This window comes from Nostoc mirabile CHAB5784 (assembly GCF_020829645.1).
Classification (GTDB): Bacteria; Cyanobacteriota; Cyanobacteriia; order Cyanobacteriales; family Nostocaceae; genus Nostoc; species Nostoc mirabile.
Genome location: NZ_JAIVFS010000003.1, coordinates 1 through 57,671, shown reverse-complemented (window position 1 = coordinate 57,671; position 57,671 = coordinate 1). Strand labels below are relative to the sequence as shown.

At 42.6% G+C, this 57,671-nt stretch carries 47 protein-coding genes and 1 pseudogene (1 of these 48 running past the window's edge); 27 read left to right on the top strand and 21 right to left on the bottom strand.

Translation table 11 applies throughout. The annotated features are described in order from the left end of the window. Both smc and LC653_RS03575 read left to right on the top strand, forming a co-directional pair. Positions 1-2,277, top strand: the 3' portion of a protein-coding gene (smc, locus tag LC653_RS03580) for a chromosome segregation protein SMC (RefSeq protein WP_229492632.1). The gene continues 1,353 nt to the left of window position 1, outside the view; only the last 2,277 of its 3,630 coding nucleotides appear in the window; its start codon lies beyond the left edge, outside the window; its stop codon occupies positions 2,275-2,277. Between the two features lie 58 nt (positions 2,278-2,335). After that, on the top strand, positions 2,336-3,331 hold the full coding sequence (locus LC653_RS03575; protein WP_229492631.1) for a PRC-barrel domain-containing protein: 996 nt from the start codon (positions 2,336-2,338) through the stop codon (positions 3,329-3,331). A 158-nt stretch (positions 3,332-3,489) separates the two neighbouring features. Here LC653_RS03575 and LC653_RS03570 read toward each other — a convergent pair whose 3' ends face one another. After that, positions 3,490-3,663: a hypothetical protein gene (locus LC653_RS03570; RefSeq protein WP_229492630.1), complete on the bottom strand. Its 174-nt coding sequence runs from the start codon at positions 3,661-3,663 to the stop codon at positions 3,490-3,492. Positions 3,664-3,798: 135 nt separating this feature from the next. Here LC653_RS03570 and LC653_RS03565 point away from each other — a divergent pair, with 135 nt between their 5' ends. Beyond that, positions 3,799-5,523: an ABC transporter ATP-binding protein gene (locus LC653_RS03565; protein WP_229492629.1), complete on the top strand. Its 1,725-nt coding sequence runs from the start codon at positions 3,799-3,801 to the stop codon at positions 5,521-5,523. A 358-nt stretch (positions 5,524-5,881) separates the two neighbouring features. Here the strand turns inward: LC653_RS03565 and LC653_RS03560 are convergent, their stop codons facing one another. Next, entirely contained in the window at positions 5,882-7,360 is a 1,479-nt protein-coding gene (locus LC653_RS03560; RefSeq protein ID WP_229492628.1) for a protein adenylyltransferase SelO, read from the bottom strand. 122 nt (positions 7,361-7,482) lie between these two features. On the opposite strand from LC653_RS03560, the gene LC653_RS03555 reads away from it, so the two are divergent. Then, positions 7,483-8,160, top strand: coding sequence for an SMI1/KNR4 family protein (locus LC653_RS03555; RefSeq protein ID WP_229492627.1), 678 nt, complete (start codon positions 7,483-7,485; stop codon positions 8,158-8,160). Between the two features lie 318 nt (positions 8,161-8,478). Here the strand turns inward: LC653_RS03555 and LC653_RS03550 are convergent, their stop codons facing one another. After that, the gene (locus LC653_RS03550; protein WP_229492626.1) at positions 8,479-10,650 is read right to left on the bottom strand and encodes a cytochrome-c peroxidase; all 2,172 of its coding nucleotides are present in this window, start codon (positions 10,648-10,650) and stop codon (positions 8,479-8,481) included. Between the two features lie 191 nt (positions 10,651-10,841). Continuing rightward, on the bottom strand, positions 10,842-10,988 hold the full coding sequence (locus tag LC653_RS03545) for a ribbon-helix-helix protein, CopG family (protein ID WP_229492625.1): 147 nt from the start codon (positions 10,986-10,988) through the stop codon (positions 10,842-10,844). A gap of 38 nt (positions 10,989-11,026) precedes the next feature. Between LC653_RS03545 and LC653_RS03540 the strand changes: the two genes are divergently transcribed. Beyond that, positions 11,027-12,151 carry an RNA-guided endonuclease InsQ/TnpB family protein gene (locus tag LC653_RS03540; RefSeq protein ID WP_229492624.1) on the top strand — a complete coding sequence of 375 codons (1,125 nt, stop codon included), beginning with the start codon at positions 11,027-11,029 and terminating at the stop codon, positions 12,149-12,151. A gap of 206 nt (positions 12,152-12,357) precedes the next feature. Here the strand turns inward: LC653_RS03540 and LC653_RS03535 are convergent, their stop codons facing one another. Together LC653_RS03535 and LC653_RS03530 are read right to left on the bottom strand one after the other, a co-directional pair. Further along, on the bottom strand, positions 12,358-12,591 hold the full coding sequence (locus tag LC653_RS03535) for a hypothetical protein (RefSeq protein WP_229492623.1): 234 nt from the start codon (positions 12,589-12,591) through the stop codon (positions 12,358-12,360). 51 nt (positions 12,592-12,642) lie between these two features. Beyond that, positions 12,643-13,218 (bottom strand): GNAT family N-acetyltransferase, encoded by a 576-nt coding sequence (locus LC653_RS03530; protein ID WP_229492622.1) that lies wholly within the window; start codon positions 13,216-13,218, stop codon positions 12,643-12,645. A 392-nt stretch (positions 13,219-13,610) separates the two neighbouring features. Between LC653_RS03530 and bioB the strand changes: the two genes are divergently transcribed. Then, entirely contained in the window at positions 13,611-14,618 is a 1,008-nt protein-coding gene (gene bioB / locus LC653_RS03525) for a biotin synthase BioB (protein WP_229492817.1), read from the top strand. 666 nt (positions 14,619-15,284) lie between these two features. On the opposite strand, the gene LC653_RS03520 is transcribed toward bioB, so the two are convergent. Beyond that, complete coding sequence (locus tag LC653_RS03520) at positions 15,285-15,974, bottom strand: hypothetical protein (protein ID WP_229492621.1); 690 nt, start codon at positions 15,972-15,974, stop codon at positions 15,285-15,287. Between the two features lie 465 nt (positions 15,975-16,439). Here LC653_RS03520 and rpsD point away from each other — a divergent pair, with 465 nt between their 5' ends. Beyond that, positions 16,440-17,048: a 30S ribosomal protein S4 gene (rpsD, locus tag LC653_RS03515; protein WP_012408407.1), complete on the top strand. Its 609-nt coding sequence runs from the start codon at positions 16,440-16,442 to the stop codon at positions 17,046-17,048. Between the two features lie 324 nt (positions 17,049-17,372). Here the strand turns inward: rpsD and LC653_RS03510 are convergent, their stop codons facing one another. Continuing rightward, positions 17,373-17,867, bottom strand: a complete 495-nt coding sequence (locus tag LC653_RS03510) for a quercetin 2,3-dioxygenase (RefSeq protein WP_229492620.1) — start codon at positions 17,865-17,867, stop codon at positions 17,373-17,375. Between the two features lie 371 nt (positions 17,868-18,238). Here LC653_RS03510 and LC653_RS03505 point away from each other — a divergent pair, with 371 nt between their 5' ends. Next, positions 18,239-18,739, top strand: a complete 501-nt coding sequence (locus LC653_RS03505) for a hypothetical protein (RefSeq protein ID WP_229492619.1) — start codon at positions 18,239-18,241, stop codon at positions 18,737-18,739. 294 nt (positions 18,740-19,033) lie between these two features. On the opposite strand, the gene moaA is transcribed toward LC653_RS03505, so the two are convergent. Then, positions 19,034-20,020: a GTP 3',8-cyclase MoaA gene (gene moaA, locus LC653_RS03500; protein ID WP_229492618.1), complete on the bottom strand. Its 987-nt coding sequence runs from the start codon at positions 20,018-20,020 to the stop codon at positions 19,034-19,036. Positions 20,021-20,182: 162 nt separating this feature from the next. On the opposite strand from moaA, the gene LC653_RS03495 reads away from it, so the two are divergent. Then, on the top strand, positions 20,183-21,214 hold the full coding sequence (locus tag LC653_RS03495; protein ID WP_229492617.1) for a hypothetical protein: 1,032 nt from the start codon (positions 20,183-20,185) through the stop codon (positions 21,212-21,214). A gap of 45 nt (positions 21,215-21,259) precedes the next feature. Here the strand turns inward: LC653_RS03495 and LC653_RS03490 are convergent, their stop codons facing one another. Beyond that, positions 21,260-21,490: a hypothetical protein gene (locus tag LC653_RS03490; protein WP_229492616.1), complete on the bottom strand. Its 231-nt coding sequence runs from the start codon at positions 21,488-21,490 to the stop codon at positions 21,260-21,262. Then, positions 21,468-21,755 carry a BrnT family toxin gene (locus tag LC653_RS03485; protein WP_229492615.1) on the bottom strand — a complete coding sequence of 96 codons (288 nt, stop codon included), beginning with the start codon at positions 21,753-21,755 and terminating at the stop codon, positions 21,468-21,470. The genes LC653_RS03490 and LC653_RS03485 overlap by 23 nt, the downstream gene beginning before the upstream one ends. Positions 21,756-21,798: 43 nt before the next feature. On the opposite strand from LC653_RS03485, the gene LC653_RS03480 reads away from it, so the two are divergent. Beyond that, positions 21,799-22,266: a hypothetical protein gene (locus LC653_RS03480; RefSeq protein ID WP_229492614.1), complete on the top strand. Its 468-nt coding sequence runs from the start codon at positions 21,799-21,801 to the stop codon at positions 22,264-22,266. Here the strand turns inward: LC653_RS03480 and LC653_RS47835 are convergent. Together LC653_RS47835 and LC653_RS03475 are read right to left on the bottom strand one after the other, a co-directional pair. Further along, a pseudogene (locus LC653_RS47835) lies at positions 22,211-22,564 on the bottom strand (transposase family protein); the annotation flags it as partial. The gene LC653_RS03480 and the pseudogene LC653_RS47835 sit on opposite strands and share 56 nt — an antisense overlap. A gap of 403 nt (positions 22,565-22,967) precedes the next feature. Next, positions 22,968-25,751, bottom strand: coding sequence for a M16 family metallopeptidase (locus LC653_RS03475; RefSeq protein ID WP_229492613.1), 2,784 nt, complete (start codon positions 25,749-25,751; stop codon positions 22,968-22,970). A 705-nt stretch (positions 25,752-26,456) separates the two neighbouring features. On the opposite strand from LC653_RS03475, the gene LC653_RS03470 reads away from it, so the two are divergent. Then, positions 26,457-26,939 carry a hypothetical protein gene (locus LC653_RS03470; RefSeq protein WP_229492612.1) on the top strand — a complete coding sequence of 161 codons (483 nt, stop codon included), beginning with the start codon at positions 26,457-26,459 and terminating at the stop codon, positions 26,937-26,939. Positions 26,940-27,299: 360 nt separating this feature from the next. On the opposite strand, the gene LC653_RS03465 is transcribed toward LC653_RS03470, so the two are convergent. The 3 genes from LC653_RS03465 to LC653_RS03455 form a co-directional block, all read right to left on the bottom strand. Then, positions 27,300-29,393 carry a prolyl oligopeptidase family serine peptidase gene (locus tag LC653_RS03465; protein ID WP_229492611.1) on the bottom strand — a complete coding sequence of 698 codons (2,094 nt, stop codon included), beginning with the start codon at positions 29,391-29,393 and terminating at the stop codon, positions 27,300-27,302. Positions 29,394-29,759: 366 nt separating this feature from the next. Further along, entirely contained in the window at positions 29,760-29,975 is a 216-nt protein-coding gene (locus LC653_RS03460) for a DUF2839 domain-containing protein (RefSeq protein WP_229492610.1), read from the bottom strand. A 207-nt stretch (positions 29,976-30,182) separates the two neighbouring features. Beyond that, the gene (locus LC653_RS03455) at positions 30,183-31,751 is read right to left on the bottom strand and encodes a helicase C-terminal domain-containing protein (protein ID WP_229492609.1); all 1,569 of its coding nucleotides are present in this window, start codon (positions 31,749-31,751) and stop codon (positions 30,183-30,185) included. 152 nt (positions 31,752-31,903) lie between these two features. Between LC653_RS03455 and LC653_RS03450 the strand changes: the two genes are divergently transcribed. Continuing rightward, positions 31,904-32,866: a M48 family metallopeptidase gene (locus LC653_RS03450; protein ID WP_229492608.1), complete on the top strand. Its 963-nt coding sequence runs from the start codon at positions 31,904-31,906 to the stop codon at positions 32,864-32,866. Positions 32,867-33,328: 462 nt separating this feature from the next. Beyond that, a complete protein-coding gene (locus LC653_RS03445; RefSeq protein WP_229492607.1) occupies positions 33,329-33,754 on the top strand; it encodes a hypothetical protein in 426 nt (141 codons plus the stop codon). A 227-nt stretch (positions 33,755-33,981) separates the two neighbouring features. Here LC653_RS03445 and LC653_RS03440 read toward each other — a convergent pair whose 3' ends face one another. Then, positions 33,982-34,560, bottom strand: coding sequence for a Uma2 family endonuclease (locus tag LC653_RS03440; RefSeq protein WP_229492606.1), 579 nt, complete (start codon positions 34,558-34,560; stop codon positions 33,982-33,984). Positions 34,561-34,660: 100 nt separating this feature from the next. Here LC653_RS03440 and lysS point away from each other — a divergent pair, with 100 nt between their 5' ends. The 5 genes from lysS to LC653_RS03415 all read left to right on the top strand — a co-directional run bounded on the left by lysS (position 34,661) and on the right by LC653_RS03415 (position 39,856). Then, on the top strand, positions 34,661-36,346 hold the full coding sequence (lysS, locus tag LC653_RS03435) for a lysine--tRNA ligase (RefSeq protein WP_229492605.1): 1,686 nt from the start codon (positions 34,661-34,663) through the stop codon (positions 36,344-36,346). A gap of 355 nt (positions 36,347-36,701) precedes the next feature. Next, positions 36,702-37,142 (top strand): hypothetical protein, encoded by a 441-nt coding sequence (locus LC653_RS03430; protein ID WP_229492604.1) that lies wholly within the window; start codon positions 36,702-36,704, stop codon positions 37,140-37,142. Positions 37,143-37,211: 69 nt separating this feature from the next. Further along, positions 37,212-38,045 carry an NACHT domain-containing protein gene (locus LC653_RS03425; RefSeq protein WP_229492603.1) on the top strand — a complete coding sequence of 278 codons (834 nt, stop codon included), beginning with the start codon at positions 37,212-37,214 and terminating at the stop codon, positions 38,043-38,045. 190 nt (positions 38,046-38,235) lie between these two features. After that, the gene (locus LC653_RS03420) at positions 38,236-39,090 is read left to right on the top strand and encodes a HEAT repeat domain-containing protein (protein ID WP_229492602.1); all 855 of its coding nucleotides are present in this window, start codon (positions 38,236-38,238) and stop codon (positions 39,088-39,090) included. Beyond that, complete coding sequence (locus tag LC653_RS03415) at positions 39,053-39,856, top strand: HEAT repeat domain-containing protein (RefSeq protein WP_229492601.1); 804 nt, start codon at positions 39,053-39,055, stop codon at positions 39,854-39,856. Before LC653_RS03420 ends, LC653_RS03415 begins: the two co-directional genes overlap by 38 nt. On the opposite strand, the gene LC653_RS03410 is transcribed toward LC653_RS03415, so the two are convergent. Together LC653_RS03410 and LC653_RS03405 are read right to left on the bottom strand one after the other, a co-directional pair. Beyond that, positions 39,825-40,010 (bottom strand): DUF29 family protein, encoded by a 186-nt coding sequence (locus tag LC653_RS03410; protein ID WP_229492600.1) that lies wholly within the window; start codon positions 40,008-40,010, stop codon positions 39,825-39,827. The two genes, LC653_RS03415 and LC653_RS03410, sit on opposite strands and share 32 nt — an antisense overlap. Positions 40,011-40,158: 148 nt before the next feature. Further along, positions 40,159-40,755, bottom strand: a complete 597-nt coding sequence (locus LC653_RS03405) for a glyoxalase-like domain protein (RefSeq protein ID WP_190735826.1) — start codon at positions 40,753-40,755, stop codon at positions 40,159-40,161. 196 nt (positions 40,756-40,951) lie between these two features. On the opposite strand from LC653_RS03405, the gene LC653_RS03400 reads away from it, so the two are divergent. Together LC653_RS03400 and LC653_RS03395 are read left to right on the top strand one after the other, a co-directional pair. After that, complete coding sequence (locus tag LC653_RS03400) at positions 40,952-41,581, top strand: sigma-70 family RNA polymerase sigma factor (RefSeq protein WP_229492599.1); 630 nt, start codon at positions 40,952-40,954, stop codon at positions 41,579-41,581. 97 nt (positions 41,582-41,678) lie between these two features. Continuing rightward, entirely contained in the window at positions 41,679-42,761 is a 1,083-nt protein-coding gene (locus tag LC653_RS03395) for a tetratricopeptide repeat protein (RefSeq protein ID WP_229492598.1), read from the top strand. Between the two features lie 522 nt (positions 42,762-43,283). Here the strand turns inward: LC653_RS03395 and LC653_RS03390 are convergent. Together LC653_RS03390 and LC653_RS03385 are read right to left on the bottom strand one after the other, a co-directional pair. Next, a complete protein-coding gene (locus LC653_RS03390) occupies positions 43,284-44,009 on the bottom strand; it encodes a hypothetical protein (protein ID WP_229492597.1) in 726 nt (241 codons plus the stop codon). Between the two features lie 628 nt (positions 44,010-44,637). Next, positions 44,638-46,137: a sensor histidine kinase gene (locus LC653_RS03385; RefSeq protein WP_229492596.1), complete on the bottom strand. Its 1,500-nt coding sequence runs from the start codon at positions 46,135-46,137 to the stop codon at positions 44,638-44,640. A gap of 391 nt (positions 46,138-46,528) precedes the next feature. Between LC653_RS03385 and LC653_RS03380 the strand changes: the two genes are divergently transcribed. The 7 genes from LC653_RS03380 to LC653_RS03350 all read left to right on the top strand — a co-directional run bounded on the left by LC653_RS03380 (position 46,529) and on the right by LC653_RS03350 (position 57,488). Beyond that, a complete protein-coding gene (locus tag LC653_RS03380) occupies positions 46,529-48,115 on the top strand; it encodes a calcium-binding protein (RefSeq protein WP_229492595.1) in 1,587 nt (528 codons plus the stop codon). 729 nt (positions 48,116-48,844) lie between these two features. Beyond that, positions 48,845-49,441 (top strand): hypothetical protein, encoded by a 597-nt coding sequence (locus LC653_RS03375; RefSeq protein ID WP_229492594.1) that lies wholly within the window; start codon positions 48,845-48,847, stop codon positions 49,439-49,441. A 150-nt stretch (positions 49,442-49,591) separates the two neighbouring features. Beyond that, complete coding sequence (locus tag LC653_RS03370) at positions 49,592-50,065, top strand: hypothetical protein (protein ID WP_229492593.1); 474 nt, start codon at positions 49,592-49,594, stop codon at positions 50,063-50,065. 25 nt (positions 50,066-50,090) lie between these two features. Beyond that, the gene (locus LC653_RS03365) at positions 50,091-51,056 is read left to right on the top strand and encodes a fimbrial biogenesis chaperone (RefSeq protein ID WP_229492592.1); all 966 of its coding nucleotides are present in this window, start codon (positions 50,091-50,093) and stop codon (positions 51,054-51,056) included. Positions 51,057-51,217: 161 nt separating this feature from the next. Further along, positions 51,218-54,124, top strand: coding sequence for a carboxypeptidase regulatory-like domain-containing protein (locus LC653_RS03360; RefSeq protein WP_229492591.1), 2,907 nt, complete (start codon positions 51,218-51,220; stop codon positions 54,122-54,124). A 144-nt stretch (positions 54,125-54,268) separates the two neighbouring features. Then, positions 54,269-56,449 carry a polyphosphate kinase 1 gene (gene ppk1 / locus LC653_RS03355; RefSeq protein ID WP_229492590.1) on the top strand — a complete coding sequence of 727 codons (2,181 nt, stop codon included), beginning with the start codon at positions 54,269-54,271 and terminating at the stop codon, positions 56,447-56,449. Between the two features lie 622 nt (positions 56,450-57,071). Further along, on the top strand, positions 57,072-57,488 hold the full coding sequence (locus LC653_RS03350; protein ID WP_229492589.1) for a response regulator: 417 nt from the start codon (positions 57,072-57,074) through the stop codon (positions 57,486-57,488). The last annotated feature ends 183 nt before the right edge of the window (positions 57,489-57,671 follow it).

Here is a 57,671-nt window from a genome sequence, read left to right as displayed (position 1 = left end):
TTACAGCAGTTAATCCAAGAGCAAACCCAGCTAATTGAACGCGATGAACCCCTATTAGCCCAAAAACAGACTAAGTGTAATCAAGTTGAAACGGAATTTAACGCCTCTAGCGAACCCATCCAAAATTTAGCTCAAAATCTCTCAGCCACAGAACAAGAACTGCAAATCCAACAGGAAACTCAAAAACGGTTACTTTCTGAACAACGAGAAAAACAACGCCAGTTGGATAAAATAGAGGCGCAAGCGCAAGCACAGCAAGAAGTCCAAGGAACCCAAGCTAGTAAAGTCATTTTACAATCGGGAATGCCTGGACTTTGCGGCTTAGTTGTGCAGTTAGGAAAGGTGGAACCGCGCCATCAGCTAGCTTTAGAAATGGCTGCCGGTGGACGCTTGGGACATATTGTGGTAGAAGATGACAGCATCGCCGCAGCCGGGATTGAACTGCTCAAACAGAAACGGGCAGGGAGAGCGACTTTTTTACCACTAAATAAAATTCACGCTCCCAAATTTACTCAAGATGCAACGCTGCGTTTTGCTAGCGGCTTCGTTAACTATGCTGTGAACTTAGTGGATTGCGATCGCCGTTACAAAGATGTATTTAGCTATGTTTTCGGAAACACAGTGGTATTTGCCAACCTGGAGGCGGCGCGGAAAAATTTAGGATTGTATCGCATCGTTACCTTAGACGGGGAACTCTTAGAAACTAGCGGTGCAATGACTGGTGGTAGTAACAGCCAGCGTTCAGCCTTGCGGTTTGGCAATGCAGAAGCGGCGGAATCTGATGAAGCGATCGCTTTAAAAAGTCGCTTGGTGGATATTGAGCGGGTTTTAGAGCGTTGTACTGAAGCGATCGCTACTTTGTCAGCCAGAACCAAAAAACTTACCCAAGAACTCACAGAAGCGCGTCAGGCGCGGCGTGAACAGCAGTTGCAATTGGAGCAGTTGCAGAAAGATATTAAGAATTTAACAGTGCAATTAGAGGGGACGCGATCGCAACTCGCCCAAAACAGCGAAAAGTTAGCTACTGCTCAATCCCGATTAGAAATATTGGATCGGGAATTACCGGGACAAGAAACTCAATTGCAACAATTGCGACACGCTTTAGCAGAGTTGGAAGCATCCCAAACCCCCAGCGAATGGCAACAAATCCAAGCGAAAATTAAAATTCAAGAGCAACAATTGCAACAACGAGAAACGGCATTACGCGAGGCTGAACAAAGATTAAAAAATTTAGAAAATCAGCAACAACGTTTACAAGAAAAAATCCAAGAAGCAGAAACGCGAATCACCGAATACGAAACCCAACAAACCTCTTGTAGAGACGCGATTCATCGCGTCTCCACACAAACCACAACGATAGACGACCAAATCACCCAAACCCGTTTATCGTTAAATCAAATAGAACAAAATTTAGGAGAAGAGAAACAAAAACGCGACGCTACAGAACAAGAAGTGCGATCGCATCTTTTGCGCCAACAACAATTGCAATGGGAAATCCAAAAACTCCAAGAAACCCAAGAGAAACGGCGCGAAGAACTAATTGCATTACAAAGCCAGTTGCGGGATATGGGAGCAGAATTACCAAATCCTTTGCCGGAAGTTCCAGATAAGGTAGATTTGGAGGAATTGCAGAAAGAATTGCGATCGCTTACCAAACGCTTACAGGCAATGGAACCTGTTAATATGCTGGCGTTAGAAGAATACGAACGCACCCAAAACCGTCTCCAAGAACTGACGCAAAAATTAGAGACACTAGAAGGGGAACGCACCGAATTACTTTTGCGGATTGAAAACTTTACAACATTGCGGCAACTTGCTTTTAAAGAAGCTTTCGATGCTGTTAACGAAAACTTTCAATCGATTTTTGCCATTCTTTCAGACGGCGACGGCTATTTACAACTCGAAAATCCTGAAGATCCCTTTAGTAGCGGACTGAATTTAGTCGCACATCCCAAAGGTAAACCCGTACAGCGCCTAGCTTCCATGTCTGGGGGAGAAAAATCACTTACAGCCTTGAGCTTTATCTTTGCCCTGCAACGCTACCGCCCATCGCCATTTTACGCCTTTGACGAAGTAGATATGTTCCTAGATGGGGCAAACGTAGAACGATTAGCTAGAATGATTAAACAACAGTCACAACAAGCACAATTTATAGTTGTTAGTTTGCGTCGTCCGATGATAGAATCAGCCGAACGCACAATTGGCGTTACTCAAGCACGAGGAGCTTACACTCAAGTTTTGGGGATTAAGTTACAATCATCCAATACATCTGCTTGAGTTTTTGTTAATAATAGTGTATAGATAAACCGGATTCGAGATCAGGACTCGGTATAGAATGACCTCCGAACAGATAATTAGGCGTTCCGACATATTAAATACCCAGGTGATTACCCGCGACAACGGCAAGCGGCTAGGCATCATCAGTCAAGTCTGGGTTGATATTGATCAACGAGAGGTTGTGGCTCTTGGTTTGCGAGACAGCCTGATCTCTATTTCGGGCATACCGCGCTATATGTACCTCAACAACATCAGCCAGATTGGTGATGTCATCCTGGTTGATAACGAAGATGTAATTGAAGATATCGAAGTTGAATCTCTCAGTAATCTGATTAACTGGGAAGTAATTACAGAAACAGGTGAAGTATTAGGCAAAGTTCGGGGCTTCAAGTTCAACGGCGAAACCGGGAAGCTTAACTCCATAGTCATTGCTTCTTTAGGATTGCCCCAAATTCCCGATCAATTTCTGAGTACTTACGAGTTCTCAGTGGATGAAATTGTCAGCACTGGCCCCAATCGGTTGATTGTGTTTGAGGGAGCCGAAGAACGAGTAAACCAGTTGACAGTTGGTTTACTAGAGCGCCTGGGTATCGGCAAGGCACCGTGGGAGCGAGATATAGAAGAAGAATACGGCTATACTCCACCGCGCCAAGTTACACCAGATAAACAACTGCCTAGTGGAGTGCCATTGCAGCCACCCAGGCAAAAAGTTCGCGCCCCCGAACCCGTAGCGCAAGAAGAAGAATGGACAGAGGACTATGTGGAAGAAGAAAGGCCACAGCGTCAGGTAATGAAGGCGCGGCAATATGAATCTATTCAATACGAAGAAGATGAGGAAGAAGATAACTGGAGCGAGGCAACGGGCAGCGACAGGTATCAACAACCGCAACCGCTAAAGTATGAAGCCCAGCCCTATAACAAGCCTTATGTTGATGAATACGATGATTATGACGACGTAGATGGCGATGCTTGGGAAGATGCGCCGAAGCCCGTGAATATTCCCAAGAAAGTCAAGGAAAGACAGCCAGAATACGAAGAAGAAGGCGGATATTAACTAATTCGTAATTCGTAGTTCGTAATTCGTAATTTAAGCCGAAAATTACGAATTATTTCTCAGATAAGTTCAGCCCTCTCCTTGCAAGCAAGGAGGGGGCTAATTTTTTAGGATAAGTGAGGGGTGGAAGGGTGATGGGTGAGGGAGTGGAGAATGCGCTATTGGCTCAGGGGTAGATATTCAATTCGATCCTGGTATTCATCCTCAAACGAAGCTTCCATAATGATGATTAATTTTTCAACAGTTTGTCTAATGCTTTGGTTTACATCGATGGTGAAAATTCCAGGAATATGGCGACCTGAAGCTAAATGGTCAGCCAAATGTCTGGGCATTGACTTACGGTTGTTCTTCCATTTCAATCATAGAAGAACGCTAAAACAGTTTGTAACTAATTAGTTAACTGTTCAGAAACTCACCAAAAACTGCTAGCCTCAAACAAAGGAAAATATCGTTGTGGACTTTCGAGCTTGAAAACCCGTTCTAATTACTGGCAATTGCTGCCTTATATCCGACTCCAGTGGCAAACCCTCACTAAGGGACTTATTGGTATCTTGGGATACGTGCTGGCGACATTAGTGTTGATCAATCTTGCCGGTAAATTGGCAACTCCCTTTGCCCAAGGTAATGTAGTAGCGATCGCTCAAATAACTGGTAGTTGTGCCTTAGTATTTCTTCTTAGAGGATTGTTTCAATCCATACAAGATATGTACATGGCAAAAGCTGCTTTGAGAGTTGCTTTTCATCTCCGTCAGCAAGTTTACGCACATCTTCAAAAGCTAAATCTCAGCTATTTTGAAACGGCAAAAGCAGGTGATTTATCTTACCGCCTCACCGAAGATGTTGACCGCGTTGGCGAAGTGGTAAATAAAGTATTTCACGACTTTATCCCCTGCATTTTGCAGTTGCTAGCAATTCCGATTTACATGATTTACCTGAATTGGCAACTGACATTAGCAACGGTGATTGTTGCACCACTGATGGGTATTTTAGTCGGCTGGTTTGGTGAACGGTTACGCAAATATTCCTTAAAAAGTCAAAATCGCGTGTCGGGTTTATCAGCCATCCTCGCGGAAGTTTTCAACGGTATTCGTTTAGTACAGGCTTTTGCTGCCGAAAATTACGAAATCGCCCGCTTTGGCCATGAAGCAGAACGCAGTCTCAAAGCCAAATACTCAGCTGAACGCCTGAAAGCGATTCAGATTCCCATCGTCGGATTTCTGGAAGCCTTAAGTGCGTTATCGTTACTGATTGTGGGAGCGTGGCAAATTTCTCAAGGTAATTTAACAGTGGCGAATTTTTTCAGTTATTTGGCGGCGGCGGCGCTGTTAATTGATCCCATTGGCCACACTACTAACAACTACAACGAATTTAAGCAGGGTGAAGCATCTGTTGACCGCGTTTTTGAATTGATGGCAATTCAGCCGACGGTGATCGAAAAGATCAATGCGATCGCTCTACCTCCAGTCAAAGGCAAAGTAGAATATCGTCATATTTCCTTCGCCTATAAACCAGGCGAACCTGTATTAAAAGATATCAGTTTATTGGTATCGCCAGGCGAAGCGATCGCTCTTGTGGGTGCTTCTGGTGCTGGTAAAACCACATTTGTGAATCTTCTCCCCCGTTTTTACGACCCGGAAGTTGGTCAAATATTGATTGACGGTGTTGATATTCGAGATGTCAAGCTGCATAGTCTACGGCGACAAATTGGGATTGTTCCTCAAGAAACCATCATGTTTTCGGGGACAATTGCCCAAAATATCGCCTTTGGACAAGATGTTTTTGATATGGAAACAGTTAAAGAGGCGGCTAAAATTGCTAATGCCCATCAGTTTATTAGCCAACTACCAGAAGGTTATCAGACTTGGGTGGGTGAACGTGGGGTAAACTTATCAGGTGGACAAAGACAAAGAATTGCCATCGCTCGTGCTGTTCTGCTCAATCCCCAAATCTTGATTCTCGATGAAGCGACATCAGCCTTAGATTCTGAGTCAGAAGCGCTGGTACAGGAAGCGCTAGAAAGATTGATGGAGAAACGGACAGTATTTATTATTGCTCACCGTTTATCGACAGTTAGGAGGTGCGATCGTATTTTAGTTCTCGAACAGGGACAAATTGTCGAATCGGGAACCCATGAAGAATTATTAGCCCTAGAGCGTCGCTATGCGCGGTTTTATGCCCAGCAGTTTAGTTAGCCAGATTAAATATAATGCTCATAGGACTTACGCACAGGTAACGGAAAACGAACCACAGAGAAGCCAGTGCGTTGGGCGGGTTCCCCGACTTGAAGCAACTGGCGCGGCGCAGAGGTCACGGAGGAATGAGAGTTTGAGAGGGTTTTTGCGTAAGTCCTAGCTCATTAGCTTATTACCCACATCTGACAATTCCCGCTTCGTTGCTATCCCGCCTCAGAATAGAATTCCAAGGCTAATAGCGAAAGTCCTCTAAAGCGGACTGAGTAATGATTCTAGTCCACGCTTAGTGGACTTAAGCTATCAGCCTGGAACTTCAGTTCCGGGCGGGATGTCTGTAAACACGACTATTTAACTTTGACTACCCTTTAGACTGAATTGCCTTAATTAACTCATAAAAAGGTTGCCAATTATCTTCCTGAGCAATTGGTTCCCAAATAGATTCAATCACAGGTCTTAATAATGCCGTTTTAGGATTATGCACAGCTAGAGTTTGGGCAATTACATCGGTGCGTAGGCGTAGCCCGTCGTAGACATCGCTATCAAAATCATTCAAAATTTTATGATACAGTATGCACCAATCATCAAAAACTCCTGACGCACCCGGTACTGGCACAATATCTGAATTATCTAGCACAAAACCTGGATCATCTCGCCATTTCGATGAAAAAGTCCGAGCCATCTCATAAAAGAATTGGTGATAACCAACTTGGCTATCTTTCAAAAATTCAATCGTTAGATTCAACAGTTCCCCAGCTTCTGGATGTAGTAAATCCTCAAAACCCAACTTTTTCAACATCAAAGAACTGTATTCAGCTTGATAATACTCATCAAACATTGCTAATCCAGCTTCCATTTCATCTTTATCGATAATTGCCTTTAAAGGTTCCTGGAGCATTTGTAAATTCAACTGACAAATACTTGGTTGATTACCGTAACAATAGCGTCCATAATAGTCAAAATATGCAGCTATAAAGGATGGGTTATAAGTCGGGATAAACGCGTAAGGCCCATAGTCAAAACTCTCTCCCGTAATCGACATATTGTCAGTATTTAGGACTGCATGACAAAAGCCAGCCGCCATCCACTGCGCTACTAGTTCTGCAACTCGTTTCACTAATTCGGCGTAAAACAAGACATATTTATTTTGTTCAGCATTTAAGTGTCGATAATACTGCTCAATTACGTGGTCTAATAACTTCTTAGTTAAATCTGGACGCTGGAAATAATGCAGTCGCTCAAAAGTGCCAAACCGAATATGAGAACTGGTCATTCTAATCATCACACATGAGCGGGTAGGCGAAGGTTCATCGCCCCGCCAGAGGGGTAAACCTGTTTCAATCATGCTCAGACAGCGCGAGGTACGTACACCCAAGTGGTGTAGTGCTTCCGCAGCCAGAACTTCCCGCACCCCACCTTTGAGCGTGAGCATACCATCGCCACCACGGGAGTAAGGTGTTCTTCCAGAACCTTTTGTGCCAAAATCGTACAATTCGCCATCAGTGGCGCGTACTTGCCCGTAGAGGAAGCCTCTACCATCACCTAATTGTCTGTTATATTCACCAAATTGATAGCCGTGGTAACGTAGTGCCAACAAGGGTTTACGCCCCTGAAATTTGCCAAAAGCTGTGATAAAATCTTCGTCTTTGACTACTTGGGGGTCTAAACCCAAGCGGGGTAGTAGTGCATCGTTACGCCAACGCAGGAGGTGTTGAGGAAATTCCTCTGCTGCAACCTCGTCGTAGTAGTCGTCGCCTAGAGATTCCAAGGCGCTTTCGTAGTTGAGGGAGAGAAAAGGATTGCTAGAATTTTTGTAGTTTGGAGTTTCAGCCAGAGTCATTACGAGCAAAGCTTAATTCATTCTTCCCTTAATACTACCTCTGGCTTTGGCATCAGCATAGACGCAAAAAGCGACCCATATCTAAAATATGGCAGCGCCCCCATCAAAATCTAGAGCGCATAATGGATAAAGTTTTGCAATTAAAGAAAAACTTAACTCAATTAGCTATTTTAGACGCTACATTTGAGGTTTTTGGCTCAGAATCACACCAATATCAATTCAAACCTTGCTTGAGTGACAAGGATATTCAAGTGTTTGAATCTAGATACAATATTACGCTACCAAGTGAATATCGAAACTTTCTCTTAGAAATTGGTAATGGTGGTGCAGGGCCAGGATACGGCTTATCTGGACTATCGGCAATTGAATCTGAAGATGTCATCCCAGAAAAAGTATACCCTGAGAACTATGAAATTCTTTCTAAACCATTTACCTTGAGAGAAGCATGGAATGATTTGGATTTAATTGTCAAGAATAATACAGATTTTGTTACCAACAATGATGACTACTTCGACGATAAATTTATCCAGGGTACTCTCACCATTACAAATTATGGTTGTGGAATTTATGCGATGTTAGTCATTACTGGGGAGCAGTCAGGAAAAATCTGGATAGATGACCGTACTAATGATAATGGGATATATCCTGCTTCTTTGAGTTTTTGTCATGCTTTCCATGACATCAACCCTGATGATTCTTATCCAAATAGCAATGAGGAGCAGCCTTTAAGTTTTTATGATTGGTATGAAGACTGGCTTAACCGAAGTTTGGAGCAAATCCGCCAGTCTTCTGAAACTTAACCTTAATTAAATAAAACTGATTTTCCCAAACTTGAAGCTGACTATTGCAGAGGTATAAACCAAGCAATTAAATAATTCGTAATTCGTAATTCGTAATTCGTAATTAAGTTTTGTAATGGGGATTTAACCCCAACACAAAACAAAATTTTTATTGAACCGGGGGACTTAAACCCACGGACAGGAGTTAAAGCTGCTTCAATTTCTGATAGTAAATTAGCGTCAGTTTGTAAGTATGCAATGATCAGGGGGACAAAGAAGTAATTTTTTTCGCTTATCTCCCCCTGCTCTGACACCTGAGCGACTAACTCAAATTGCTAGTTAGTTCAGGAAATTTGGAGTACCTTTACCACCATTCTTACCTACAGCAGGAATTTCTAGTAGGTTATCGGCAGCTTTGCCAGTACCATCATTGACAACATACATAGAGTTACCTAGATGTCCATTGGGAACGAACAGTTGCGGGTGGTCAAAGGGCGCTTTCTCATAGAGAACTCGCTCATCAGTGAGTCCTTTCAGGAAAGCCACCAAGTCATCTTTTTCAGTTTCGCTTAATCCCAATGGGCGGAGAACCCCTTCCTGGCGGAAATCTCCACCACGATTATAGAAGTCCACTACTTGCGGCAAAGTCAAATAGCCACCATTGTGGAAGTAAGGAGCTGTCAGTTCTATGTTGCGTAGTCCAGGAGTCTTAAACTGTCCGTCTGCAACTACTGTGTCATTGGGGCTAACTGTAACATTGGGGCTTGAACCGAGAAGTAGTGGGAATTTACCCAAAGCAGCTACCCCCGACTCTGAAAGCGGATTACCAAATGGGTCTTGACCACCAACACTGATGTCTTCTAGGGTGGGTCTAACACCGATATTGAAGAAACCTCTGTCGGAGACGGTTCTGGGAGTGGTGGTGGTGGCTCTAAGTCTTTGGTTCTTGACGTTGCTAACCGAGGCGCTGGTGAGTTCCAACCCACTATGACAGAAGATGCAGGCAGCTTTGCCCTCGAATAGTTGTTTGCCTCGTTGCTGCTGCACGGTGAGGGCAGTGATATTTCCTTCTAAGAAGCGATCGTAGGGTGTATCGTTGGCAATGAGTGTAGACTCGTACAACTGAACTGCAAGCCCAAAGAATAGCGAGAAGTTATAATCCAACAGCCTGTACTCATCGGTTTGGGAAGAGTTATCTGGTTTATTAACAAAAGTCCGTTTACCTTCAGCATCAACTTGGATGAGTTGATTAGAGTTCCACCACTCTGGCTTAAAGGCATCTTTAATCAGATCCTCGTAGGTTTTATCCTTGAGTCCGGGCTGAGGATAACTACTGTCTGCACCTAGAACGCTGTCTTGTGGATGCACAACCTGTTTGCCTAGTGGTGTCAGTCCAGATAACTTTTGCCCCAGGACTCTGGGGAGCTTTGTACCCCCGATTGACAAAATATTTTCCAGCGAACCCAGCGAGTTGTTGACAAATATAAATTTGCTGAGGTCAATTTGCCCAAACTTATTACCAATTTCTTGAAAAGTACGGCCATCAGCAGACGACTCGAAGGAACTGAGGGGCGGACCGACCGCCTGGGAAGCCAAAGACGAATTATTCAGGCTGACTTTGACAAATTTAAGCTGATTTGGGTTTTCTGCTTTCACTACAGAGGCGTTAGGGTCTCTTAAACCGAAAGGATTCACCCCATTAAAGATATCCTGTGCCCTTCCATCCCAGAAGTTGCGGAAGTTGAATGCTGCATTAATTACGGTTGGCGTATTACGCGGCTGGACGCGGCGCACATTGATACCTCCCACTTTAAAGACTGGATCTGGCTCACTTGTTTCTAGGTCTGTTGAGCTACCAGGTATAACACCAACAAATTTTGTATTGGCGACTCCTTGAGAGGAGCTAACATCGTTACTGTCAGATACCACAGTCGTAGAATCATTTGGATTTGACAGCTTGTGAAAGGGAAAATCTTCTTTTGTTAGCTGGTAGTTTGGCCTGCCGCCTATATTAAAAATTATATCTGGATTCTCTGTACGATCAGCGTTAATCCGCAAAAGCCCAGGAGCAATCTGATTTATGGATCTATTGTCGGCTCCAGCATGGAAGTGGCAAGTAGCACAGGATGTTACTCCGTCGCTCCCAACTTGTATATCCCAAAAAAGAGTCTTTCCTAACTTGATTGCAGCTGCTTTGTTTTTTACAAAGTCTCCAAGATTGTCAGGTTCTGGAACCGATACGCTCTTGAGCGAAACTGGAGCCGACCCCGTAACCTGGGCGGATACACTATTTCCAGCGATTACTGCTACGATAATAATCGCAGCAATTGTTATAGTCTTGGAAAATCTTGATCCTAGTCGGTTAAGCTTACCAAACCTAAGTCTCCACCATTGGTAGTTTGTTTTTGTCACCAATGATTTGAGCAAAATTCGACCTCTTGAGGTCAGTAGGAAGTAAATTAATAAGCCAGTAATAAAAGCTACTAAGCTTAGTATAGATATAATTCCCATGATTTTTGTTATCAAATAAGACCGAAACAAGTAGTAATTGCTCTCACAACGGTTACGCGATACCAGATCGAGTAAACCTCAATTAATGATCGTCAAGCAAGTACCTACGTAATTTACATTCGGCATACAAGTTTTATGCAGAACCAGCCAATTGTTTACAAAAGTCCATAAAAATTACCAGAAATTTGGGTCTAAAGCCCCGTGCTTCTAGCACGGCTTTTATTTAACTTCCGAATCATTTCTCTGAATACATCATTTTGAGTGCGGTCTGTTTGGGTACAGTATTCTACAAGTATCTTATATTCTTCATCAGAACATCGCACAGTTAGCTTTTTCATGCCGTCATATCGCCGTCAATTTGTGATATTATAGTAGCATGAAAACATTAAAGTTCAAGTTGTACCAACACAAGCGTAATAAATACCTCAAGCGATCAATCAATGCTGCTGGGGTAATTTATAACTATTGTATTGCTCTCCACAAAAGATATTATCGAATGTGGGGAAAACACTTGAATTGTGCAAAACTACAATCTCATATTGCCAAATTGCGAAAACGCAAAGAGTTTTGGCAATCAGTTGGTTCTCAAGCGGTACAAGATATTTGTCAACGGATTGAGAAAGCCTACCAACTATTTTTTAAACACAATAAAAAAGGAGTTAGACCACCAGGGTTCAAGAAAGTAAAGAAATATAAGTCATTTACTCTAAAGCTTGCAGGATACAAATTTTTAGGGGGTAGTCGAGTCAAGATTGGTAATCGTGTTTATCAATTTTGGAAATCTAGAGAAATTGAGGGGAAAGTTAAAACACTAACTATTAAACGCACGCCATTGGGTGAATTGTTTATGGTTGTGGTTGTTGATGATGCAATTGATCCACAAATCAAATTTACGACTAGTAAGATAGCGGGATTTGATTTTGGACTTAAAGTATTTTTAACCTGCTCAGATGGTTCTAAAATCGAATCACCCCAATTTTTCAAACAATCACTTAATGCAATTAAGAGAGCTTGCTCGAATCACTCTAAGAAGCTAAAAGGTTCGTCCAATAGAGAACGAGCAAGGAAGAATCTAGCCCGTACCCATGAAGACATAGCTAATCGCAGAACTGATTGGTTTTGGAAGTTAGCGCACGATTTAACTAATAGATTTGATGTGTTATGCTTTGAAACGCTAAACCTCAAGGGCATGAAGCGTCTTTGGGGTAGAAAGGTTAGTGATTTAGCGCTTTCTAACTTCCTAAATATTTTGGAGTGGGTGTCCAGAAAAAAAGGTAAACAAGTGGTCTATATTGATCAGTGGTATCCCTCCAGTAAAACCTGCTCTTGCTGTAGTTACGCTTTAAAAAATCTAGACTTATCAGTTAGAGAGTGGCGCTGCCCTGGTTGCCAATCTGTGAATGGACGTGACGAAAACGCAGCTAAGAATATTCAAACCGTTGGGGCATCAATGGTTGGGTTAGGCGAGGTAAGACGGTCGGAGACTGCAATCGCCATTTGAGCCTAGAATCCCTGCACTTTCAGGGCAGGGAGTATGTCAATATCTGAATCTGACAGCGTAGTGTCTGTTGAGTTTTCAGTTCCATCTCATAAGTTTTTCGCAGACGACACGCAATATTTACAAAAGTTCACTAACTGCGCTACAGCCAATGTTTTCTCCGTAACCCAAAAATGAAAACGGGTCGCACTATGACTGGGATCATGAACCTATCCCACTAATAATATTTTGTTAATCCAGATGTGGATTGTAGCAAGGTCAAGGAATGCGTCAAAGTAAACTTTTTGACGTTCCCCTATTACAACGAGACGGCGGTATTTTCGCTGATACCAAGTACCTTTACCAACTTCTTTACTAGTAAAAAGGTGGTCAAAGACACATGCTTTAACTTCTTCAGGCATTCCCCCAGCATTATCTTTGATACGAATTACTACATTCACCAATAGTTATAGCAAGTAAGTAAAATATATATTAAAAATTATACTCAGCCGTTTTTAAAATTTAGGTGCTTGCCAATTAGGATTGATGAGACTTGTCATAATATGATCTTCCCATTGCCCATTAATTAATAAATAATCTCTAGCATATCCTTCAATGACAAAACCGAGTCTTTTGAGTACATTGCCACTGCGCCGATTGTGAGGCATATAATTAGCCATGACTCGGTGAAAATTTAACTCTTGAAAGAGATATTGAATGGCGGCTTTTAGCCCTTCTGTCATATATCCTTTACCTTGTTTACTTTCAGCAAGGCTATATCCCACATAGCAAAAATGAGCGGCTCCTCGGACAAAATTACTAAAATTTACAGTTCCAATAATTACGGTAGGATTTTTTTTGGTAAAAATAAATAACTTTAACGATTGACCATTAATAAATTCCAGAAAATTGTTCTCTATCTGGTACTGCCAATACTCTTGGGTGAAAAACCCATCAGCCCAAAGAGGATAAAATGGAGTGAGATAGGTTTTGTTATGAATGAAGTATTTGAGAATTTGGGGTATATCTTCATGGATAGCCGCTCGTAAGAACAGGCGATCGCTTGTAATTAGTGGCAGTTCTGATATCATAAATTACTTAATCGGCGGGATCTATTCCCAAAACATTCTCTAGATTTTGTAAATTCTCTCATACCGTGGTTTAGCAGCAGCGAGATGAGTTGTATTATTGTTCCAATTTAGATAATCAGTAATGTAGGTATGGGTTCTTTGCCGAAAACGTCATACTTTCGCTTTACTTGCAACAGATAGGCTGAGTATTTTGGCTGGTAATCTGCCATTCAACCAAAATCTTGATAAGCTGATGTCTAATATCTAGAGCCAAAGGATTGAGAGCCAATGGGTGACAAAGCATAGTGCGCGGCATAACTTCGATAAAATCGCTTTGCCCAAACGCTGTACCGCAGGAGATTCAACCAAAAGACAGCTCAAGATTTAACCCAGTCTACAAGAAGGATAGTGATGTGGTGGGAATACGCTACGATTGGCAGGAATTAGAGATTCGGGCGATATACAACACGCCATTGCTAGAGCTTATTTATCAAGCTGCTAGCGTGCATCGCCAATATCATGACCCAACAAAAATACAAGTTTGTAAGCTTATATCTATTAAAACGGGAGGTTGCCCAGAAGATTGCAGCTACTGTGCCCAATCTTTCCGCTATAAAACAGAGGTAAAGGCGCAAGCACTCCTAGAAAAGGAAACGGTAGTTAACATCGCCCAGAAAGCGAAAGAAACTGGTGTTAGTCGCATTTGCATGGGTGCTGCTTGGCGCGAAGTGCGGGATAACTCACAATTTGAGGAAGTCCTGGAAATGGTCAAGGATGTAACCGCAATGGGTTTAGAAGTGTGCTGCACTCTGGGTATGTTGACAGCAAATCAGGCCAGGAAATTGGAAGAAGCGGGACTTTACGCTTACAACCATAACTTAGATACCTCGCAGGAATATTACAGCACAATTATTACCACGAGAACTTATAGCGATCGCTTGAACACAATTGAGAATGTCCGTCAGACAAATGTTACTGTCTGTTCCGGCGGTATCCTTGGTTTGGGCGAAACTGTCGAGGACCGGGTTGGGATGTTACAAACTCTGGCAAACTTACATCCGCATCCAGAGTCTGTGCCAATTAATATTCTTTCACAAGTACCGGGCACACCTTTAGAAAATCAGCCTGATGTCCCCATTTGGGATATTGTGCGGATGATTGGCACAGCCAGAATTTTAATGCCAGCTTCTGATGTGCGTCTTAGTGCCGGTAGGGCTAGACTTTCTCAAGTTGAACAAGCTTTCTGCTTTATGGCAGGAGCCAATTCTATCTTTTCCAGTGACGACAACAAAATGTTGACAGTGACTACTCCCTGTCCAGATTATGATAGCGATCAAGAAATGCTGAATTTACTTGGTTTGGGAATGCGTCCGCCTTCCCAAAGACAAGAGAAGGTAGCAAGTCCGGCTGTTGTGGGATAAATATTTGATTTCGTGCAAAACATTTAGTCAAGAGACCTCTTGCAAAAGTCCTTAACACCCCAATACGGTTCGGTTAAGTTGCATAGGCCTTAAGATCCCCCTTAGTCCCCCGATAAATTGGGGGAAATAGAGCCATTATGAGCCAATACGCTTGGGTTAAGGCTAGGACTCTTTTTTTTAACGAACCTTATTAGGCGCAGAGAAGCCAGTGCGCTCTTGCGGTTAAGAGACTTGAAGCAACTGGCGCGACACAGAGAGAAGAGAGAAGAGAGAAGGAAAAATTGCTTAACTGAACTGTATTGCATTATGAGCAAGCCAAGCAAGGATTTTACGACTTGTGTATACACCGTAGGTGAACGGGGAGGGGATTGAGGTATGGGGTAAAACCCTTGTGGATAAGCGTTTGAGTTTAAGTTGACAGCAATGGTATCCTGCTTGCCTAGTTTATGCAATTTAAATGTGGAACAGCTTACCCATCAATTTAAACTTGACATATTAGGAGGGTGGACATTTAAATGCCCACCCTCCTAGGACTTACGCACAGGTAACGGAAAATCGAACCACAGAGACACAGAGAACACGGAGAAATAAGAGTTTGAAAGGTATTTTGCGTAAGTCCTGCCTCCTAATTAACCTGTATTCTCAGCCAATTACAAAGGATTGTAATTAATTCGTTGTGCCGGGTTGCGTTGGAACAATCGGTTGAGTTGGAATAACTGGTTGCGTTGGAACAATCGGTTGCGTTGGAACACTCGGTTGCGTTGGAAATGGGGTAGTCTCTAAAGTTGGACTTGAACCCGCAGGTATTATAGTTGGCGGTGTAGACGAAGATGAAGCACCGATAACACTATCATCAGCACTGATACAAGTATCTAAAGCCTGTGTAGCGGGAAAGTCGATTTGACTACGCAAGCCAACGACACACTGACCAAAGCGCACGGGTAACAAACTACGTCCACAGTAATCTAGAACTGCCGGATTAGCTTCTTCCTTGGTACTTAAGCTGACGCCAACTACACAGGTAGCTAACTCCTCAGGACGCCGGGCTCTCCCACAAGAAGAAAGCGCATCTGTCGCGGCAATTTGGGTTTCCTTCTCAATTTTAACCACGCAAGCAGCCAAATCCCTTGGACGCAGTGCTGCTGCACAACCAAGTGATGCCGCTTCTGCCGTTACACCCACGCTCAAAAGGCGACCTGCACAGACACTATAATCATTGTTGTAGGAAGCAGCGATCGCTGTATTTGGTAAGATCGTTGCCAAGCATCCAGCTATAGCCAAAACTGGTACTGTTAAAATCCTGGAGGTGGAACTGGCTTGTTTGTTCTTACCTCTATTAACCGCTTTATTGCTCATTGACGTTGCCATTCTCCAAACACCCAAAGTTATGCTAACTCAAATATCTTAAAAATCCTCTGTAATTAAAGAATTTCGGCGGTAGCAAGGTATAGACATAATTAATTATGCCGGAAATTGTGTTAATATAACTGTTTGAAAGATAAGTAGGCAACGTAAAAAGTATTTCAGAGTAAGAATACTACGTAAACCAATCTGATGATTGAGTAGCCTACGAAACTAAATAAACACAAAAAACTTATTGGCAGGAGTACGGCGTGACAGGTCGGAATTCAAGCTTGGAAGCTAGTGTGTCGGTATCGACTTAAAGCAACTGGCGCAAAAGTTGATGCCTCTACTTTGGTAGGATACGTCTTACCTTGGTAAGCAGCCTCAAAGAACCAAGAATTCCCTGATTTTTTATCGGGGGAATGTCAAAATGGAATGTTTGGGTAAAGTTTAAACAGGATTAGATTAAGGAAACTCATGTCCCGATATAGAGGGCCACGCCTCAGAATTGTACGCCGCTTGGGCGATTTACCAGGATTAACTCGTAAAAGCGCCAGACGCGCTTATCCACCTGGTCAGCATGGTCAGAACCGCAAGAAGCGCTCTGAGTATGCTATCCGTCTAGAAGAAAAGCAAAAGCTCCGCTTCAACTACGGTTTGACTGAAAAGCAATTGCTGCGCTATGTGCGTAAAGCCAGACGTGTTACTGGTTCTACCGGACAAGTGCTGCTGCAATTGCTAGAAATGCGCTTGGATAATACCGTTTTCCGCTTGGGTATAGCCCCGACTATCCCAGCAGCTCGTCAACTGGTAAATCACGGTCACGTAACTGTTAACGGTCGTGTGGTTAATATTGCCAGCTATCAATGCCGTCCTGGTGAAGTAATTGCAGTCAGGGATAGGGCACAATCACGGAAGTTGGTGGAAGCTAACTTACAATATCCCGGTTTGGCCAACCTCCCCAGTCATTTGGAGTTTGACAAAAATAAGTTGGTTGGTAAAGTCAACAGCGTTATTGAGCGCGAATGGGTGGCACTACAAGTTAATGAACTACTTGTGGTGGAATACTACTCACGACAAGCGTAATAGTCATTTGTCCTTAGTTATTTGCAAAGGGCAAGTCCCAAAGTGTGAGCAGAAGAAACGAAACCTCTGCTCACACTTTTTAATTGAGAATAATTAGTATGGGGATCTGTGTTTAAGCATACCCCTTATTTTTCCTTTGAGGTAGGCTATATAGCAATACGCTTGGGTTAAGGCTAAAACCGTTTGTCAAAGTCAATTTTTTTAACAATACTTCTAGCAATATTGACCATGCTTGGCAATATGCACTCGTATCAGTTGAGAAATTTCTACTTCTTGCCCTGCCAAATATCCAATTATTTTCGGTATTGAATCAAAGCCACAATTTTATGGAGAATTATCAGCTTCAGGAAGAACAATTGTAATTCCATATTCAGGAGCAGTTGCTAATATTCGGTCAATGGTTTCTTGAGTTATGGGTAACGGTGGAACTGACGAATTTTCTACTTTAGTTCCGACTTGTGCAAAAAACTTTTCTAGTCCACCTGGAGTAGCCCAAATCAGCATTTTGGCTGGTACAGAACCAATATTTTTAAAACTATGGAGTTGGCCTTTGGGAGAATGCAAGAATGTTCCGGGAGTTGCTACAACTATTTGTTCATCAAGATAAAACTCAATCGAACCCTCTTGAATATAGAATGCTTCATCTTCTCGACTATGAATATGTGGCGGCGGCCCTAATTGGGGTGCAACTACTACTTCAAATAGTGCATATTTGCCATCTGTTTGTTCGCTCGTAGCTTTAAAGGTGGTTACATCGCCTGCTACTGAATAACTATCACCTTCACCTGGTTGCGATAATATTCCATGATTAATTGTCATTTTCATCATCTCCTGAGTTTTATGACAAACAGATTGCACCGCTTGCACAAATCAACAAAACACAGCCTAGCCATGATTAAAAGTCCAGTAATTAAGCTCCAATGGCTTCCTACGATTGTTGGTACGAAAAGTAAGTAGGATACTTAGTTTTAATGCTAAAAATGATTCAATTTAAAGCGATCGCTCAAATTATTTCTTTATTTGTAGTGCTTGCTGACTCAATGGCACTATAATATCTTGGGACAATGGATCGATAACACCATCAGTAGGTAGAGATTTAATAAAAGCTATTACCTCTTTTGTCCAAAGTTCAATTATAACCGACGTTCGTTGAACTTTGAAGCTCAATTGGTTAGTGGAGCAAACAATTAATGACTTGGAAAACGACATTCCTCTTTATGGTACTGGCAACTTTAGTAGTAATACTTGTGGGTTGGCTAACCTCAATTGGAATATTACCAATTAGTCAAATGATTAATTATAGCGATGCTGGACTGAGATTTATTCGAGTCTGGATCTTGTTAGCGATCGCTATTGGGCTTATTGTTCCTACAATTACGTTTGTTATTTGGTTTAAGTATCCTGAAATTCGCAAAATCTTTGGCTTCTACTTGCTAGTTCTTATTATCCAAATTGTCACTGAAGAAATAGTCAGTAGAGTTTGGTTGCCAAGTTTAGTGGTAATTATTGGTACACTTTACACTGCATTTCGAGTTTGGCAACTTTGGCACGAGCAGCAATTCATCAAAAGTACTGATTTCGTCGAACGAGGGAACTTCAGGATAATTAGTAGTGTCTTGTGGCTGCTGCTTTTGTTTTGGTCAAGTAATTTAATTATGCTACTGACTCTATCGTGGCCAAGTATTTTGTAGTTTTGCAGCAAATTGGAGATTTTTAGCAAGAACCTTTTTCACCAATTTTGAATCAATCCTAGCGACGCCGAATAGCCCGCACAACTCTTGGAGACGCTGCGCGAACGACATGGTTCGACTGCCTTCTCCTGTCGGAGACGCTAACGCGAACGACTGCGCTCAGGGCCAGCCGCTCACCAGCCGCTCAGTGACCACCGCAGGCATCGCTCCTCACCCTGTCGAGTTGAGCAAATCTATAATTTGACACCCCATACAGGAAGAGAGTTTCAGCCTTTGATTCAGTATGACCAATGACTATCCGCCAATTTGCGACATCGTGCGGGTGTATATACCCTTATTACCAGAATCGCGCCCTTTAAAGTTAATTTCTGGCTTGATTGCTAGTAAACTACTCACCTGCTCTTGTAATTGAGCGGTGCTTACACCAGAACGCAAAGCCGTTTTTAAATCTATTTGACCAGTTTCATTTAATAAACAGGGACGCAGCCAGCCATCTGCACTCAGGCGCATCCGGTTACAACGATCGCAAAAACATTCCGACATTTGACTAATAAATCCCAGTGTCCCCTTCGCACCGGGAATTTGAAAGACATCAGCAGGGCCAGCACCACGAACTTGTGATTCTGTCAAGCCCCAGCGATCGCGAATACGTCCTCGTAAATCGGCTGAAGATACCCAACCGCGATCGCCAAACAAATGCACATTACCAATGGGCATAAATTCAATAAATCGAACGTGCCACTGTTTGTCAATTGTCAGGGCGGCTAAATCTAAAACTTCGTGGTCATTAACACCAGGAATCACCACCACATTCAGCTTTAGGGGGTCGAATCCGACTTGATGAGCAGCTTGAATTCCATGCCAAACTTGTTGCCAACGAGAACGCCCCTGATTACCAATAATTTGATCAAAAATGTCGGGATCAAGAGAGTCAAGACTAATGTTAATTCGTCGCAGACCTGCGTTGTAGAGGTTTTGTGCCATCGGAGCCAGCAAAAAACCGTTGGTGGTCATTGAGAGGTCTTGAGTTTGGGGGAGAGTTGCGATCGCACTTACTAAATCTACCACACGCGGACGCAACAAGGGTTCACCCCCAGTCAACCGAAACCGCTTAAAGCCTACTGGAATAAATACCTCTTCAATTAAGGTGAGTAGTTCTTCATCAGTCAACAGCTGTTGCTTGAGAATATAATCCAGTTCTACTCCCTCTGGCATACAGTATTGACAGCGAAAATTGCAGCGATCGATTAAGCTTATGCGGAGGTAATCTACCTGATTCATCGTTTTATTTTTATTGTCTCTAATTAATTAAAGACTTTACAAAGGTGGTTTACCCCTTCCTACTATATTTGTTGTAACTCATAATACCGTACTCCCGCTTAAGTGAGAGTCCACAGATTGTGGCATAATAAGCCGATCGCATCCACTAGTTAGTCATCAATCGTGCAAGACACCGACTCCATAAACAACCTTGCTGCTGCTTTACTACAGCCAGCAGATATCAGCTTTGAACTGCCCGATCCAGAAGATGAACAGATTCTAGAGTCAGATTTTCAACAGCAGCTAGAAGTAGCTTGGCAGGTATGCGATCGCTTTGATTTGCAAACTGAAATCTGGCGGGGGCGAATTTTACGGGCTATCCGCGACAGAGAGAAAGTCGGTGGTGACGGACGCGGTACTGGCTTTCTGCGATGGCTAAAAGAGCGAGAAATCAGCAAAAGTCAAGCATACTCCTGGATTCAACTGGCGAATAGTGCCGATACTCTTATCGAAGACGGTAAACTTGATCCCGGAACTGTGAACAACTTCAGCAAACGGGCTTTTGTTGAAACCTCCAAAGCAGTCCCAGAAGTGCAACAGATGGTGAGTGAAGCCGCACAAAAAGGCGATCGGATCACCAGGCGAGAAGTGCGTCAACTCAGCGATGAATGGACAGCCATGTCCTCAGATTTATTACCCGAAGCAGTCAAGGAAAAAGCAGCAGATAATACCCTTCCCCCACGCTACATCGCCCCACTGGTGAAGGAAATGGAAAAACTGCCAGAATCGCACCAAAAGTTTATCCAGAAGGAAATTGCTGCTAACCCTGATATGGATACCCTCAAACAGGTAACCACCGAAGCGCGTAACTTGGCCAAATATCTCAAAGGGGCGGCTCAAGTCCAAGCGTTGACGAAGGAAGATGTTGATATTGAAACAGCCTTAGAAGAAGCGCAAAGAGTCGGCTGTTTGAGCATTGCTGCCGATTTGGTGAATCAAGCATCGCAAATTGAACAAACGATCGCTAAATTGTACATGACTTGGAAACGGATCGGTAATTTGGCGGATAGATTATATGTAGATACTGGCGCAAGTACACCCAACTTGCGATCGCTCCTGACTTGCTTGGAACCTCTGGGTGGTGAAATCATGGAATTGCAACTTAGTGATGCGACTGAACACACTATACGTCTGCAAATTCAGGAGACGAGTTAGAGAATAGGCAATAGCGATGCCAAAGGCTGGCTACGCTGGAGCAGTTTATCTTTCAGCCTTTGGAATTGCTGAGAGTAAGGCACGGAGAGCGTTGTTAACAGCTTCTGATGTTTTGAATATCTCAGCGACATCAGCATCAAGGGTAACTGTCAAAGGAGCTTTTTCTTCCTGACTAGCGAAACGGTTGGGCAAGGCTTTGCGATAGTCAAAGTTATACTCTGGAAGCAAGTCATCATCTGCGTTGTTGCAAAATTCAGAAGCCTGGGAATTCTTCATAATCTCTTCGTTCTTTGTTGGTTGCTAGACGTGCGCTAATGATACGGATAACGTTTGCTCTTTCTGTAAAACAGACCAATAACAGGCGATTGTCTTGGTCACGTCCGATGATGATTTCCCGTCGTTCACTAACAGAGTGCCATTCATCGTTGAATATGTAAGCTAGAGAGTCGTTGAAGACTGTCTTAGCCGCTTCAAAGCTGATGCGGTGCTTGTTGAGATTCAAACTAGCTTTTTGGTTATCCCACTCAAATTCTAAATTCATGCCCTGATATGAGGCTACTCTACTTGCAATGAAATCATAATTTGTGGGGAGCAGAACGACCGCATTTGTTATTTCAGCGATGCCTACGGCTGGCTACGCCTACGCATTTGTTATTTCGGCGATGCCTACGGCTGGCTACGCCTACGCATTTGTTATATCGGCGACAGCATTTGCTATATCGGCGATCGCATTTGTTATAACGGCGATCGCATTTGCTATAACGGCGATCGCATTTGCTATAACGGCGATCGCATTTGCTATAACGGCGATCGCATTTGCTATAACGGCGATCGCATTTGCTATAACGGCGATCGCATTTGCTATAACGGCGATCGCATTTGCTTATAACGGCGACACCCAGAAACCTAACCCCCCGAGCAAGCCTTCCCTTGTAGGGAAGGGGGGTTTCAAAGCCTCTCGACCTTTCGGGGAGAAGAATGGAAGCGGGGTTTCTAGATACGAATGTTGTCACAGATTGCTACAGGGAATGAGTCTAAAAGATATTCCGTAGTCTCACTTATCTCTTTTAGTATCATTCCTAGTTGATGAAACAGGTCGTTGATTAACATCGATAAACGGTGTAATCTCAGATTGAATCGTGACTTTTCTAACATTATTAATGTCAGTTTATGGTCTAACATAATAGTCACAAGCAATACTTATGATTACTATTGAAAAACATTGCCGCAACCAGTGCCCTAGTAATTATTTCTGCATCACACCATGAGACAACGAATATCTTCACGGTGTCCAATGGCCTTGAGTAGGTCGTCGATGATAGCATAGATCGCAATTGTTTCATTTAACAGTGAATAGTTTTCAGTTATCAGTTAAATCCTTGACGAAACACCACACAAATGTTGGTGGTATGCGTTGGTGGTGGGTAACAGCCCCTCACCATACGCTTTGTGTTTACTGATAATTGATAACTGATAACTGATTTAACATCTGCCCCTGCGAATTTTCTCACGCTCAGGGGATTTTATTGTTTAACTCCTGTCCGTGGGTTTAAGTCCCCCAGTTCAATAAAAATTTTGTTTTGTGTTGGGGTTAAATCCCCATTACAAAACAAAATTTACGAAAGCGTTGCGGGGCGAAGCCCATTACGAATTACGAATTACGAATTACGAATTATTTAAGTGGTCGCTAGCGATCGCCTGAATCTGTAACTAGCAACTTGGGTTAGTACCTTTGTGTTTTGGCTTGAGGTAATTAGCTGCCCTTGGTTACAGTCTCTCCAGGGCCAGCAGTGACAATTATCAGATTTTCCGGCTTAATTAAATCCTCAATTGCCTGTTGCATCTGAGCCATCGTGACTGCTTGAATCTTCTGGGGAAACTCTCGGATTTCTGAGCGTGAAAGTCCCAAAACAGCATTATTCAAAATGATGCTTGATACGTCACTGGGATTAGCTAAATCCACAGGATAGCTATTAGTAATTGAGCGTTTTGCCGTGTTGAATTCAGACTCAGTTACTCCTTGTTCGCGCAACTGTTTGAGTAAAGCGAGAGTACTGGCGATCGCTTTTTGGGCATCACCAGGAGCAGTCTGCATCTGAATCAAGAACGGGCCGGGATTGATTCCGGCGGCAAAACCACTATAGATACCGTAGGTTAGACCCTGGCGATCGCGTACTTCCGTACCCAAGCGGCTCGATAAGGTATCACCACCCAAAATTTGATTCAGTATCAGTGCTGCATAATAACGTGGGTCTTTCCGAGAGATGCCGTTGTAGCCGATGTAGGTAACAGCTTCTGCTTTACCAGGTATCACTTTGTTTAAACGTGTCAAAGTTTGCGGCAATGGCACGGACGCTATTTCGAGAACAGGTGGCTTACCCGTGGCTGACCATTTGCCAAACGCCTGATATAGCAACAATTTTACTTTAAGTGGATCAAAGTCTCCAACTATTGCGATCGTTGTGCTATCTGGTCGGTAGTGTGTCTGGTAGAAGCCAAACAAATCATCACGAGTAATACTCTTTAAACTCTCGGCTGTGGGAAAGCTATGGAATGGATGATTTTCTGGGTAAATTGCCTGCTGAAATACTTGTCTTCCTAAACCTCTGGGGTCATCTAGCTGGACTTTGAGACTTGTCAGTGCCCGTTGGCGACTCAGTTCTAACTGGTCGGCTGGGAAAGTCGCGTTTTCTAACACGTCTGCCAGAGTTTGAATCAATATCGGCAGGTTCGCTGAAAGTCCCTCACCGCTAACGCTAACTCCTTCGCGGCTGGCACCGAAGTTCAAATCGGCTCCCCGGTCTTCTAAGGTTTTTGCTAGGGTAAGAGCATTTTTAGTCTGCGTCCCATTCATTAAGTTGGCCGCAGTTAAATTCGCTAATCCAGCTTTTTGGTTGCCGTCAAATTCAGTACCAGCGTCAATTTGTCCACTCAGGTTAATGGTGGGGAGATTGCGATCGCGCAAGAGCAAAACCCGCAAACCATTATTTAAGGTAAACTCTTCTGGTAATGATTGTTTGCCCGAATCTGTAACGGATGTGGCAGGTGGCAGATATTTCGCCAGTTCTGCTGGATCTACAGGCTTACCAGGGCTGAAATTTTCCACTGTGCGACCAGAACCAGCGCTGGAAGTTCCTGGTTTACCATCTGGTTGAGTTGGCTCAAAGAAGCCGATGGTTTGTTTCGCGGGATTTAGGTAAGTTTTTGCTGCTTGCTGCACTTGGGCTGGGGTGACTTTTGCGATCGCAGCCAGATACTGTTCAATAAAATGATAATCGCCAGCCACAGTTTGGTTATATCCCAATTGGCTTGCCTGACTAGTGATGTCTTGGTTCCCCAAAATAAAAGAGGCTTGCAGTTGCGTCTTCGCCTGGTTCAATTCTTCAGTAGTAACTGGCTGCTGTTGCAATTTTGCTAAAGATTCCTGAAGCACCTGAGCAATTTTCCCTAACTCTTGACCCGGAGCCGCCGTAGCATTAATTTCATACCAACCTGGTTCAATGAGTTCGGCAGCACCGCCACTCGCTGAACTAGCGAGTCCAGATTCCACCAAAGCCTGGTAAAGCCTAGAACTACGTCCGCCTGTGAGGATGGCATCCATCACATCAATTGCTGGGACATCAGGATGCTTGATATCTGGCAGAGGATACACTGCTTGCAGTAGTGCCGCACTTCCAGGTTGCTTCAAAACAATCGGTGCTTTTTTAGTAGTAGGGGCAACCAAAGAAGACGCGGTGGTATTTCCCCTCACCGCGTCCTTGCGTCCTTGCGTCCCCGTGTCCTCTTTTGCTCGTTTTGCCAACTTCCCATAAGTTTCTTTAACAACTTTGAGTACAGGTTCTGTGGCAAAATCGCCTGTAATCACCAACGTGGCATTTTCTGGGCTGTAGTAGGTTTGGTAATAATTCCGCACCTGCTCCACCGTGAATTTTTCTACATCAGCTTTTGTGCCTCCCACAGGTAAGCCATAGGCTCTATTAGGGAAAGCATCTCGCATCACTGCCCGACTCAGACGATAGCCTGGTGAATTTTCGTACCCCTGTAACTCGGAGATCACCACCCGCTTTTCACTTGTCAGTTGATCGGGCCCAACTAAAGAGTTTTCCATGCGATCGGCTTCCAGTGTCAACAATGCTTCGAGTTTGTCTCGTTGCACTGTGCCAAAGTAAGCTGTTTCGTCATAACTAGTAAAAGCATTGAACTGGCTACCCAAGGCACTAAATAACCTTCCAAACTGCACAGGACGGTCAGTTGTACCCTTGAACATTAAATGTTCTAGCTGGTGAGAAATGCCATTCTCTCCCTTAACCTCGTTACGTGAGCCAACTTTATACCAAACTTGTACGCTGACTACTGGAGCGGTATGGACTTCTTTAGTTAGCACCGTTAAGCCGTTGTCCAATACCGTTTTTTGCACCCCTTGGGTGAATGAGACAGCAGATACAGGTGCGGCTGTTGTTGGTGTTGCAGCATTGGTGAAATTGCCCGAAAAAGGCAAAATACTTAGCAGAAGGCTGAGAAAAAACCCTACAAGCATATATGAGCGTAGCTTCATAAGCAATGGGAAATGCAAAATTTCTAATTAAAAAACAAAACCTTAGTATCGCTTTCTGGAAGTTAAAAGACTTACATTCGCGGCTTTTTTACCATTTTTAATGGTAACTTTATTTCCGCCATGCCGTAATGGTCGGTTTTCAAGTTCACCTATTTGCAAGACACCTACGAGCAATAGCCCACAACGAAGGTATAAAAATCCCTTTTATTATTTATTGCCACTTATTCTTTATTTTCAAGACAGTCCCGATGAAGCAAGTTCACAACCAAGCATAAAAGTGGTCTTTCCCCACTCACCACTCCCTACTCCCAACTTTAAAGTCAGATGTAACTTTACGCCGTATTACAAATTATTACAAGTCTATTAACAACGATTGCAATGTGTTTCATTTGACAAGTTTTCCGGAATATCCACTTTTAAAATTGGTTTCATTCCTTGCCAACATAATTCGTAATTGATAATTCGTAATTCGTAATTCAAGCCTACGACTGAAGTCGCTTGCTCTGAATAAGGAATGAATTTATTGATTCCATTAATAAATTAAGTTGCTCTGTATCCTTAATAAATTAATTATTAATTTCTCCTTAATGAATTTTTATTTACGAATTACGAATTACGAATTAGTAATTATTTGGTCATCCCATCAGGGGAAATATCTTCGCCAAACTAGCAATAACTTTTTAAAATATGCAAACAAGAAACTTAATTGCATCATTCACATTAGGTATAACCTTAGCCGCAATACCTGTATTACAGTCTCATGCCCAAGTCGAACAAACACCGAACTTGTATAATTTCACAGGGTATAATTCCAAAGGCGAGAAAGTCATTATTAATTACTCAACGTCAAGCTTTATTGGTAAGCCCCTTTTCAACTATCAAGAGCAGAAACAGACATTAAACTTTACCGGAGATGAGATTCGTACTGTAGATACGGAAATTGGTACACTAGTGACTGTGACTATTAAAAAGACAGTAGATACTGGCAACACCACATTTACCTTGCTCATACCTCGTGTAAACCTTGGATCTAGCAACGAAGTAAAAGTTGAAACTAAAGGAATCACCACAACAAACCGCTTTTCTGTGATTCCTCAATTCAACCAGGGGCAGAAACAAACTTATACAACAATCAATCTCAAGGGGACAGCCCAAGCTGTCGCGTTTTAAGCACAAGAGAGTTAAAAAAAATTAAACTTCTTGCTCAGATGAAGAAAAGCAGTAAGGGTGAAGTAAATAATTGTTTCTCTCCACCCTTATTTCTTAAGCTGATTCCCTTTTAATTTGGCATCTGGGTGATAACATCTTTTGATCAATGGCTTATTACAACAGATTTTCCAACTTGTTATTTTTATGAGCGATCGCTTTTACAGCAGATTGCAACAGGCGTGAGGTACAGATAATCGTAGGGGCACAACATGTTGTGCCCCTACCCGTGTACTTTTTTCCTTAACCGAGCAGTATTGGGGATGCGCCTTACTCAAAAGTCGAAGCGATCGCGTTTATCGAATTGATCAAGCAGTCAATCTTCTAAACTTCAACATTCAAAGTACGCACCAAAAAAGCCCATTTGTCTGCGGCTTCCTCAATAATTTTAGCCGTGGGTTTACCCGCACCATGTCCTGCTTTAGTCTCAATTCTAATTAGCGTTGGCGCATCACCTGCGTGAGCCTCTTGCAAAGCTGCGGCAAATTTGAAACTATGAGCAGGGACAACGCGATCGTCATGATCGGCTGTGGTAATTAAGGTTGCTGGGTAAGCTGTATTTGGTTTGATGTTGTGTAGTGGCGAATAAGTATACAGCGCTGGAAACTCTTCTGGATTATCTGCTGAACCATATTCGGAAGTCCAAGCCCAACCGATGGTAAATTTGTGGAACCGCAACATATCCATGACGCCGACTGCTGGTAAAGCTGCACCAAACAAATCGGGACGTTGCGTTATACAAGCACCCACTAATAAACCGCCGTTGCTACCACCTGCGATCGCTAGCTTCTCAGTCTTAGTATACTTATTAGCAATCAACCATTCAGCTGCACTAATAAAGTCATCAAAGACATTCTGCTTTTTATCCTTCATTCCTGCTTGATGCCATTCTTCACCGTATTCTCCACCGCCGCGTATATTAGGCATAGCATAGACACCACCCATCTCCATCCACACCAAAAGACTTACAGAAAAACCAGGTGTCATTGAGGCATTAAAACCACCATAGGCATATAGATAAGTCGGGTTATTTCCATCTAACTTTATGCTCTTTTTATGGGTGATAAACATTGGTACTTTAGTACCATCTTTGCTATGATAAAAGATTTGTTTAGTCTCGTAATCATTAGGATTAAAATCTACCTGTGGCTGGCGGAAAATGGTACTTTTACCAGTTACCATATCGTAGCGATAGATAGTTCCTGGTGTGGTGAAACTGGTGAAACTATAAAAAGTTTCGGTATCATGACGCTTACCTCCAAAACCCCCGGCTGAACCGAGTCCAGGTAATTCTACCTCACGAATAAACTCACCTTTGAGATCAAAGATTTTAATTTGGCTGTGAGCATCTTTAAGGTAATCAGCAACAAATTGGTTATTGAGTATCCCTACACTTTCCAACGTTTCTGCTGATTGGGGAATAATTTCTCGCCAATTTTCTGGTGCAGGGTTTTTGCTGTCAATAGCAATCACTCGTCCCCGTGGTGCATTTAAATCCGTGCGGAAATAAAACACGCTATCATCATTGTCGATAAAGCTATAATCTGCCTCAAATTGGTTAATTAGTTCTACGACTTCAGCATTAGGGTTAGTCAAATCTTTAAAGAAGACTAAATTTTTGGAGTCAGTTCCCAGCCAAATTGAAATTATTAAATAGCGTCCATCTTCAGTAACACCGCCACTAAAACCCCATTCCTTTTGGTCAGGACGATGGTAAATTAGTGCATCTTCTGATTGGGGTTTACCTAATTGATGATAGTAGAGCTTTTGATAATAGTTAACATCTTCTAATTGAGTTTTTTCATTTGGCTCATCGTAGCGACTGTAGAAGAAACCTTGATTATCATGTGTCCACGACGCGCCAGAAAATTTAATCCACTTCAGGTGGTCTTGCAGGTCTTCACCAGTTTCGACATCGCGTACTTTCCATTCTTGCCAATCAGAACCAGAGGCAGATAGACTGTATGCTAAAAGTTTAGCATCCTCGCTAATAGACAATCCCGAAAGAGCAACAGTACCATCTTCTGAAAGTTTATTAGGGTCAAGTAAAACTTTGGGTTGGTCGTCGAGGGTTTTCAGAGTGTAGAGAACACTTTGGTTTTGCAGTCCGTCATTTTTGAAATAAAAGTAGCGTTCGGTGGAACCATCTTGCAGAGATTCGCCTTCTTTAAAAGGGATGCCATATTTTTCATAATCCCAAAGTTTGGTGAGGCGCTGTTTAATTTTTTCCCTGGTAGGAATTTCGCTCAAGTAGCCAAAAGTAACTTGATTTTGTGCCTCAATCCAAGCCCTTGTTTCTTCAGAGTCAGGATCTTCTAACCAACGGTAAGGATCTGCGACTAAAGTACTGTGGTAGTTATCGACTTGATTGCTTTTGTGGCTGGATGGGTAGGTGAGGGGTTTTTTAGAGGATGGCATAATCTCAGGTCAAAAGTGCTTCTTTACATACTACAAAGATAGACCCAAGACGTAGAGCATATACTGACCAAACCTGCGGGAAAATTCCAATTTAAGATCAGCCCTTTCAAGTTGACTGGTCAAATCTCTTTTTTTTCTCTCTGCGCCACGGACACTTTGCTCAAGTCGGGAAACCTGCCCACGCAAGTGTCCTACTCCGTGTCTCTGCGGCTAAAAATTCTTTTATTTAACCGCAGAGGCACAGAGAAGCCAGTGCGTTGGGCGGGTTTCCCGACTTGAAGCAACTGGCGCAACACAGAGTTAAGAGGTTAAAGTTTATTGAGCAAAATTTTTACCCAGCTTGAAAGGGCTATTCTACAGCAGCATTTAGTTGACTACTTGCCACCAACCGAAGGCTGGGCCGATAAAACGGATAGTTGCCCATGCTACAACCATAACTCCAATGCCTATCCAAGCACCACGACTTGTCCAACTGACAAATAATTCAGCTTGAGTTTTTGTGATGGGAAGCCAAGGCAAGATGCGAGTCTCTTGACCGTATGTTTCCCCTAGTGTGGTTTTACGACGCTTTGCTTCACCCATAATCAGCAACTCAAATTTTTACTTAGGTTCTATCTAAATTTATCTTGCCAAAAATCATGGCTACAGAGAGGCAATGAATCGCATCACGCCTCATAAACTGATAATAGTGCTTGGTTTTAGACGATCGCGCTTTGGTTGACAAAATGTAAATTGGGCACTTGTACTGAGCGGAGCCGAAGTATTGGCATTGACAAAAGACTAGAGACTTTAAGCGGAATTTTCTTCATCGGTATTAGAAAACAGACTGGGATCGAGATAGTTAATGCGGGCCAGAGGACTTAAGGCAGCAAGAATTTGAGCGCCGTAGCTGCGATTAACTACACGACTATCAAGTAAAGCAACAATACCTTGACTTTCTCGGACTGGAGCGATCGCTCTTTGTAATTCATTCAAAGCTGCTGGCAACAAATATAAACGGAACCAATCTTGATGCGATCGCTTATAGCGAGCTACCCTACCAGCTACTAGCGGATTTTCTAAAGATGGTAAAGGTAAAGTAGCAATTATTAACAGATGGGGTGCTGGCAAGACTCGCTGATGTTCTCGCCAAAATTCCCAACCGCTAATCAAAATACCATTTTCATCTAAACAAGTTTTTTCTACTTGCACCCGCGAACCAAACTCTGAAGCCAGAATTGTCGCAACTTGAGACTTGAGTGGTACATCCCCTACCAAGACAACCGTTAATCCCGGTGCTGTAGCACTTAGACAAACCAGTGTGCGGACTTTGTGAATAAATGCTGCTTGAAATTCTGGCGTGTTAGGTAGGGGCAATTTATAAGGTACATACAGTTGAATTGCTTCTGCTTGATCTGAAGAGAACTTCAGGCAAGTTAAATCGTCCAAACCAAGGCGCTGTCGGAAAAGGGGAGCCTCAGTTTCCGGTTCTATGGCGCTGCCAATTAAAACTACTGGTTGTCGCTGCCATAAGGGTGAGAGGATTTCCCCCAACTCCATTGGCGCATAGTGCAAAGAAAATAAACCTTGTCGATGGGCAATAGTTGCCCAGAAGAGGGCAGGGGGGGCAGGGGAGGCAGGGGAAGAAAGATTTTCATTAAGGGTTTGAAATTGCTGCCAGAAGTTTTTCCAATTATCTGGGAGGTTGGCTTGATCTAAAGCTAAAGCTAAATACAGACGACTCAAAATTTCTATTTCTGGCTGGGAAATTAGATAACACTGATATGGATTGATAGGATGCTGAAAAAGTTGGTGTGTAAGTTGTATCCTTGCTTCACGAATTACCTCAGCTTGATTTGGGCAAGCCAGCATAAGTTGTTCCCAATCATGGGGTTGAATATCTTGGGTAAGTTGATGACGCACCCAATCTTCTAGATCATCTACTCCATCAATAATTGTGGGGATGCCTTTAGGAAAGCAAGAGCCACCAGCAAATTGTCCTTTTAACCAAGCTTCTGGGGAGGTCAACAGTAGCCCTTGGAACTCAGCACTAGGCCAAGCGTCACCTGTCCTAATCGCTTTGTTGGCTGGTAGCCACTGCTGTAGACGGGGAATTTCCACCCGCAGCAGAAGTTGCTGCACCGCTTCTTGAGCAACAATAATTACAGGGCCATGCCACATCAGGGCTGATGCTACGAAACTAGTACGATATCGCCCTTGATAGCCACAAACCGCCCCTACTTGAATTAGGGCACTACGTCCCAGGCGCAAGGCGCGTGCTACCAACCGTGCCATCGTCAAATGATGGGGCCAGGAAGGGAACCCCGCCTGCGATCGCAAAAAGTTATGTAGTGAAAAATGAACTTCTGCCTCAATCACACGCTTTTAATTCCATACAAAGTGACTTTTACGAACAAAGCCCCATTTCTATTATGTTGTCCTTTGTCATTTGTCATTTGTCCTTTGCCATTGATCCAAAACTAATGACCAATGACCAATGACCAATGACCAATCACCCAATACCCTGAATTATGCCAACTTACACAGGAATTTCCAGCGAAGCCTTCAGGCATCCACTAGATCGCCAAGCCGAGCAAGCTTTACGAAATTTACCGGGATTTGATTTAATCGCTCGTAAATTTGTGGAATTTATCTACGAACGCCCTCAGTTAGTCTATCTAACGGGTAACACCATCCAAGTCGGGCCGCGTCAATATTCCACTATTTACCAGATGTTTCGGGAATGCGTCCGAGATTTGGACATTTACCCAGAACCAACACTGTTTGTCTCGCAAAATCCCCAAGCAAATAGCTATGCGCTGGGGCAAGAGAATCCTTACATAGTCATAAATACAGGGATACTAGACTTACTAGACGAAGCCGAGATTCGGGCGGTGTTAGCCCATGAACTGGGGCATATTAAATGTGGTCATACTATTTTAATTCAAATGGCGATGTGGGCGATGAGTGCTGCTTCGGCCTTGGGAGAATTAACCTTCGGCATCGGTAATATTGTTACACAAGGTTTGATTTACGCCTTTTTTGAGTGGCGGCGTAAAGCTGAGTTATCGTCAGATCGCGCCGCACTACTAGTCATGGATGACTTGAATCCGGTGATGTCAACGATGATGAAACTCTCTGGCGGTAGTAACAAATATGCCAATGAATGTAGTTTACAAGAGTTTATCAAGCAGTCAGAAAATTACCAGGCACTGGATGAAGATGGACTGAATCAGTTGTATAAATTTTTGCTTTATAATGGCGCTCAGGGTACGCTATTAAGCCATCCTTTCCCAGTGGAACGCTTGCATTACTTACGGGCGTGGGCAGTATCCGAAGAATACCAGCAAATTCGCCGAGGAAATTATCAGCGATCGCCTGCTTCCGGATCAGTAAATGTTGCAGCAGATTCTTCCGCCAATGAAACAGAAACTTTACGCCGTCAAATTGAAGAATTACAACGGGAAATCGACAGAATGAAAAGGTCTGAGTAGTTTTGAGTGCTGAGTGAAGTTATATATAGTGCATTAGATTTGCCTAATGCACTATTTATATCTCTTTTAGCACATACTTTGTCTGAGGGATTTCCAGAAATTAAATTTAGAACTTACACATTGACAGATAATTGATATTATGCAATTAAGCCTAACTTCTGTGATAGGTGTTCTAAAATAAAATCACAAGCTACTTGCAGGACTTACGCATTGACAGATTAACAGAAATGAGCAAGCAATCAAGTGATGATTTTGTAAAAACTTGAATTTGAGTCTGGATTTTAACAAAAATAATTCAGTTAAGTTTGCCATTCTAGTTTTTTTGGATTCCCTTAAAGCGGATAAAATTTTCTAGCTGAACTACCATCCTCTTGGGGGTGGATAAATTCAAGATTCAAAATTAAGGCTTGAAAATTGCTTAACTATATCTCAGCATTAAATTAGATGTAGGCATTTCTGAATATGGCAATTCACTTGACAAAACGGCTTTCTGTGTTCGCTGCTATTCTAGCTCTTGTCCTTTCCATGCCGGGAATTGCCTTAGCTGCACCCGTTCAACTCCATACTACTTCTGGTGTTATTTCCGCCCAAACTATTAAAACTGCAAGCTACTCCACCTCGTCGGAGATTAACCTGACTCCCTTACAACGCCAAGAACTCCAGGCTGTGCGTCAGAGAAGAAACAGGGAAATTGAGGCAGTCTTAAATACATCGCAACGTGCCCAACTTAATCACAATCTCCGAGCTGGTAATAATATCAATCAAGCCCTAGAAAAACTGCATTTGCAACCAGAACAGCAAGATTTTGTAAAGGCGATCGTGCAATTTACTAACTTGAAAATGAAGGCTATTTCATCTAGGCATTCGCTAACAATACACCATAAATAAAGGTTTGACTTGTACATTGGATTATTGAATCGTTGTCATAGAAGATATGAATCATATTTTCTATGACAGTCTTTTGGATAAAATACTATCAAGCGATCGCACTTCTTTTATAGGTATCTTACTCACTATTGCCCAATACGCTTGTGTTAAGACTTGATCCTCCCTAACCCTCCTTAAAAAAGAGGGAATTAAAGCAAGCCTTATGAAGGAGTCTATAATTGCCGAACTTATGGAAACAGTTGACTAATATGGATTTTAATTTCTGGAAATGCAATCAAGGATAACGTTGCATCTTCCTGCAAAATCAATTGTTGATTGTAGCCTTCCAAAAGTGGTTCGCAAAAAACAAAAACCTGACGCTGATTCACATCCAAAATCCAGTAGTCAGCAATTCCGGCATTAGCATATAAAGGTGCTTTCTGTTTGCAATCCGTGTCTAGGGTTGTATCTGCTACCTCAATCAATAAAAAGATTTCATTGGGTGCAGGATGATGATTAATGTACTTTCGCGCATCAATGCGGACAACGGCAATATCTGGTTCAGGTTCCGAGTATTGGCTTAATTGAATGGGATCTTGCACCCGAACTAAGGCAACTTCTGCTAGCGATGCCTGCGGCGGGCTGCGCCAACGCTTAAAATAATCAGACGCACATAGAGTTGTTGCTGCGTGTGGAGGATTTTTGGCGCTCATGGGGATAACTTGCCCATTAATCAGTTCTACCCGTTCATCCTCTGTAATAATACCCGTCTCAAGCATTCGGTGATATTCATCTACATTCCACAAGCGCACTTTAGTTTGTGTCATTGTATTTGGTTTGGCGATATCATGTGCAAAGTGCAAATATCTCTTACTCTCAACTTTTGCAGCAACTATAATTAATCTTGCCCCCTGAAAGTTCGTTACCATGTCGGAAGAAGATATCCGAGCCGCCAGGCTGGAGAAAGTAGAACAACTCAAGCAGCTAGGGACTAATCCCTACGCCTATCGTTGGGAATCTACCCATCATGCAGCGCAGTTGCAAGAACAGTTTGCCGATTTAGCCAGTGGTGAAGAAGTTGATTTAGAAGTTGCGATCGCTGGACGCATTATGGCGCGTCGCGTTTTTGGTAAACTGGCTTTCTTCACTTTACAAGATGAAACTGGCACAATTCAGCTTTATTTGGATAAAAATCGCATCCAAGAAGGCATGGCAAATATTGATGCTGATGCCTTCAATCACCTGAAGCAACTTACAGATGCAGGTGACATCCTGGGAGTTCAAGGTACTATTAAACGGACTGAAAAGGGCGAGTTATCTGTCTACGTTAAACAATATACTATCCTGACTAAATCCCTGTTGCCCCTACCCGACAAGTGGCATGGATTAACGGATGTTGCCAAGCGCTACCGTCAGCGCTACGTTGACTTGATTGTTAACCCGGAAGTGCGGCAAACTTTCCGCCGTCGCGCCCAAATTACTGCCGGTATTCGTCGCTATTTAGAAGAACGGGATTTTCTGGAAATTGAAACGCCAGTTTTGCAAAGTGAGACTGGGGGTGCAGATGCGCGTCCATTTATCACTTACCACAACACCTTAGAAATGGAGTTGTATCTACGAATTGCCACAGAACTTCATCTCAAGCGGTTGATTGTGGGTGGTTTTGAAAAGGTGTTTGAATTGGGGCGGGTTTTCCGTAATGAGGGAATTTCGACTCGGCATAATCCCGAATTTACGACAATTGAAATTTACCAAGCCTACGCCGATTACAACGATATGATGGCGCTGACTGAGGGGATTATTACCACTGTCGCCCAAGACGTACTCGGTACGCTGCAAATTACCTACCAAGGGGAACCTATAGATTTAACACCACCTTGGCGGCGGGTGACAATGCACGATTTAGTTAAAGAATTTACTGGCTTAGATTTCAATTCTTTCCAAACCTTGGAAGAAGCAAAAACAGCGAGTAAAAATGCTAGTATTCCTGGTGTAGATGAAGCCAAATCAATTGGTAAGTTACTGAATTCAGCTTTTGAAGAGAAGGTAGAAGCTAGTTTAATTCAACCTACCTTTGTAATTGATTATCCAGTAGAAATTTCGCCTTTAGCAAAACCCCACCGTTCTCAACCTGGTTTGGTGGAAAGATTTGAGTTATTTATCGTAGGGCGAGAAACTGGAAACAGCTTCTCAGAACTTACCGATCCCATCGATCAAAGAGAACGCCTAGAAGCCCAAGCTGAAAGGAAAGCTGCTGGCGACTTAGAAGCCCAAGGTGTAGATGAAGACTTTTTGACAGCCCTTGAATACGGTATGCCGCCTACAGGTGGTTTAGGGATTGGGATTGATCGGTTGGTAATGTTATTAACTGATTGTGCCAGTATTCGGGATGCGATCGCCTTCCCTCTACTCAAGCCTGAAGGCAGCGTTATTAAGGAATTTAGCTATGATCCAAAAACTCAAACACTGACTATTGAATTTGATAGTGGAAGTGTTTACGAGTATTTCAAAGTACCTCCTAGTGTCAAGGAAGACTTAGACAATGCACCGTCAAAAGGTCAATACTTTAACAAGTTTATTAAAGGGAAATTTAAGTATGAACAAATGAGTTGAGATAGTAAGTACTATTCAATAGTGCAGTGCGTTAAGCAAAGCCTTAACGCACCATTTTTAAGTAGGTAAACATAATAAAATATGAGTTACGTATGCTCAAGAGCGAACATAATTTACGCTTTCTCTTACCCTTCAGCGGTTTCTGGTGCTGCACGCTTTTATGAAAAAATACGACGACGCTATTAAATATAGAGACAAAGAACCTGCAAGAGTTAGATTGCGTGAATTGCAGCAGAGGAAGCAATATAGATATTTTGACTTTTGACTTACTCAGCAGCGGTACTAGGTTTATTCTCGAAAAACTGGTAAATGCTACTGTATATATAATACAAAAATATCTATAACTAGATGGTTTATGGAACCAGTCACTATAACCGCTGTAGCTACAGCGATCGCCATTCTTCTTCTAACAAAAGCAGTGGAGAAAGCTGGCGAAAATCTTGGGGATGCTGCATGGCAGCAAAGTCGCAAGTTAATAGAACAGCTTCGTGATAAGAAGAAGTTACCATTATTAACCAATGCTACACAAGCAAATGAACAGCAGAGGTTAGATTATGGGCAAGCTGTGCTGGAACTCAAAGCAGCAGCAGACAAAGATCCAGAAATTGCTCAAGGAGTTTTGGAAGTAGAAGCAGCAGCGAAAGCTGATCCAAAACTGGCTGCACAAGTCCAAGAAGTAGCAAATACAATTAATTCTCAACAGCCAACTATTCAAAACTTAGCAAAGCTGGCAGAAAAAATTAATAATCTCAATCAGGCACAGAATATTACGATAAATCAAACCAATACTTATTGACTCAAGTCGCCCGACGGGGAGAATCGGGTAAAGTTAACTCCCATCAACTGGCACGAAATTTGCCGCCAATTGCTGGAACCCCGACGGCGACTCACCAGCAATCCTTCAATGCCAGATGAATCTGCCAAATTAGAAAGAGAGCAGATTTATGTTCCCCTGGCGCTAGTGCAGCGAACAAAACCTGACAAACGCAACTTGGGCGAACATTCCCCAGAAGCGGGAACGCGTCTCTATGAACCGCAGTATGAGAAAAAGCAGCGATTTGAGCATGAAGCTTTCTTGACTCAAATCTTGGAACAAGGGAAAGGCAAAACTAAGGGTAAGTACATCGCCTTAATTGGGGAACCAGGTGCAGGGAAAACAACTCTGCTGCAATGCATCGCCTTTTGGGTATTAGAGAAAAACTTAGGTTTCCCAATTTGGATTTCGCTTGCTGAGCTGGGGCGAAGTGGCTCTTGGACGGATTTACAAAGTTATTTATTCAACAATTGGCTTAAGAATGCTGTTCCACGAACACAGATGATTCAAGCGAAAGCAGAATTGACAACACAAATTCAGCAAGGGCGAGTCTGGTTGTTGTTGGATGGAGTGGATGAAGTAGCTGTATCAGGTGTGCAAACATTGCAAACACTCGCCGAGAAACTTACAGGATGGATTGCCCAGTCACGGGTGGTGCTAACTTGTCGGCTAAATGTCTGGCAAGCAGATTACAATGCGCTAGAAACCTTTGAAACCTATCGTTTGCTGGACTTTGATTATCCCAAGCAAGTGCATCAGTTTATCGATAATTTTTTTGCTGCCTCAGAACCTGGGTTTCTTCAAGAAACCGAGATTCTTCTAGCCAAAGGGGAACGGTTGAAAGCAGAAAGAAGAGTTTATAAAAGCATTAGTAAAGTTTCATGATGGATGCAGAGGATTTTATCAGTATCAAGCTTATTTTTTAGCCGCAGCAGGAATTGCCGAATTTGGAGAATGTTCCAGAGCTGATGAAGTTGTAGCGCACATTGTTCGGTGGAGTTGTGATTATGGAGAGCTTCTAGATAGAGCAAGGGTAGCACTGCAACAGATTCATCGTGGAAAAGCCATTGATGCTTTGCTAAACTTAATCGCCACCTCTCAGGGTGAATACTACACCCGGATGCTAGCGTTAGAAAGCTTAGGGGAAATAGCTGTTGGCAACAAAAGAGCGATCGCAGCTTTGATCAACTTCATTGCCAACTCTCAAAATGAAATCCGCAACCGTATGCAAGCGGCAGAAAGCTTAGGAAAAATAGATCCTGGCAACGAAAGTGCGATCACAGCTTTAATCAACTTAATCGGCCGCTCAGAGTATGAATTCATCCATAGTATGGCGGCAGAAAGCTTAAGGGAAATAGCTGTTGGCAACGAAACTGCGATTGATGCTTTGGTCAACTTAATCGCTACTTCTGAGTATGAAGACACCTATTGGGCAGCGGCAGAAAGCTTAGGAAAAATAGATCCTGGCAACGAGCGTGCGATAGAAGCTTTGGTCAACTTAATCGTCAACTCTCAAGATGAATCTACTCGTAGGCAAGCGGCAGCAAGCTTAGGGGAAATAGCTGTTGGCAACGAAACTGCGATCAATGCTTTGGTCAACTTAATCGCCAACTCTCAAGATGAATCTACTCGTAGGCAAGCGGCAGAAAGCTTAGGAAAAATAGCTGTTGGCAAGGAAACTGCGATCAATGCTTTGGTCAACTTAATCGCCAACTCTCAGGATGAATCTACTCGTAGGCAAGCGGCAGAAAGTTTAGGAAAAATAGCTGTTGGCAACGAAACTGCGATCAATGCTTTGGTCAACTTAATCGCCAACTCTCAGGATGAATCTACTCGTAGGCAAGCGGCAGAAAGTTTAGGAAAAATAGCTGTTGGCAACGAAACTGCGATCAATGCTTTGGTCAAACTTAATCGCTACCTCACAGCATGAATTCACCCGTTCGCTAGCGGCATATAGCTTAGAGCAAATAGATCCTGGCAACGAAAATGCTGTAATCGCAGCTTTGCTAAACTTAATCGACACCTCACAGCATGAATTTACCCGTAGTTGGGCGGCAGGAAGGTTGGTGGAAATAGATCCTGGCAACGAGCGTGCGATCGCAGCTTTGCTAAACTTAATCGACACCTCACAAGATGAATTCACCCGTAGGCAAGCGGCATTTAGCTTAGGAAAAATAGATCCTGGCAACGAGCGTGCGATCGCAGCTTTGGTAAAGTTAATCGCCACCTTTGAGGATAAATACAGTCCAAGGGATGAAAATATTGAAAATATAATGCCTTGGTTTGACAATATGATGACCTGTCAGGAAGCACTACGTAGCTTAGAAAAGATTTTGTCAGCAGATCAGATGGCGAAAGTTGTCATTGACTTGGGCAGTGACTCCAAACTAAACGATGACCGTTACGGAGTTATCTCGCATTGCGCCCAAAATATACCTTATTCAGCTTTTTACCAAGCTTGGCATCGTCGTTCTTACATGAAATTAGCAATTACATTTCTTCAATATTATTGGTTGAGGATTGCTTTAATTGCTTTAGCTTTAATTGCTTTAGTTTATTTAGTTTATTTAGTTGCTTCATTAGGAAAGTTTTTTGTCGAAATACTTACTTTAACATCTAGTTTAAAACTTGCTTTAATATCTACTTTAAAACTTGCTTTAGCATTTATTTCAGGATTTCCTTTAGAATTGCTTTAGTAATTGCTTCCAGATGGGTTTTTGCTAAAACAGATTGTATGGTGAGACTCAGTTGATGCCACTGTTGAGTTTTGAGCAAGCTAACCTGCTCTTGAGTCCAAGTATAGAAGTCTGTTTTATACAGATGAGATGTGTACATCTTTTCCACGGTCATAAGCTTTTATTTAGCAAAACCCGATAATGACTTTGGATAATCACTCGTAGAGCGATCGCTTCACCTGCTATAAAAAATATTGGGTGGTGCGTAGCTTGCCGCCGTAGGCATCGCACCACCCAACCTAAAATAATCTAAAATCTAATGACTAATTCGCTACTTCAGCCACCTCAATCACGCGCCCTTCATAGTCCTTGACCAAAAAATTCAGGGGCTTCTGGTTGCGAATCTTGAATTTCAAACCGCGCACTTCGACTCGCATTAAAATCATTTCCAGGCAGTCGTGATCAAAACAAACGTGGCGTTGCTGATTTTTGCTACCTAAACTCGCGCCAGTAATCACGTGTAGCTGGGTGTTTTTCTTCAATTGATACCACAGCCCATCGTTGGCATTATTCATCATTTTGCTAGACAAACTCGGCCCAGTAGACATATATAGTGGATCAATGCCAGTTGCGCCGATAGTTTGTTCGTAGTTGTAGTAGTAGTGCAATGGCACCTCAGCTGCTGGCAAATCTAGCAGCCCTTCATACAACTGTCGGGCAATCTCCAAATCCGACACCATTACAGTGTGTACTTTTGGGGCACTGGTGAGGAACATCCACATTGCGCCAGCGTAAGCTGCTAGCAGCATCACCATAATCCCTTGAGTGGAGAACAGGCTATCTAAGGGCAGGGAAGGCAGAAAGGAGCCTAAGGTAAGGGGACTGAGCAGGAACGATATCACACTAACTGCTATAACCATGAACAAATAAGGATTCTATAAGGGAGCCGATTTTATGATTGTCGATTAAGACTAAAATTAAGTCTTTGTTTCTAGTTTATCAATACTCAAGTAGTCTGAGTCTGGGCTACAAACTGGGCAACACCAAGATATTATGCGATTAACTACCGGAGTGCAATTCCCAAAACTATTTTAACAACTATCCATCGAAAGGCTTATGCAAATTCCTCATTTCCCGGAAGCTAATCACCCCCTGGTGAAGTCGCTGTTCCATCACAGTGACCATGAACTACTGACTCTGTTTCAGCAAAATCCAGATGCCGGAAAGTACTTCACGGTGATTTTTTGTCGCTATAGTCCCATAGTGTATACCTTAATTCGGCATTCGGCGCGATCGCCTGTGCAGGCAGATTATCTGTTTGCCCTCACCTGGCGGCATATCTACTACGAACTCGGTGGACTAAATTTAACCGCCTCTGAATCAGGCGAGGAAACTTTAACCATGCAAAATTGGTTAATTAATATGACAGCTTTTTGTATTAACGAGATTAAAGTACCACCCACAGAAGCAATTCATTATTCTCTGCAAGCGACTTCGCCGCCGCTATGGTGCTATGTACAACAGGCATTAGACCAACTACCACCAGTTTTGCGATTAATCGTGTTAATGGCTCAAACTTTCCACTGGAGCGAAACTAGAATCGCTGCCTATCTGCAAGCCGAAGGAGAAGCGATCGCACCAAACGTTGTAGCCAATTTTCTCCAGGAAGGCTATCGTGTGCTAGAGGACAAATTACCCACAGATATCCGCGCTATATACTTTGGGGAAGATTTAGAGCAATCATAGCTTAAGTGTAAATGCGTATATTATTTGTCTTCGATTTAAAACTTAAAACTTCTTCTTAGACCTTCTACTTAAACCCGCAACTCTAGGGGTAATTTTTATGAAACAACGGCTTGTATTTCCCAGGCAAAAGGTAGACTTAATTTGTGTAGGTGCGATTTCTCGTCCCCAAATACTTTTACAGAGCTTTTTACTGTTTACTTTTTTGCTGAGTCCCATAGCTGCGGGTGCGGTTGATATTACGCAACAACTCCACCGTCCTTTAAATAGTTCCGTTGGGCGACAATCAAGAGATGAAGCAGATAGCTTGCTGAGTATCGGTGAAAAACAATACGCTTCAGGATATGCCGATAAAACAATTACGTCTTGCTTGCGGGCATTGGAACTATATCACGTAATTGGCGACCTGAAAGCACAAGGTCTAACTTACAATTTGCTTGCTAAGGCTTATGTGCAGATTGGTAGTTTAAAAGAGGCGGAAGATGCTTTAAGAAGAGGATTAGCGATCGCTCGTGATACTAAAGACTTCCAATCTCAGATTTTTGTGCTAAATAATATCGGTACATTTTTGCTGCAACAAAGAGAATTTGCTGCTGCTGGTAAAACTGTTGAAGATGCACTCGCAATTGCTCACGGTGTCAAAAACATTGAAGGAGAAGGGCTATCTTTAAGTAATTTGGGTTTAGTAACTGCCAGGTTAGGAGATTATAACAAGGCGATTAAATTGTATGAAAATGCTTTAATTTTCCGCCGTCAGACTGGCGATGCCATCGGTGAAGCAAATACCTTAAATAATTTAGGAGATGCTTACTTAGCATCTGGAAATTATCAGGATACTATTGGCACTTATGGGGCAGCAATGCGAATAGCTCAAACTAACCGCGATCGCACTAATGAATTACGGGCAATTGACGGTTTAGTTACTGCTCACACTGCTGTCGGACGCTATGAACGGGCTTTTGATTTACTAGAGCAACGTTTAGCACTCGCTAAAGAATTGCAAAATTTGCGAGAAGAATTAAAATCTTTTGAGTCTTACGCTCAGTTATACAAGCAACAAGGTAATTATCTAACTGCCCGCAATTTTTACGAAAGGGCGATTATCCTGGCGCGGACATTGGAAGACAGCAAGCAAGAAGTGCAATTGCTGGATCAGCTAACAAAAATGCTTCAGCAAAAGTAAGAATTAGAAGTCATTCAATTTTAGATTTTGAATTTTGGATTTTGAATTGCAGGAGAAATCTAAAATTGGCAGAATTTACTCTTTAATTAAGGTGAATTCGACGGCTCATATCATATCCATCAAATTACCCATAAACAACCCCACCCCCAACCCCTCTTTGCAGGCTCTTAGGGGAGACAAAGCACAGCTTTGGCTCTTTGGGGTTCTTCGGGTTTAATAAGTAATCAAGCAGACATAATATCATATTATGTCCGCATAATTAGTTATGGTTCCCACAGTCATTGCACCCCACCCCGCCAAAGCTACGCTTTGTCTCCCCTCCCCGCTTGCGGGGAGGGGATTAAGGGGTGGGGTTCTTCGGGTTTAATAAGTAATCAAGCAGACATAATATCATCTGGTTTTCGCCTAACGAAAAGACCTCTCCCTGCTTTTATTACGCAAAACCGCCCCTCTCCGACTCGCAAAGGGACAGATTTGAACTTTAGTTCAAGTCAGCGAGAGGTTCATCGAACTCACGTTTGATTAATTCAAAAACACTGAACCATTTGGTTCAATTCTCATAGCACTTCTACCCTGGGTTGCATTGGTGGCTTCGTTAAATCTAACTTCCAAACTTCCTGATTCTGATGAGGGTTGTGGAGTTACCGTCAGTTGTCCACCATCTTCTCGTTCAAATGTCACTGTTACTGGTGCTTGTAGACCTTGCAGTGTTACATAAGATTTACCTTGTAGCGATCGCGGTGCTGTATCGCCAATCACTTGGAAAGTTACATTAGCCGCAGTGTCATTTACCAACCTGACATTAACTTTACCATTTGCCAGTGCGATCGTAGCGCTGGGGGTTTGCCGTGGTTGTAGTAGTGGTTGGTCAGTGGAAACCGCCCCTGGTGAAGGTTGTTGAGTTTGATCGCCAGAAACTGGGCGTTGTGATCTGACACCTGGTTCTGAAGCTTCACCGCCGACACCCAATGTTGTTTGCTCTTGTGATGGGGTAGCAGGGACGGGAAGAAGCCCTTGGGCCGCTAGTCTTTGAGTTAGCGCATTGGGAGGACATCCCTGTGACACGACAACCTGATTATTATATGGTTCTTCGTAGAAAATTCTAGGACAAGGGTTAACTTTGGGAGTAGATTGTTGTGTTACTGATTGTTGTGCGAGTGCTTGAGGAATTGCTGGCAGACTAATCAGTAATCCACCAAAAACAGCGCCAAGTAACTCAGCAGACTTGCGAAAATTTTGAGACTTCATATTCTTAATGACTCCTAGCAAATCATCAAATTATCTTCTTTTAAAAAAGATTAAAAAACAGCAAATTCAATTGAAGTTTAACTATCAGCATAAGATATAATTAATCTTAAACAAGATATCTATTTTTTATATCTAACTAGAGACTGGATAATCATGTAAAATTAGACATAAATATTTCATTCATAAGGCTGAAAAAGCTAAATCATAGTGAGTAATATCATGTCCGCATAATTAGTTATGCTAACCACAGTCATTACACCCCACCCCCAACCCCTCCCCGATGATTTGGGGAGGGAAGACAAAGCGTAGCTTTGGCGGGGGTAGGGTTCTTCGGGTTTAATAAGCAATCAAGCGGACATTATATAACTCCAAAATTAACCAAAAAAACTTAATGAGTGATGAATGATTTTAAATTCGTCACTGCAACTGTTGTTAAATAAGTCGGTGGAAAAAAACAGAACTATATTACGAAAAGTAAATACACCTGAAACCCTTACCAATGACAAAGGACAAATGACAAATGACAGCCTTCACCAGTTAGCTTTATTTGCGCCGACTTACTTATATAAAGTAGTTAATTTATTTATTTTTCTACATCTGCCACAGGAAACAAATATTTCTTGCCGAATTAAGACTCAAGAGTTATTGGTAAAGTGACAGTGAACGTAGTGCCAATGCCTTGAGTGCTTTCAACTTGAATATGACCCTGGTGATGTTCGACAATAGCTTGAGCGATCGCTAATCCCAATCCTGAACCAGTAGCGCTGGCTGTAGCTGTATTCCCAGTTGTATGAGTCCGTGCCGGATCTACCCGATAAAACCGATCAAACAAGCGTGGTAGTGCAACTGATGGAATTCCAACTCCGGTATCACTCACTTTAACTTGCAACTGGCCGCTGGTATAACGTAGTCCAGAAACGCGATTTATTCCCTCTATCCGCGCCAATTCCACTTTTACCCGTCCACCTGCTGGAGTGTAATGCAAGGCGTTAGCAATTAAGTTTGTGAACAGCCGCACCAGCTGATCCCAATTGCCCACAAGGGTAAACCAATTTTCCAGTAATTCCGGGCTAGTTTCGGAGGCGGGAGGGTCAACTAAGTCTAGAGAAAGAGCGATTTTTTTTTCAGGGACTAACAATTGTTGTTCTTCAACCACTTCCATCAGCAACGCATCTAGCGGACAAGGTGAAAAAGTATCTTTGCTAATACCACTATCCTGTCGTGCTAGGAAGAGTAAGTCATTAACTAACTTACCCAAACGCTGCGTTAACCGTTCCACCACCTTTAATTGTTGCCGATACTGCAAAGAAGTAGTCGCTTCTGTCTCTGCTAAATCCAAGTCAGCAAGGGCCACTTGCACATTTGTTTGAATCAAAGTAATGGGACTTCTAAGTTCATGAGAAGCATCAGCAGTAAATTGTTTGAGGCGTTGGTAAGACTCACCTACTGGTTCCATAGCTTTACCCGAAAGAAACCAGCCACTTGCTCCCACAGAAAGCACCATTAACCCAATACCTAGTGCCAAATCAAAAATTAACTGGCGACTGGGTTTAGTAACTTCAAACCAGGGATGACTAACACGCAGATATCCTAATACTTGCCGCCCCACTTCCACCCGTTGCGTGACTTGTCGCAATAACACTGCTGAGTGAGGAGTTAGGAGTGAGGAGTTAGGAATTTTAAATTTTGAATTTTGAATTTTGAATTTTGAATTTTCACTCTCTCCCTTAACTACGCGCACAGTTTCACCAGTGCGGTTGGCATGAATAGGAATATTTAGAGGTTCGGATAGCGTTGACCAAAGTAATTCACCAGTCGGACTAAACCATTCTAGGTCGATGTGGTCATCTTCTACGGTGTCGGTATTATCACGAAAACTGGCTTCTAGATTATTAATGCGAAATTTATCTGCATCAGCATTAATTGGCTCAAATATGAGCTTAGATGCACAGGGGCTTGTTGTGAGACAACGCTCCACTATTTCCACTACATGGTTAAGGGTATCATCAATCCGCTCAATCAGTGTACTGCGGACGTATAAATAAACGCCACTTGCAAACAGTAGTAGTAATACAGCAGTGACAGCAGTGTACCAAAGGGCGAGACGGCGACGAGTAGCTTGAAACATACTTCAAATCAAAAGGAAGCTTAGATTTAAATGTTTTTAAATTCCAGATTAGTTCATAGAAACTTCAAATGATGTATTTGAAATAAATATAAAAAAGCTGAGATTACAATATCATTTTTGCTCAAATAATTTATGTAATTCATGTTATTTTCTTTCATAAAATGGGTAAATTAAACTTTAGAGATGTTTAGAAATTTTGAGATTTCCTGAAATCTATTTATAAGATTTTTCAGTTGAATCAAGAAAAGCATCGCCCATTTCCAGCAATCAATTTAGTGTAACTTTTTATGCTTTCACGAAAGGCCATGTCTGTGGTAGCGCCTGCACGTTTAAGCTTTTTATCAACTTAACAGTTTTAACAGTTATATACAAACATATCTGAGGTTTCGTAATGAGCCAAATTAGTCTCCAAAGCACCTATTCTCAAGACTTTAATTCGTTAGCCAGTTCCCCTGCTTCCCTTGCTTGGAATAACGACGGTACTCTTGCTGCTCTTCCTGGGTGGTACGCCAACAGGTCTAGCGGATCTCAATCCACTCTCTCTGTATCCGATGGAGGTGCCAACAAAGGTAACCTGTATAGTTTGGGTACAACTGGCAAAAGCGATCGCGCCTTAGGCTCTATCGGCTCAGGCAGCACAGGAAATTTTATTTGGGGGGTTCGGTTTGTAAATGACACAGGTAGTACAATTAATGACCTAAGTATCAGCTATACGGGTGAGCAATGGAGAAATAGCGGTGCAGCACCTCAAACTATAGATTTTCAGTATCAAATTGGCGCATCCAATCTGACTACAGGCGCATGGGTTGATTACAATGGTCTGGATTTCACAAGTCCAGTTTCTGGTGGAACGATAAACAAGCTAGACGGTAACCTAGCGGCTAACAAAGTTTCTTTAACAGCTAGCCTAAATAACCTGTCACTTGCTGCTGGTCAGGAAATCTGGTTTCGCTGGGTGGATATCGACCACTTTAATAGCGATCATGCTTTAGCGATCGATGACTTTTCCTTGTCAAGACCGATCTTTGGCACACCTGGCGCTGATAACCTAGTTGGTACTAATTTCCAAGACATGATTAACGGTCTGCTTGGTAATGACACTATCACAGGTGGCAAGGGGAATGACGCCATAACTGGTGGCGGTGGTAACGATACGTTTATCATCCGGCGTGGTGACGGCAGCGATATTATTACTGATTTCGGTGGAGCAGGTACAGAAATCAATCCATCTTCATCTGTCAGGGCAGAAATGGACATCCTGAAATTCCAGGGTGAGGGACTAACTGCCAAGAGTATGATCCTTACCCAGATTGGCTTAGACTTGCAAATTTCCTTTGAGAATGTTAGCGATACCAGCGTCACTCTGAAGAATTTTAAGCTGGAAAACTTTAATAACTTTCGGGAACCAGTCCTCAGCCAACCCCACATCGGTAACATTATCTTTGATGGGGAAACTATTGTCAGGGACACTTTTGATGTTTATGCTCCCAACCGAACATCAACCACAAATTACAAAAATGATTACGTAACGTTCCTTAACGACCTTAACAATAACTACATCGGCCTCGTCAGTTCCAATGATGTGATCAACGGTCTGGGTGGCGATGACACTATCGACGGACGGAGTGGTGATGACCTGCTACGGGGTGGAGAAGGTAACGATACCCTATTCGGTGGTGATGGCAATGATATTTTAGTAGGCGGTATCGGCAATGACTACCTCACAGGCGGTAGTGGCATTGACCGCTTTGTGCTGGAAGTAGTTTCTGGTACAGATACTATTAGCGACTTCACAGATGGTGAAGACCTGATTAAGTTGTCAGGCACTTTATCGTTTGCTCAGTTGAACATTACTCAAGGTACAGGTGTAAACGTCAACGATACCTTGATCAGGCTGAAGAATAATAACCAATTGCTAGCAATTTTCAGTAAAGTTTCTTACAGCACTATTACAGCAGTTGATTTTACTTTTATCTAGCGCTACCGAGTAGACGGTATGGGCTGTTTAATCGAGTAATATCATGTCCGTTTAATTGATCATAGAATAGACATCTGGTGAAAAAGAATCTAGAGACGTAAGTAAGTGGGCGTGAATAATTAAAGGTTTGTAGTAAGGGCTTTAGCCCGATTTTAAGGGCTGAAGCCTTTACTACGAGCCAACTTAATTAATTTTACATTGCGTAACATAATTTGATTTATTCTTGCCCACTTACTTAGGCGTAGGTTGGGTTGAGGAACGAAACCCAACATCCTCAAGACTTTGTTGGGTAACGCTTACGCTCAACCCAACCTACTTTTCTGAGCATCTCAAACCTAATGTATCATCGGCTTTTGTTTGATATTTATAGCTACCTTAAAATTAGAATTTGAATGTAGCTTTTTTGTCTTTTACCTAATATTACGCGATGTGCGACTTATTCTTGGAACCCCGCTTCCATTCCTCTCCCCCACAGGGAGAGAGGCTTTGATTCTTGCTCCCCAACGCTAGTAGGGAAGGGGTTGGGGGTTAGGTTTGAGAGAAAATCGCACACGGCGTTATATTGCAAATTAGTATTAATACAGTATTTAATTATATTAAAGTCTTTACCGGAATTATACTTAAGAAACAATATATATAGTTAAAAATTTACAGATTTTTACTGAGGTAATTACTGGACTAGCAGGGTTACAGTCTTGTGGCAGGCAATTTCATAGGAAATTAATCAAAATGAAGAAGATTTTAGTTTTAGCTGGTATTTTGGGTATCACCACTGTATCCAGTAGTTTATTTTCGGCACCCGCGAAGGCTGTAGTTGCAGATGTACCTATCAATGTTGATGTGCCTGAGATAGTATACTTACAAACTTACGAATCCATCACTTATCAACTGGATGCTGCAGACCTTTCAGATGCTTTTTCTGCGGCCAACAACCCTGAAAAAGTCGCGGCAGTAACTGTAAAAAAGGATGGTACTATTGATGCTGGTGATCCACTTACTGCTCCCGAGTTCACCACACCTAATGCTAAAGTAACTACCGCTGACTTTCTAGCCTATCAAGTCTGGGGGATTGGCGGCGCTACTGGCAAACTTAAAGCTGTCGTTGATTATGATGGCACTGAATTGAAGAACGGCACATCTACAGTTGGGATTAAGCTAACATCACCGACAGCCGATGTAGAAGCTGATGCTAAGGGTCTTGACCCAGCTACCCCCACTATAAAGGGGAACGTAAGTTTTGAATTTGACTTAAAGGGTGCAACTAAAGCTGGGCTTCACTCGCCCACAGGCACTGAAGCGTTAAAAATCACAGCTACTGCTATATAGATATAGCTTAGTTGAGCCTCGGTTCATCTTATTCAAAGAGAGAAAAGTGGCAGTTGAAAGCTTTCACTGCAAAACTATTTTGCTAGATCACTTACCGTGTCTGCATTCAATTGCCACATCGCTCTTTTTTTATTGTCGAGTAGAAATTTAATGAAACAGCAATTGTGTTTTAGCACAGTCGCAGCTGTGATGTGCCTATATTCAACCAGCGCTCTTGGGCAATCTACTGTTACTTTAGACCAAATAACTCCACAAGAGATTGTGCCAAAAAGTGTTGAGCTAATTCAAGGAGACGCCCTAACAACGCCATTACCTACACCTTCTTTTAATACTCAGGTTAAGCGTCAACTACAGGTACAAATTCCCATCAATAGTAGTAACTGTCCTTCACCTGTAACTGTGAGTTATGTTTGGATGCCAGGTGATAATAACTCCGGCAAACTCATCACTGGCAGTTCAGAAATGAATGTAAAAATTCTCTCTCATATTGCAAATTGTACTCCGGCAATTAACCCAGGTGATCCGGCTGTTGTAGAGGTGGTAGCACAGTTACAGTTAGACTTTCCTAACATTAAAGCTTCAGGCATTTATTCAGGCAAGTTATTGGTAACAGTTGTTGAATAGTTTTGAAAAATTACTTTTATCAACAATGAAAAAGCAGAAAGTGGTATTTGGAAGAGTGCAAAAAATTTGTGGTAGTGTTTTAGCGGCAGTTAGCGCACTTACTCTGGGGTGCAACTTTGCATCGGCAATCTCAATTGGAGTCAGTCCACCCCGGTTTGAAGTCAAACTTGATCAAGCTAAAGCTTCTACTCAAGTGTTCCGAGTGAGCAATATGGGGTCGAAGCCAGCCACCTTTAAACTTTACGTTCAAGGTTGGAAACTCGATGAAAAGAATGAAATCCAGCCTACACAACCAACTGAACAGTCTTTGGATCAATGGATTGTAGTTAATCCCTTGCAGTTTACGATTCCTCCTGGTCGATCTCAAACAGTGCGGTTCTCAATTCGCCCCCGCGTTAAGCCTCAAACAGGAGAACACCGGGCTTTAATTTTTTTGGAAGAAGTGCGCTCCCAAGACAATACTGAACAAAAAAATGGTTCGGTGGCGCTCAAAGTGATGGGGCGCTTTGGTGTTGCTGTCTACGGCTACGTCGGTGATGTGAAAAGAGTTGGCGTACTCAACTCCGTTGCCGTAGACACCAAGCCCGGTCAAGTCAAAGCTACTTTTGATGTTTCCAGTAAAGGCAGCGCCTATGTGCGGATGAGCGGTCAATACACGATTTGGCCTGCTGCCAAGTATCCTGGAGCGAATGCTACTAAACAAATTCCCGAAATAGAAAAACCACGGGCAAAATTGCCAGATGGGCTGTTGGCTGGGGGAACATTACCCTCAACGCCTGTACTACCCGATACTCGCCGTCAAATTCTGCTGAATATAGCTAACAAATTACCTCCTGGTAAGTACGTCTTGGATCTCAATGGCGAATTAAATGGCATTCCGGTTGACCAAGGAATTCCTTTTACTGTTCCAGCTGTAGCTAATGTTAGTGTTCAGCCTCAAACAAAACCTGCTAACTCTTCTCCCATAATCAGAAGGCTTCGTCGCAACTAATAGTTTTTAGTGTTGCCAAAGCCAAAATTTTCAGGTTGAGTTAATTTTCTCTTTCTGCCTGAATTTATTTGCTGTCTAGAAATTATCTGGGCAGCTAAATCTTTGCTGTGTAAACTTCCCAACTTTATCCAGACAGCTGATTGCAATTTTTGTGCTTAACTATGATTAACCTAGCTCTACCCCCTACACCACCAGCAATTATCTATACCTTACCACCAGAAAAGAGCGCTGATCAACCACCAACACCAAAAATTCCCCCTGCTACGAAAGCAAAAGGCTTTTCGCCATTTACCTCCCAAAAGAAGGGGAATATTACTAACACCAAGCCACAAAGCTTAGATTTATATTTGGGTACAAAAACTAAGTACATACTAAGAGTCACTACCTCTACAACGCCGCAAAAATTGGCAGCTGATTTTTCTCCTGCCAACCCTACTTCTCAAGGGGAGAGCAACAGTAGCTCAAATGTAGAATTAGAAAAAAAAAATGAGCCTAAAAAAATAGAAAATTCTAGGAGCAATTCTCCTCCAGAAAATAGTACATTAAATAACTATACTGAATTTGCAAAAACAGCATTAGAACCTTTTTTAGTAGGATTAATTATTAATAAACAGGAGGTAGGTAATTTAGATATTATCAAAGATGCAAATACTTATCTAATTCCCTTGGAAGCCTTTGCTAAACTGGCAAAATTTACTATCATAAATGGCAATGATACTACTCAGCTTAGTACCCCTTTAGGAGTTATAAATCTCAGAACAGATTCATTAAACAATATTAAGGGTATCACTTATATTAGCGATACCTTAATCAGAGAAAAGTTAGCCGCAGTTATTGAGTTTAATTCTTTAGATTTAGCTCTGGTTGTTGACTTACCTTGGCGAGAAGGTAGCGGGCAATCTCCATCTGAGGTAGTCGAATTACAACCGGAAGTTCGACCTCCTTTCAGTGGACTTTCGACTTTGAGACAAGAGTTAAATATTCTTAGCAATTCTGGAGATACAACTCTGCGTAGTTCTACCCTTTTGGGAGGAAGGCTTTTCGGAGGATCGTGGCGTGCTCGTCTGAATAATAATTTTGTTGAGCAGCCAGATATTGCTGAATACTTTTTCTTTAAACGTTCAGGTCGATTGAGCTATCAAGTAGGTCGGCAACAAGTTGGATTGCATCCCCTGTTGAATGGCATGACTCTGACTGGAGGGCAAATTGCTTACACCAACCTGCCCGCAGAGCGTTTTTATCAAGGCTATAATGGTACAGAAATTTTACCTCGACGTGCCCAACCTATACAAACCTTTAGTGGTCAAGCTCCACCAGCCAGTTTTATACAGCTAAGAATTGGGGGAATCGTAATTGCCCAACAGCAGGTAGGACTGAATGGACGGTATGAGTTTATTGATGTAAATTTACCTTTTGGGCAGAGTAATCAAATTGAACTTTTGATCTACGATCGCAACAATTTAAGCACACCAATTGAAATTCGTTCTTTAAGGCTCAGTGCTTCTGATTTGTTGTTACCACGAGGTGGCAATGTTCAATTAGCTGGTTTCGGACTCAGTGGTAATTTAGCTCAAGATACTTTATTTAATAATTTCAATTCTACTGATGCAGGTAAGCCGATTGCATTTTATCAATTGCGACAAGGACTTTCAAATAATTTAACTTTTGAAGGCGCACTGCAAACTGTTCCAGATACTGTTCAGGCTCAAGCAGGCTTAGTTTGGCGGTTAGCAAATCCAGTTATCTTAGCTACTAGTGTCGGTACGTCTTACGGGAAATTAGGTTATACAGCAGATTTAGATATAAACTTTGACAGATTGGAAATTACTGGTAGTTCTCAGATGTTTTCAACTGGATATCTCTCCAACAGACAATCACACGATCGCTTTAACCATAGTTTAGAACTTAAATATAAGTTTGGTAACAATCTTGACTTGGGATTTATTGCCCGCAGTCGCCAAGAAGAGAGTACTTCGGCTAGTTACATTTTGCCTACTTTTGCTTTCCAACCTTTTTCTAGCTTATCTTTAAGAGGCAGACCCGATATTGACGGACGCTATTTATTTAGCGCTTTTTATCAACCGAATGCCTTTAGTAGGCTAGCTTTTAATACTTATGGTGATGTATACAGCACAGATTTTAGCTATAATATCGGCCGAAATTATCAGCTATCTCTAGGTAATGAATTTGGTGGTGTTCTGGCTCCTCGTTACACTGCAACTATCAGTCACAATGCCAATAGTTTACAAAGCCTTAGTTGGAAGCTAGGACTTGCATATAGCGATGGAGAAGTAGGCCCAGTTGTTGGCGCTAGTATGCAGGTATTGCCAGGTTTATTAGCTAGAGTGGAGTATCAAGCTATTCCTTCGAGAACTAGAAACTTTTTGGGCGGATTTGGTGATGATCGCCTGACTGTTTTATTATTATCAGATTTGTCTTTTGCTGGCGGCAGAGTTGCTCCGGCAAATTCTTCTAGTGTGGGACAGGATCGGGGTGCGATCGCTGGTCGTATTTTCGTGGAAGGGACAAACAAAGACTTTGATTTAAGTGGAGCCTATATCCAAGTAATGGATAGTCGTCAAAACAGAGTCAGCGGAGCTAGAACCGACGCTACTGGCAACTTCTTTGTTGGCGGTCTTAGAGAAGGAGTCTATATGGTTGAAATCGATCCTGAAAACCTTGCTGTCGAGCTTTCCACTATGAAGTCCTCGATAGTAGCAGAAGTTGCAGGGGCTGCTATCACCCGTTTAGATTTCCCTGTCAGACCAGAATATGGTCTAGCAGGACGAGTCACTGATGTAGCAGGTAAGCCAATGGCAGAAGTGCGAGTGGAACTTGTCAATCCCTCTGGCGCACGTGTTTTCTCAGCCATAACTGACCAATTTGGTCTTTATCGTCTAGATGGAGTGCCGGTTGGTAAGTATAAATTGCAGGTTCCTGCCCAAGATGCGATCGCCAACAGTGTTACTCTCCCGAAACTAGAGATAGCAATTAACAAAGATTTCCTCTATGACCAAAATCTGCAATTACCGATTGCCACAGCAGCTAAGAAAATAGAGCGCAAATAAGCTTCGCATCAGCCCTAAATCTCTTTAAGCTAAGTCTAGAAGCGATGTCTAGCGACAAGCCGCTTCACGTCTACGCACCATTTAACTTACTATGTTTAGTATCCCCCAGTTAAATGGGCTATATCTGCCTGCCTTTAGGTCATTATGGCAAAATCTAAAAAAAGCGCTACCCCCATCAATCTCAGCGATCCACAATATTATCTTAACCGAGAGTTAAGCTGGCTAGAATTTAATGGCAGGGTATTACATGAAGCCTATGACGATCGCACGCCCCTTCTTGAACGCCTAAAGTTTTTGGGAATCTTCAACTCTAATTTAGATGAGTTTTTCATGGTGCGCGTTGCTGGTTTAAAGCAACAAGTAGAAGCGAAAGTTAGCCTGTTGACTCCTGATGGTCGGACACCACAACAACAGCTAGACGATATTAGGTCTACCCTCACTCCTCATGTAAAGAAAGAGCATCAACATTTTGAGCAAGTACTTCGTCCACTACTGGCAAATCATGGCATCCATATTCTGAATTACATAGATTTGAATCAAAAACAACGGACTCATCTCAACAGTTATTTTGAGGAACAAGTCTTTCCAGTTTTGACTCCCCTAGCTGTTGACCCTAGTCATCCCTTTCCTTTCATTTCTAATCTCAGTCTAAATCTGGCTGTTGTGGTTAAAAACCCAGACACCGAAGAAGAATTCTTTGCCAGAGTCAAAGTCCCCAGTGTTCTCCCCCGATTTTTACCGATACCGCCTGAGTTGGCAGATCAGAACAACGACAAACCTGCACACTGGACTGGTGTACCTTTAGAACAAGCGATCGCTCATAACTTGGAATCTCTATTTCCAGGGATGAACATTCAAGAATATCATCCGTTCCGCATTACCCGTGATGCCGATTTGGTCTTAGAAGAAGATGAAGCAGATGATTTGTTGTTAGCGATCGAACAGGAATTGCGAAAACGGCGCTTAGGTGGAAGTCCAGTTCGGCTAGAAATTCAATCCCAGACTCCTGAAATAGTGCGATCGCGATTATTGCATGATTTGGAATTAACAGAAAGCGATCTCTACGAAGTAGACGGTCTTTTGGGGTTGCGGGATTTGATGTATTTTATGTCCTTGCCATTGCCAGAACTCAAAGATCCACCACGCCAATCTGTTGTACCATTACGCCTGCAAAGACTGAGGGAACCGAGTTTAGACCCAGATACACTGGAGACGGACGAAGGAAAAGACTTTTTTGCTGTAATTCGGGAAAAGGATTTGCTAGTACACCATCCCTATCAATCCTTTTCGGCTACAGTGGTGCGCTTTATTACTCATGCCGCCTACGATCCGAATGTATTAGCCATCAAGATGACCCTTTACCGGACTTCTGGCGACTCGCCCATCGTCAACGCCTTAATTGCTGCCGCCGAAAATGGCAAGCAGGTATCCGTGCTGGTGGAATTAAAGGCGCGATTTGATGAGGAGAATAATATTTACTGGGCAAAAAGACTAGAAAGAGTCGGGGTTCATGTCGTCTATGGTTTAGTCGGGCTGAAAACCCACAGTAAAACCGTCATGGTGGTACGGCGGGAAAAAGACCGGATACGCCGATATGTGCATATTGGCACAGGTAACTATAACCCCAAAACGGCACGGCTGTATACAGATTTGGGATTGTTCAGTTGCCGTGAAGAATTAGGTGCTGACATCACAGATTTATTTAATTTCTTGACAGGCTACTCCCTGCAAAAGTCTTATCGAGAGTTGCTGGTTGCGCCTGTGAATATGCGCGATCGCTTTTTGGCACTAATTCACCGCGAAATCGAAAATGTTCAAAATGGATTTTCTGGACGCATTGTTGCCAAAATGAATTCTCTAGTCGATCCGCAAATTATCGCCACTTTATATGAAGCTTCCCGCGCCGGAGTACAAATCGACTTAATTATCAGGGGCGTTTGTTGTTTGCGTCCTGGACTCAAAGATATTAGTGAAAATATTCGCATAATCAGCATTGTCGGTCGCTTTTTAGAACACTCTCGGATTTATTATTTTTATAACAATACACAGGAGGAAATCTATATCGGCAGCGCCGACTGGATGCGCCGTAATTTAGATCGCCGAGTGGAAGTAATTACCCCAGTCAAAGACCCAGATATTGCCAAAGATTTGCAAGAAATTATGGGAATTATGCTCGCAGATAATCGCCAAGCTTGGGAATTACAAGCTGATGGCACTTACATTCAACGGCGTCCCTATGATGATTTTCCAGAAGCTAATTCACAAAAAATTCTCATGAATATGGCATTACGCTCAAGTGGTGTAGCCTCAAACCTGATTGATTAAAAATTGAAGAAGAATTCAGAAGTCAGAATTTAGGAGCGGAACCGGAGACTCCGAAAGCTCCGGTCAGAATCACTTTTCGTAGCAGATTCAGACCCGCCACTGTCTTGTTGACCACTAAATCTTCTCTTTGAGAGACGCACTCGCGTTCGATTTAATGGGGGCCTTAATGCTCTTTGATTCATCCGCCAGTACTTCTCTACGAGACGCTGCGCGAACGACAGGCTCAGTAACCATCGCACAAAATATCCAACTAAATTCTGGCTCCTGACTCCTGAATTCTGTTTTGATAAGTTACTTATACCTTGACAACTAGCTCAACTTAGTTTATTTAGAAAACTTGACTTTTTTGAGAAGTTATCTCAATACTGCGTAGGTTTTGCCTAAAAAAGAAAAATGCGTAGGTTGGGTTAAGGAACGAAACCCAACCTAAGAGCGGGGTTTGTTGGGTAACACATTGCCCCAACCCAACCTATAAATATTCTTAACCGAGCAGTATTGGAAGTTATCTAAGTTGTTTGTCATGGGTTCACACAAGTTATTCAACCATAGGATAGAGTTAGTGCTGGCATTTGTTCCCATAAACTAGAGAGGTTGTTCTGAAATAATTTCGTCTTTCCCCTCAATGTTAATGTTATCCTGTGAGCTTTCTACCTTGCGTGTTCTAGTAGTTGATGACCACGAACTGACTCGTTTAACCTTACAATTAGTTTTTTCTTGCCAGGAAAATATTCAAGTAGTAGGTTTAGCCAGTAATGGTGAAGAAGCTATAGAAATGGTTAAAAGTTGCCATCCTGACGTAATTGTTCTAGATTTACAGATGCCAGTCATGGATGGTTGGAGTGCGTCTAGTCACATTAAAGCTATATCTCCGAACACCCAGATCCTTGCTTACTCCTCAGTGGAAGACGTAAATTTTCAGGGGACAAAGGCAATGTCTAGCTTTGATGATGTTTGCAAGAAAGATGTACCTACAAAGGAACTTATTGCCTTAGTTAGGCAGTTAGGTCAGCGTGCAGAAGATGGTTCAGTTGCAGGATAAATGATACAGCTATGTTGCTTCGCCAACTCACAGTTAGTTCAATTCTGGGGATTTAACGCTCTTTTATTACTCTCATGAGAGTATAATTAATTACTAACAGTTTAACTTAGCAAGGGTATTTAATTGGGTTCAAGAACGGCTACCTCCACGATCACCGTGGTAGATCAGTACTGCGATGCCTAT

Coding starts and splice junctions, on each gene's coding strand:
- LC653_RS03575 (WP_229492631.1), top strand. CDS start 2,336: ATGACCTCCGAACAGATAATTAGGCGTTCCGACATATTAAATACCCAG.
- LC653_RS03570 (WP_229492630.1), bottom strand. CDS start 3,663: ATGCCCAGACATTTGGCTGACCATTTAGCTTCAGGTCGCCATATTCCT.
- LC653_RS03560 (WP_229492628.1), bottom strand. CDS start 7,360: ATGACTCTGGCTGAAACTCCAAACTACAAAAATTCTAGCAATCCTTTT.
- LC653_RS03555 (WP_229492627.1), top strand. CDS start 7,483: ATGGATAAAGTTTTGCAATTAAAGAAAAACTTAACTCAATTAGCTATT.
- LC653_RS03550 (WP_229492626.1), bottom strand. CDS start 10,650: ATGGGAATTATATCTATACTAAGCTTAGTAGCTTTTATTACTGGCTTA.
- LC653_RS03545 (WP_229492625.1), bottom strand. CDS start 10,988: ATGAAAAAGCTAACTGTGCGATGTTCTGATGAAGAATATAAGATACTT.
- LC653_RS03540 (WP_229492624.1), top strand. CDS start 11,027: ATGAAAACATTAAAGTTCAAGTTGTACCAACACAAGCGTAATAAATAC.
- LC653_RS03530 (WP_229492622.1), bottom strand. CDS start 13,218: ATGATATCAGAACTGCCACTAATTACAAGCGATCGCCTGTTCTTACGA.
- LC653_RS03520 (WP_229492621.1), bottom strand. CDS start 15,974: ATGAGCAATAAAGCGGTTAATAGAGGTAAGAACAAACAAGCCAGTTCC.
- rpsD (WP_012408407.1), top strand. CDS start 16,440: ATGTCCCGATATAGAGGGCCACGCCTCAGAATTGTACGCCGCTTGGGC.
- LC653_RS03510 (WP_229492620.1), bottom strand. CDS start 17,867: ATGACAATTAATCATGGAATATTATCGCAACCAGGTGAAGGTGATAGT.
- LC653_RS03505 (WP_229492619.1), top strand. CDS start 18,239: ATGACTTGGAAAACGACATTCCTCTTTATGGTACTGGCAACTTTAGTA.
- moaA (WP_229492618.1), bottom strand. CDS start 20,020: ATGAATCAGGTAGATTACCTCCGCATAAGCTTAATCGATCGCTGCAAT.
- LC653_RS03490 (WP_229492616.1), bottom strand. CDS start 21,490: ATGAAGAATTCCCAGGCTTCTGAATTTTGCAACAACGCAGATGATGAC.
- LC653_RS03485 (WP_229492615.1), bottom strand. CDS start 21,755: ATGAATTTAGAATTTGAGTGGGATAACCAAAAAGCTAGTTTGAATCTC.
- LC653_RS03475 (WP_229492613.1), bottom strand. CDS start 25,751: ATGCTTGTAGGGTTTTTTCTCAGCCTTCTGCTAAGTATTTTGCCTTTT.
- LC653_RS03470 (WP_229492612.1), top strand. CDS start 26,457: ATGCAAACAAGAAACTTAATTGCATCATTCACATTAGGTATAACCTTA.
- LC653_RS03465 (WP_229492611.1), bottom strand. CDS start 29,393: ATGCCATCCTCTAAAAAACCCCTCACCTACCCATCCAGCCACAAAAGC.
- LC653_RS03460 (WP_229492610.1), bottom strand. CDS start 29,975: ATGGGTGAAGCAAAGCGTCGTAAAACCACACTAGGGGAAACATACGGT.
- LC653_RS03450 (WP_229492608.1), top strand. CDS start 31,904: ATGCCAACTTACACAGGAATTTCCAGCGAAGCCTTCAGGCATCCACTA.
- LC653_RS03445 (WP_229492607.1), top strand. CDS start 33,329: ATGGCAATTCACTTGACAAAACGGCTTTCTGTGTTCGCTGCTATTCTA.
- LC653_RS03440 (WP_229492606.1), bottom strand. CDS start 34,560: ATGACACAAACTAAAGTGCGCTTGTGGAATGTAGATGAATATCACCGA.
- lysS (WP_229492605.1), top strand. CDS start 34,661: ATGTCGGAAGAAGATATCCGAGCCGCCAGGCTGGAGAAAGTAGAACAA.
- LC653_RS03430 (WP_229492604.1), top strand. CDS start 36,702: ATGGAACCAGTCACTATAACCGCTGTAGCTACAGCGATCGCCATTCTT.
- LC653_RS03415 (WP_229492601.1), top strand. CDS start 39,053: ATGCTTTGGTCAAACTTAATCGCTACCTCACAGCATGAATTCACCCGT.
- LC653_RS03410 (WP_229492600.1), bottom strand. CDS start 40,010: ATGACCGTGGAAAAGATGTACACATCTCATCTGTATAAAACAGACTTC.
- LC653_RS03405 (WP_190735826.1), bottom strand. CDS start 40,755: ATGGTTATAGCAGTTAGTGTGATATCGTTCCTGCTCAGTCCCCTTACC.
- LC653_RS03400 (WP_229492599.1), top strand. CDS start 40,952: ATGCAAATTCCTCATTTCCCGGAAGCTAATCACCCCCTGGTGAAGTCG.
- LC653_RS03395 (WP_229492598.1), top strand. CDS start 41,679: ATGAAACAACGGCTTGTATTTCCCAGGCAAAAGGTAGACTTAATTTGT.
- LC653_RS03390 (WP_229492597.1), bottom strand. CDS start 44,009: ATGAAGTCTCAAAATTTTCGCAAGTCTGCTGAGTTACTTGGCGCTGTT.
- LC653_RS03385 (WP_229492596.1), bottom strand. CDS start 46,137: ATGTTTCAAGCTACTCGTCGCCGTCTCGCCCTTTGGTACACTGCTGTC.
- LC653_RS03380 (WP_229492595.1), top strand. CDS start 46,529: ATGAGCCAAATTAGTCTCCAAAGCACCTATTCTCAAGACTTTAATTCG.
- LC653_RS03375 (WP_229492594.1), top strand. CDS start 48,845: ATGAAGAAGATTTTAGTTTTAGCTGGTATTTTGGGTATCACCACTGTA.
- LC653_RS03370 (WP_229492593.1), top strand. CDS start 49,592: ATGAAACAGCAATTGTGTTTTAGCACAGTCGCAGCTGTGATGTGCCTA.
- LC653_RS03365 (WP_229492592.1), top strand. CDS start 50,091: ATGAAAAAGCAGAAAGTGGTATTTGGAAGAGTGCAAAAAATTTGTGGT.
- LC653_RS03360 (WP_229492591.1), top strand. CDS start 51,218: ATGATTAACCTAGCTCTACCCCCTACACCACCAGCAATTATCTATACC.
- ppk1 (WP_229492590.1), top strand. CDS start 54,269: ATGGCAAAATCTAAAAAAAGCGCTACCCCCATCAATCTCAGCGATCCA.
- LC653_RS03350 (WP_229492589.1), top strand. CDS start 57,072: ATGTTAATGTTATCCTGTGAGCTTTCTACCTTGCGTGTTCTAGTAGTT.